This window comes from Massilia sp. MP_M2, assembly GCF_039123635.1.
Lineage (GTDB): Bacteria > Pseudomonadota > Gammaproteobacteria > Burkholderiales > Burkholderiaceae_D > Telluria.
In genome coordinates this window covers 170,300-227,970 of the sequence record NZ_JBCHJF010000003.1, presented here as the reverse complement: position 1 = coordinate 227,970, position 57,671 = coordinate 170,300, and the positions used below count along the sequence as shown (strand labels likewise).

Here is a 57,671-nt window from a genome sequence, read left to right as displayed (position 1 = left end):
GATGCCGGCTGGCGAATCGCAGATGATGAATTCGAATTCCATCTTGACGAGGTCGTTGATCACGCGCTCGACGCCTTCTTCGGACAAGGCGTCCTTGTCGCGCGTCTGCGAGGCCGGCAGGATGAACAGGTTGTCGCAGTGCTTGTCCTTGATCAGCGCCTGGTTCAGGGTCGCTTCGCCATTGACGACGTTGATCAGGTCATACACCACGCGGCGCTCGCAACCCATGATCAGGTCGAGATTGCGCAGGCCGACGTCGAAGTCGATCACGGCGGTCTTGTGGCCACGCAGGGCCAGCCCGGAAGCGAAGCTGGCGCTCGAGGTCGTCTTGCCAACACCGCCCTTGCCGGACGTCACAACAATAATTCGTGCCACAAATAAGTCCTTTTCAGTATCTGTTCAATTCGAGAGGTCAGGCGCGCGACGGCGCCGCGAGCGACTGGATATCGATCCGGTCGCCGACGAGCCGGATCTGCGTCGGCTGACGCGCGAGGTCGGTCGGAAAGCCTTCGTCGAACGTGCGGTAGACGCCGGCGATCGAGACCAGCTCGGGCTGCATTGACAGCGCAAAGATGCGCGCGTCGGCATTGCCCGAGGCGCCGGCCAGCGCGCGACCATTGAGCGGCGCGTATACATGGATGCTGCCATCGGCGATCAGTTCGGCGCCATTGTTGACCACGGCGGTAACGATCAGGTCGGTGCCGCGTGCATAGATGCGCTGGCCGGCGCGCACCGGAGTGTCGATCACCAGCGGCGCCAGTGCGGGCGCGCCCGGCTGGCTTGCCGCGGGGGCCGGGTCAGGAACAGGTGCGGCTGGCGCGGGCGCAGGCTCCGGCGCGGGCGCGGCTGCCGCATGCACGACGAGCGGAGGCGGCATGGCGTGGCCGCCGGCGTGGACGCCGCCCGAGCCATCGTCCAGCGCCAGGCCCTGGGCACGGATCGCATCGATCATCAACGGGCTGGCGCCGCGCACGGCCACGGCGTTGAGGCGATACTTCTTGAGCAGTGCCACGATGGCGGCCCAGTCGATCGTCCAGGCGCTCGAGGTGAAGGCGCTCACGTCGATCACCGCAAACTCGTCCTCGAAAAAATCCGAGACGCCGCCCGTCATCGAGGCCAGGGCGGAATCGATGGCCTCGAGGTCTGCCGAGTGCAGGATCGCCGAAATGGCGACGACCGTGGAAATCTTGATCTCGATGGGAAGCGTGGTCTTGGGCATAAAACAGAGTGGTTGGCATTGCGCTTGTGCATTCTACTGTGAAAATTGTAGAAAAGGACAGAAGCGCACGCATCATTCCTAATGGCAATTGAACAATCACCGAGTTGGAAATTAAGTTCTGTTCTACATCAAACCCTGGCGCTTGCGACCTTGTTTTCGATGAATAAACTGCTAAGATTGCCAGTGCTTAAAGATCAGCATGGGTTCCTCGACCCCCGATCCTCGTTGCTATTTTTTATGGCAGTCCGGGCGGTCTGGGCTTCACTATTCCCATGCGCATGGGCACGCACCCGACAAAGCTGCGCCCCCGTCCCAGGGAAGTCCTGAATAATGCCGGCCTCAGGCCGGTTGAACGGAGAATGAAATGGAAGACGTCGTCATCGTGGCCGCTGGCCGCACCGCAGTTGGTAAATTCGGCGGCACGCTCGCCAAGATCCCCGCCGCCGAACTCGGCGCGCAAGTCATCAAGCATCTGCTGGCCAAGACCGGCATCGATCCCGCCGCTGTCAGCGAAGTCATCATGGGGCAGGTGCTCACCGCCGGCGTCGGCCAGAATCCGGCGCGCCAGGCTCTCATCAAGGCCGGCCTGCCCGAAATGGTTCCGGGCTACACCATCAACAAGGTCTGCGGCAGCGGCCTCAAGGCCACCCACCTGGCCACGCAGGCGATCCGCTGCGGCGACGCCGACATCATCATCGCCGGCGGCCAAGAAAACATGAGCGCCTCGCCGCACGTGCTGTCCGGTTCGCGCGATGGCTTCCGTATGGGCGACGCCAAGCTGGTCGACACCATGATCAATGACGGCCTGTGGGATGCCTTCAATGGCTACCACATGGGCGTGACGGCTGAAAACGTCGCACGCAAGTACGAGATTTCGCGCGCCGAGCAAGACGAATTTGCGCTGCAGTCGCAGCTCAAGGCCGAGGCAGCGCAAAAAGAAGGTCGCTTCAAGGACGAGATCATTCCGATCGAGATCGTCTCCAAAAAAGGCACCACGGTCTTCGACACCGACGAATACCCCAAGCAGGGCAGCACGATCGAAGCGCTGGCCAGCCTGCGTCCCGCCTTCAACAAAGAAGGCAGCGTCACTGCCGGCAATGCGTCGGGCCTGAACGACGGCGCCGCCGCCGTGATCATGATGAGCGCATCGAAAGCGCGCGAACTGGGCTTGACGCCACTGGCGCGCATCAAGGCCTACTCGTCGTCCGGGCTCGATCCGGCGGTCATGGGCATGGGCCCGGTGTCGGCCTCCAGGTTGTGCCTGAAAAAAGCCGGCTGGACCCATGAAGACCTCGACCTCATGGAAATCAACGAAGCCTTCGCTGCCCAGGCCGTTGCCGTGAACAAGGAAATGGGTTGGGACACGTCCAAGATCAACGTCAATGGCGGCGCCATCGCGCTGGGCCACCCGATCGGCGCCTCCGGCGCGCGCGTGCTGGTCACGTTGCTGCACGAAATGATCCGCCGTGATGCCAAGAAGGGCCTGGCCAGTCTCTGCATCGGCGGCGGCATGGGCGTGGCGCTGGCGATCGAGCGCGACTGACGCTGCGGTATCCAGCAGGCGTATTTGACACGGTGACGTGCCACGGCGGCCAGTAGGGTCGCCAACGCCGTCACCGGTTTCGACGTAGTAACCAACAATAAAACTGGAGAAGGCAATGGCTAGAGTAGCGTTAGTAACCGGCGGCATGGGCGGCCTGGGCGAAGCGGTGTGCATCAAGCTGGCGGCCCTGGGGTACCAGGTCGTCACCACGTTTTCGCCGGGTAATACGAAGGTCGAAGGCTGGCTCGGCGCCATGCGTGAGCAGGGCCTCGATTTCAAGGCCTATGCCTGCGACGTCTCCGACTACGATGCGGCCCAGGAATGCGTGCGCCAGGTCATCGCCGACGTCGGCCCGGTCGACGTGCTGGTCAATAACGCGGGTATCACGCGCGACATGACGTTCAAGAAAATGGACAAGGTCAACTGGGACGCCGTGATCAAGACCAACCTCGACTCCGTCTTCAACATGACCAAGCCGGTCTGCGATGGCATGGTCGAGCGAGGCTGGGGCCGGATCATCAATATCTCGTCGGTCAACGGTCAGAAGGGCGCGTTCGGCCAGACCAACTACTCCGCGGCCAAGGCCGGCATGCATGGTTTCACCAAGGCGTTGGCGCTCGAAGTGGCGCGCAAGGGCGTCACCGTCAACACCATTTCGCCCGGCTATATCGGCACCAAGATGGTGATGGACATCCCGAGCGAAGTGCTGGAAACCAAGATCATTCCGCAAATTCCGATGGGCCGCCTGGGCAAGCCCGAAGAAGTCGCTGGCCTGGTTGCCTATCTGTCGTCGGACGAAGCGGCATTCGTCACGGGCGCGAATATCGCGATCAATGGCGGGCAGCACATGTCTTGATCACGCCTGAGCGCGTTATAAAGCCGTGGCGACACGGCTTTTTTCTTTTGGGGACCACGTGACAAGCTCCTTACCGCGCGTGATTGCGCACTGTGACTGGAGCATCCACCCCGGCAAGCGCTGGATGGTGGTGGCGCTGCGCGATGCCGACAGCACTGGCTGGCAGATCGGCCTGCCCGAGCCGGTTGGCGTGACCGCCACGTTCCTGGAGCGGCTGGCGGCGCGCTCGGCAGCGCCGGGCCCGGTGCTGGTGGGCGTGGATTTTCCGATCGGCGTGCCGGCGGCGTACGGCGCGGCAACCGGGTTGTCGAATTTTGCCGAGCTGCTGGCCAGCGTCGGCAGCGGCGCCTGGGAGCGCTGGTTCGAGGTCTGCGATGAGCGCGCCGACATCGGCATCCACCGGCCGTTCTATCCGGCCCGGCCCGGCGGCCGGCTGCGTGAGCACTTGCTGACGGGACTGGGCTACGCGGATGCCGCCGACCTGCTGCGCGTCTGCGAGCGCAAGACCGATCAGCGTCCCGCGGCATGCAGCCTGTTCTGGACACTGGGCGGCAACCAGGTTGGCAAGGCGGCGCTGGCCGGCTGGCGCGAGGTGCTGCAGCCGCAGGGCGCGCGCATCGCGCTGTGGCCGTTCGACGGGACGCTGCGCGATTTGCTCGGTGGCGAACGCACGATCGTGGCCGAAACCTACCCGGGCGACACCTACCACCGGCTCGGCATCGGTCGCCGGCCCGTGTGGAGCAAGCGCAGCCAGGCCGGGCGCACAGCCGTCGCGCCCCCGCTTCTCGACTGGCTGGCGCGGCGGGGGCACGCGCAGGCGCCGGAACTTGCGGCCGCGATCCGCGACGGCTTCGGCGCCCACGCCAGCGGCGAAGACCAGTTCGATGCGCTGGTCGGCCTGTGCGGCATGCTCGACGTGGTCGACGGCCACCGCGCCGAAGGCCCGCCGCTTGACGCGCAGGTGGGACGCTGGGAAGGCTGGGTGCTCGGCCAGTCGGCGTGACCGCGCCGTCTGCTTCTGCATCGCATGCCCGTACGTTACAATCGATTTTCCGATTCACTGACCGTCAAAGCCCCCATGCCAGTCACGCCGCCGTCGCTGTTCCCGCCGATCCAGCCGCTTCGTAGCGGGATGCTTGCGGTCGACGAACTGCACACGATCTACTGGGAAGAAGTCGGTAACCCGGATGGCATCCCCGTGCTGTTCCTGCACGGCGGCCCCGGTGCCGGGCTGTCGCCGCAGCACCGCCGCTTTTTCGATCCCAAGGCCTATCGCGTGATCCTGTTCGACCAGCGCGGCGCCGGCAAATCGACGCCGCTGGGCGAGTGGCGCAACAACACGACGCAGCTGCTGATCGACGACATCGAACGCCTGCGTGCGCTGTTCGGCATCAAGCAATGGCTCGTGTTCGGCGGTTCGTGGGGCTCGACGCTGGCGCTGGCCTATGGGCAGGCGCATCCAGAGCACTGCCTGGGCTTCGTGCTGCGCGGGATCTTCCTGTGCACGCGCGCCGAAGTCGACTGGTTCATCAACGACATGCGCTGGTTCTATCCTGAGCTGTACGACGAATTCATCGCGCCGATCCCGCCCGCAGAACGCGCTGACCTGCTGGGCGCCTACGCGCGCCGCCTGCTGTGCCACGACCCCGCTGTGTTCTGGCCGGCCGCGCGCGCCTGGAGCCGCTTCGAAGGCCGCCGCGTCTTTCTGCTGCCGCAGCCCGAAGAAGCCGCCAGCGACACGCTCGACCTGGGCGTGGGCCGCCTCGAGGCGCACTACATGGTCAATGGCGCGTTTCTGGACGAAGACCAGCTGGTGCGCGACGTGGGCCGCATCACGCATCTGCCGGCCGTGATCGTGCAGGGGCGCTACGACGTGATCTGCCCGCCGCTGTCGGCCTGGCGCCTGCACCAGGCCTGGCCCGGTTCGACGCTGCAGATGATTCCCGATGCCGGCCATGGCGCGCTCGAAACCGGCATCGCACGTGCGCTGGTCACGGCCACCGAGCAGTTCAAGCGCCACCGGCGCTTCGAATGAGCGGCGGCTGTTAAACTACGCCAGACACACTCCATCAAAACCAGCTTGTTCTCATGAATATCCAGATCAGCGACATCGGCCACGTCATCCAGCTGGCCATCGCGCCCGTTTTTCTGCTCACCGGCGTGGCCACCAAACTGACCGTGCTGACCAACCGGCTGGCCCGCATCATCGACCGCACACGCGTGCTCGAAGACCGGCTCAAGGTCAGCCCCAACACCGAGTTTTCCAGCGAGCTCGAACTGCTGTACCAGCGTTCGCACCTGATCAACTTCGCGATTGCCTCCAGCACCGCCTGCGGCCTGCTGGTGTGCGTCGTCATTGCGATGCTGTTCGCGGGCGACACCACCGGCATCCCGCTCGACCAGTACATCGCCGCGAGCTTCGTGCTGGCGATGCTGGCCCTGATCAGCAGCTTCGTGTATTTCTTGCGCGAGATTTTCATCTCGTCGCGTTTCATGCGCATGCAGCACCAGCAAATCATGATGCAGCAACCGCCGGCACCACTGCCGTAAGGCGGGTGCGGCCAGAAAGAATCTTATGCACGACTACCAACGCCCCCCGACCCTGCACCGCTACGCACTGCGCACTGAACTTGAAAATTCGCTGCGCCTCGGCCAGTTTCGCCTCGAGCCCAGCGGCGGCTTTCTGAACCTGTCGTTTTCCACCGCCTGGGACAAGGGCCTGTTCGACATCATCACGCCGAGCGACACGTGCCTGGTGATTCACAATAGCGAAGAATTCGGCGAGCGCCTGCACCGCGCGGTGCAGCGCATGCTGCCCAACTGGGCCGGCATCGACGGTGCCATCGAATACGGCAGCCGTTCGCCGCTGGGCGCCGCGTTCACCAAGAGCGCCGGCCAGGCGCGCGAGAAGGAATGGCAGTTCGCATGGCGCTCGATGTCGCCAGGCGCGAGCCTGAACCCGATCGTCGTCAAGATCGGCAGCATCGAGAGCTTCGCCGAGCTGCGCGACCGCGACAGCCACCTCGCGTAAGGTGCCCGCGCCGTGTTTAGACGCACGGCTCGACAAAATCGCGGTGTAATGCCGCGATGACGATTCCTTCCACCTCCGCGCCCTACGCGCATTTGCTCGCGCCGCTCGACCTGGGTTTCACCACGCTGAAGAACCGCGTGATCATGGGCTCGATGCATACCGGTCTCGAAGACCGCTTCTACAACTACGGCAAGCTCGCCGCGTTTTACCGCGAACGCGCGCGCGGCGGCGTCGGGCTGATCGTCACCGGTGGCATTTCGCCCAACCGCCAGGGCTGGCTGCTCCCGTTCGGCGGCACGCTCAATTTTATTGGCGACGTGCCGAACCACCGGCGCGTCACGCGCGCCGTGCACGAAGAGGGTGGCAAGATCGTGCTGCAGATCCTGCATGCGGGACGCTACGGCTACCAGCCGTTCGTCGTGTCGGCGTCGAACCTGAAGTCGCCGATCTCGCGCTTCAAGCCCAAGGCCCTTTCTGAATCCGGCATCGAATCGACGATTGCCGCCTACGTGCGCTGCGCACGGCTGGCGCAAAAGGCCGGCTACGACGGCGTGGAAATCATGGGCAGCGAAGGCTATCTGCTCAACCAGTTCCTGTGCGCGCGCGCCAATCGCCGCACGGACGGGTGGGGTGGGCCGATCGAACACCGCATGCGCCTGGCGGTCGAGATCGTGCGCCGGATCCGCGCGGCCGTCGGACCGGACTTCATCCTGATGTACCGTCATTCGGTGCTCGACCTGGTCGAGGGCGGCAACACGTGGGACGAGGTGGTGCTGGTGGCGAAAGCCCTGGAGGCCGCCGGCGTGACGATTTTAAATACCGGCTATGGCTGGCACGAGGCGCGCATCCCGACCATTGTCACGTCGGTGCCGCGCGCAGCGTTCGCGCAGGTGGCGGGCCGCTTGCGGGCTGCGGTTGCCATCCCCGTGGTGGCTTCGAACCGCATCAATATGCCGCACGAGGCCGAAGCCTTGCTGGCGCGCGGCGACGCTGACCTGGTGTCGATGGCGCGGCCGTTCCTGGCTGATCCCGAATTCGTCAACAAGGCGGCGGGCGGCCGCGCGGACGAGATCAACACCTGCATCGCCTGCAACCAGGCGTGCCTCGACCACACTTTCTCGAACAAGCGCGCCACGTGCCTCGTCAATCCGCGCGCCTGTTACGAGACCGAACTGGTGATCCGTCCGGCTGCGCAGCCACGCCGGATCGCGGTGGTGGGCGCCGGCCCCGCCGGTTTGTCGGCCGCGACGGTGGCGGCCGAGCGGGGGCACCGCGTGACGCTGTTCGATGGGCTGGACCGCATCGGCGGCCAGTTCAATGTCGCGATGCGCGTGCCGGGCAAGGAAGAATTCGCCGAGACGATCCGTTATTTCGGGCGCCGCCTGGCGTTACTTGGCGTCGACGTGCGCCTGAACACGGTCGTCACGCGCGAGGCGTTGCTGGCCGAAGGCTTTGACGATGTCGTCGTCGCCACCGGCATCCGCACCCGCAAGCCGGCCATTCCCGGCATCGAGCACCCGATGGTGCTCAGTTACCTGGACGTGCTGCGCGATGGCCGTCCGGTCGGCGCACGCGTGGCGATCATCGGCGCTGGCGGCATCGGGTTCGACATGGGGGAATTCCTTGTGCACGACCCGCAGGTGGCGCTGCCAATGACACCCGCGCACTGGATGGGCGAGTGGGGCGTCGATCCTTTGGTGGCCACAGCGGGGGGCTTGACGGCGCCGGTGGCACCGCATCCGCCGCGCCAGGTCTGGCTGTTGCAGCGCAAGAGCACGCGCCCGGGTGCGGGGCTGGGCAAGACGTCGGGCTGGGTGCACCGCGCAACGCTCGTGCGCAACGGCGTGACGATGCTGGCCGGTGTGCAGTACGACCGCATCGATGACGCGGGCCTGCACATCACGGTTGGTGGGCAGGCGCGTGTGCTGGCGGTGGACAACGTCGTCGTCTGCGCGGGGCAGGAGAGCCTGGCCGAGCTGATGCCGGCCGAGGCAAGCGGCAGCGGCAGCGGGCCGGGCTTTCACAAGATCGGCGGCGCCGCGCTGGCGACGGAGCTCGATGCCAAGCGCGCGATTCGTGAAGGGTTTGTGCTGGCCGCGCGCCTGTAGGGCTGGCGCTTAGAGCTTGCGCACCACCACGCAGCCGATCGAATAACCGGCGCCGAACGAGCAGATCACGCCATTGGTGCCAGCGGCCAGATCGTCCTGGTACTTGTGGAATGCAATGATCGAGCCGGCCGACGACGTGTTGGCGTAGCTGTCCAGGATGACTGGCGCCTCGCCGGCGGTCGCGTCGCGGCCCAGCAGCATGCGCACGATCAGCAGGTTCATGTTCAGGTTCGCCTGGTGCAGCCAGTAGCGCGCCACGTCGTCGGTGGTCAAGCCGGCGGCAGCCAAGGTGTCCTTGATGGTTTCGGCCGCCATCGGGCAGACTTCCTTGAACACCTTGCGACCCTGCTGGCGGAACAGTTTATCCGGCTGGCCGACGCCGTCTTCGTCGAAGCGATTCATGAAGCCGAAGTTGTTGCGGATATTGTTCGAGAAGCTGGTCTTGAGACGGCTGTCGAGGATTTCCCACTGGTGCGCGCCGGTGGCCGTGGCTTGCGCCTCGATGATGATCGCGGTGCAGGCATCGCCAAAGATGAAGTGGCTGTCGCGGTCGCGGAAATTCAGGTGACCGCTGGTGATTTCGGGGTTCAGCACCAGCACCGCACGGGCGCGCCCGCCGCGCACCGCGTCGACGGCGGTGGCGATGCCGAACGTGGCCGACGAACAGGCCACGTTCATGTCGAAGCCGAAGCCGTCGATGCCGAGCGCTTCCTGGACTTCGACCGCCATCGCCGGGTAGGCGCGCTGCATATTGCTGCAGGCGACCAGCACCATGTCGATGTCGTGCGCCTGTTTGCCGGCGCGCTCCAGCGCGTCGCGCGCGGCAGCCACGCACATCTCGGCCTGCAGCGAAATCTGGTCGTCCGGGCGGTCGGCGATGCGCGCCGTCATGTGGGCCGGGTCGAGGATGCCGCTTTTTTCCATCACGTAGCGCGATTGGATGCCGGACGCTTTTTCGATGAAGCCGCTGCTCGATGGCTCCAGCGCCGTGACCTCGCCTGCGGCGATGGCAGTCGCGTGTTCGGCGTTGTGCAGGTCGACGTAGGCGTTGAAGGCGGTCACCAGCTCGTCGTTCGAGATGGAATGCGGCGGCGTAAACAGGCCGGTGCCGCTGATGACGACAGGTATCATGTTCGGGAAACTTTCAAGGAAAATAAGGCCGCTTGGCCGCAAGATGCGCCGATTCTACACGCTCGGGGCGAGCCTGGGAATCGGGCAGGAGTCCGCCAGGGGCGCCGTATCTTCAGCGCTCCTGGCGCGCCAGCGTCGTGCCGCTGGCGCGGCCGGACAGCACCACCGGCTCGCCCTTCAGATGGCGCAGCGCCTGGGCCAGCTGGAAGTCGTCGGCGCTGCCGTAATCGAGCGGCTTGCGCTGGCGCGCCTGGTTCAAGAGCCGCATCTGCTCTTCGATGTCGTCCTCGCGCGTGGCCACTTCGACCCCGCCGCCATTGGTCAGGTGGTGCTGCAGGTCGGCTTCGCGCATGCGCAGGGCGTTCAGGCCGTCGCCATCGAGATACTCATCGACCGGGAAGTCGGGCACGATGCCGCGCGCCTGGATCGAGCGACCGGCCGGCGTGTAGTAGCGTGCGGTGGTCAGCTTGACGGCGGCGTTGCCCCCGATCGGACGAATCGTCTGCACCGAACCCTTGCCGAAGGTCTGGCTGCCGAGGATGGCGGCGCGCTTGTAGTCCTGCAGGGCGCCGGCGACGATCTCGGAGGCCGAGGCCGAGCCGGTGTTGACCAGCACGACCATCGGCAGCTTCTTGAATGCCGGAGGCAGGCTTGCCAGCGGGTCGGCGCCGCTGCGCAGCATGTAGAACTCGGGCCGGCCGTAGAAACGCTGGCGCGAGTCGGCCAGCTGGCCGTTGGTCGAGACGATTTCGGCGTTGTTCGGCAAGAAGGCCGCGGCCACGCCGATCGCGCCCTGCAGCAGGCCGCCGGGATCGTTGCGCAGGTCGAGCACCAGGCCTTTCAGGTCGGGGTCCTGGCGGTACAGCGCCTGCAGCTTGGCGGCCATGTCGTCCACGGTCGGCTCCTGGAACTGCGCCACGCGCAGCCAGGCGTAACCCGGTTCGACCATCCTGGCCTTGACGCTTTTCTGGACGATCTCACGCCGCTCGATGGTGATGGTCAGTGGCGCCGACGCCGACTTGCGCGCGATGGTCAGCGTCACGCGCGTGCCCGGTTCGCCGCGCATGCGCTTGATGGCGTCGTCGATCGGCGTGCCCTGCACCGGGTGGCCGTCGATGCGCGTGATCAGGTCGCCTTCCTTGATGCCGGCATGGTAGGCGGGCGAATCTTCCATCGGGCTGATGATTTCGATGTAGCCGTCTTCGCTGACGCTGATCTCGATGCCCAGGCCGACGAAGCGGCCTTCGGTGCCTTCGCGCAGTTCGCGAAACGCGCGTGCGTCGAGATAGGCCGAGTGCGGATCGAGCGACGCCACCATCCCGGTGATCGCCTGCGACAGCAGGGCCTTGTCTTCGACCGGCTCGACGTAACTGGCCTTGATGATGCCGACGACATCGGCCAGCTCGCGCAACTCGGCCACCGGCATGCTCGATTCGAGCGACGGTTTGAAGGAGAGGGCGGAAAACTGCATCGTCAGGCCAACGCCGGCAACGATGCCGAGGCCAATCAGGCAGCCATTCTTGAAGGTGGAACCCATGTGATCCATTGTGGCAGCGCGCGCCGATCGTGGAACCCGAAGCCCTGTGGTATGCCTGAGGTTGCGCAAGCGGAGTATAAACCGGTTCGCGCGCTGTTGTTGCTAGCCCTTGCGCCACGGCGCGATCGGCAAATTCAGGATCGGATACGGAACATCGACCCAATTGGCGCTAAATAACGATTTGTTACACGCCGTTAGCGAGGGTAAGCAAATGTAAGAGTGGCGCCCGGTGCAACAGTGTCCCCCTATAGTCGTGACTAGTTTTTCTCTCTCTCCACTCTTGAAGTGGTCTTGTCCCGCGGCTTTACTGCCGCGGGATTTTTTTTGCCGGTGTCATCCTGTTGTCACCTTCCAACACATGCATACGCGATATTCACCCGTCTGCGTGTATCGAAAAGTAAAAAAATGACCACGGCCAGCGCCGTTGCAAGTCCACCCGCTAGAATGTTCTTTTGCCGGCACGCAGCAGGCGCGACCGGTCAGATGCTGTTTATTCCTGCGAACACTTAGCAACCAAGGACTTATCCGTGAAGCGACTTCTCCTGAGTACCCTGACCCTGTCCCTGGCGGCAGCCTTTGCCGCACCGGCCATGGCCGCCGACGCCGCGCCTGCGGTCGCCGCCGCTGTTCCAGCAACTGCCGCCGCACCGGCCGGCGTCATCTCCGGCATCGACACCCAGTACATCGACAACAGCGTGCGTCCGCAGGACGATTTCTTCACGCACCTGAACGGCAAGTGGCTGAAAGAGACCGAGATTCCGGGCGACCGCTCGAGCTGGGGCACCTTCATGAAGCTGCGCGAAGACACCACGCCGCAACTGCTGGCGATCATCGAGGCGGCGCAGAAGGACACGGGCGCCAAGGCAGGTACCGAAGCGAAGAAGATCGGCGACCTGTACGCCAGCTTCATGGACGACGCGCGCCGCGAAGCGCTCGGCTACAAGCCGCTGACGGGCGAACTGTCGCGCATTCGGGCACTCAAGGACAAGAAGGGCATTCCGGCGCTGGCCGCTCACCTGGGCAAGATCGGCGTGGCCAGCCCGTACGGCATCTACGTCGGCCAGGACATGCGTGAGTCGACCCGCCACGCGACCTACATCAGCCAGAGCGGCCTGGGCATGCCCGACCGCGACTACTACCTGAAGGCAGACGACGCCAAGCTGGCCGAGATCCGCGCCAAGTACCAGGTGCACGTCGGGAAGATCCTGGCGCTGGCTGGCGAAAAGAACGCCGCCGCGCAGGCCAAGGCGATCGTCGACTTCGAGACCGATCTGGCGAAGGTCCAGTGGACCAAGGTCGAGAACCGCGATCCGGTCAAGCGCTACAACAAGATGACGGTGGCCGAGCTCTCCAAGCTGGCGCCGGGCTACGACTGGAAAGGCGCGCTGGGTGCCGCCGGCGTGGGCAACAAGATCGACACCATCATCGTCAACCAGCCAAGCTACTTCACGGGCTTCGATGCGCTGCTGGCCAAGACCGACCTGGCCACGCTCAAGTCGTACTTCGAATGGCAGCTGCTGCGCGAATACGCGCCGTACCTGTCGAAGGCATTCGTCGACGAGAACTTCGCGTTCTATGGCACTGCGCTGACCGGCGTGGCCGAGCAGCGTCCGAGCTGGAAGCGCGGCGTGTCTACCGTCGAAGGCACGCTGGGCGAGGCGCTGGGCAAGCTGTACGTGGCCGAGCATTTCCCGGCCGAGCGCAAGGCGCGCATGGAACAGCTGGTGAAGAACCTGATCATCGCCTATGGCCAGTCGATCGACAACCTGGACTGGATGAGCCCTGCGACCAAGAAGGAAGCACGCGCCAAGCTGGCCAAGTTCACGCCGAAGATTGGCTACCCGGACAAGTGGCGCGATTACTCGCGCCTGACGATCAAGCGCGATGACCTGGTGGGCAATGCAATGCGTGCATCGACCTTCGCCTACAACTACAACATCGACAAGCTCGGCAAGCCGATTGACCGTACCGAGTGGGGCATGACGCCGCAGACGGTCAACGCCTACTACCGCAGTACGATGAACGAGATCGTGTTCCCGGCCGCGATCCTGCAGCCGCCGTTCTTCGACATGCGCGCCGACGACGCGGTCAACTACGGCGCCATCGGCGCCGTGATCGGCCACGAAATCGGCCACGGTTTCGACGACAAGGGCAGCCAGTCCGATGGCGACGGCAATTTGCGCGACTGGTGGACGGCCGAAGACCGCGCCGCCTTCAAGGCCCGCACCGACAAGCTGGTCAAGCAGTTCAACGGCTACGCGCCGCTGCCGGGCTACAACGTGAACGGCGAACTGACGCTGGGTGAAAATATCGGCGACAACGCCGGCCTGTCGATCGGCTACAAGGCCTATAAATTGTCGCTGGCCGGCAAGCCGGCGCCGGTGATCGACGGCTTGAGCGGTGACCAGCGCTTCTTCATGGGCTTTGGCCAGGTGTGGCGCTCGAAGATGCGTGAAGCCCAGCAGATCAACCAGGTGAAAACCGACCCGCACTCGCCGGGCCAGTTCCGCGCCAACGGCACCGTGTCGAACATGCCCGAGTTCTACGAGGCATTCAACGTGAAACCGGGCGACAAGATGTACCTGGCACCTGAAGACCGGGTCATCATCTGGTAAGGTTCCAGGGCAAGGGGCCGGCGTCACGAGCGCCGGCCTTTTGCATTGCACTCATACACAAAAAGAGAGAGAGATAACCATGCAACGAAAACTGATCAGCGCAGCAGCGCTGGTGTTGACCACGTCGTTCATCGCGCCGCTGGCGCTGGCCCAGGCCACGGCCGCCACCGCCACCGCGCCGGCCGGCCCATCGTCCGGCATTGCGACGCAATACATCGAACCGTCCGTGCGGGCCCAGGACGATTTCTTCGAACACCTCAATGGCAAATGGCTCAAGAGCGTCGAGATCCCGGCCGACAAGTCGACCTGGGGCGCGTTCCACCAGCTGCGCGATGACACGCTGCCGCAACTGCGCGCGATCATCGAACGCACGGCCGCCGACAAGAACGCCACTGCCGGCAGCGAAGCGCGCAAGATCGGCGACTTCTACGCCAGCTACATGGACGAAGCGCGCCTCGAGCAGCTGGGCGCCACGCCACTCAAGGGCGAGATGAGCAAGATCGCCGCGATCAAGAGCAAGGCCGAACTGCCGGCGCTGTTCGCGCACCTGAATCGCGCTGGCGTGACCGTGCCGTTCACGTTCTTCATCCACCAGGATGCCAAGGATTCGACCAAGTACGTCGCCGACCTGTACCAGTCGGGTCTGGGCATGCCTGATCGCGACTATTACCTGAAGCAGGACGACGCCAAGCTGGCCGAGGTACGCGCCAAGTACCAGATGCACATCGAGAAGATGCTGGCGCTGGCCGGCAGCAAGACCGCCGCCAATGATGCGAAAGCCATCCTCGACCTGGAAACCCAACTGGCCAAGGTGCAGTGGACCAAGGTCGAGAACCGTGATCCGATCAAGACCTACAACAAGGTCGAGTTCAACAAGCTGGCCGCGCTGGCGCCGGGATACGACTGGAACACGTGGCTGAAGGCCTCTGGCCTGCAGGGCAAGGCGACCTACCTGATCGTCAGTCAGCCGACCTACCTGAAAGGGTTTACTGACGTCCTCAATCGCGTGCCGCTGGCGACCTGGAAAGCGTATCTGCAATTCCAGACCGTGAACGGCTACGCCAACTACCTGTCGAAGGCCTTCGTCGACCAGCGCTTCTCGTTCAACGGCACCACGCTGGCTGGCATCCCGGAACTCGAACCTCGCTGGAAGCGTGGCGTCTCGACACTCGAAGGCAGCCTGGGCGATGCCGTGGGCAAGCTGTACGTGAAAGACCACTTCCCGGCCGAGCGCAAGGCGCGCATGGAAGTGCTGGTCAAGAACCTGCTGGCCGGCTACAAGGACTCGATCGACACGCTCGACTGGATGAGCCCGGCGACCAAGAAGGAAGCGCAAACCAAGCTGGCCAAGTTCACGCCGAAGATCGGTTACCCGAACAAGTGGAAGGAATACACGGCGCTGACCGTCAAGCGCGATGACCTGGTGGGCAACGTGATGCGCTCGCGCGACGTGGAATACAACCGCGAACTGAACAAACTGGGTAAACCAATCGACCGCGACGAGTGGGGCATGACGCCGCAGACCGTCAACGCCTACTACAACCCGGAACTGAACGAAATCGTGTTCCCTGCCGCGATCCTGCAGCCGCCGTTCTTCGATGCGAAGGCCGACGACGCGGTCAACTACGGCGGCATCGGCGCCGTGATCGGCCACGAAATCAGCCACGGCTTCGATGACCAGGGTTCGCAGTACGACGGTGACGGCAATATGCGCAACTGGTGGACCGAAGAAGACGGCAAGCGTTTCGGCGAAAAGACCAAGGCCCTGATCGCCCAGTACGCCGCATTCAGCCCGCTCGAAGGCTACAACGTGAATGGCGAACTGACCCTCGGCGAAAACATCGGCGACAACTCGGGCCTGGCGATTGCCTACAAGGCCTACAAGATCTCGCTCAAAGGCAAGCCAGCACCCGTGATCGACGGCCTGACCGGCGACCAGCGCTTCTATATGGGTTGGGGCCAGGTGTGGCGCACGAAGATGCGCGAGCCTGCGCAGATCGCGCAGATCAAGACCGATCCGCACTCGCCGGCGCAATACCGCGCCAACGGCACGCTGAAGAACCAGCCTGGCTTTTACGAGGCGTTCAAGGTCAAGGCCGGCGACAAGATGTACCTGGCACCGAAGGATCGCGTGATCATCTGGTAAGCCTGCAGCGCAGGACACTGCTTGCATAGGACAAGGGCCGCTTTCGCGGCCCTTGTTGTTTCCGTTTGCCTGCTACGCGATCAGCGCGCCTGGCTCGAATAGCTGCACGACTTGACCGTGCCTTCGATCGGATCGCCGAACACGGCATTGGTGCAGGCGGTGCGCGTCGTGAACGCCTTGGTGGCGTAGGCGCCGGGCACGCCATAGCGCACGTCACGGGTGCCGGTGAACGCGCAAGTCCCGTTTTCGGCGGCGCATGTGGTCCAGGTCACGGGCGTGGTCGGCGCCGGGGTGGGCGCGCTCGACGGGGTGCCGGCATAGCTGCAGGTCTTGACCGTGCCCGCGATCGGATCACCGAACACGGCGTTCGAGCACTGGACATTGTTGGTAAACACTTTGACGACCCAGGAATTGCCCGCGCCATAGCGCACCTCACGCGTGCCGCTGAAACCGCAGGTGGCGTTTTCGTTGGCGCAGTTGGTCCAGGTGGATGGCGTCGGTGTCGGCGTTGGGGGAGGCGTTGGCGTCGGCGTTGGCGTGCTGCCCGAGCTCAGCGCCGCGTAGGCGCCGATATCGCGCGCGCTCGCAGCAGTACGGGTCTCGCCCGACGCCACATGCTTGTACTGGGCCACTGGCGTCAACGACACACCGGAGGCCGACACACCCGGGGCCGAGCCGGCGTTAATCACCAGCACGTTCGCGATCGGATGCAGATCGAACAGCAGGCGGTTGATGAAGCCGGGCACGAGCGAGCGGTAGTTGGTCCGGTCGATGGCATTGGCTTGGTTGGTCGCAGCGCCAGTGCCGCCGAAGATATTGTTTTGCAGCAGAACCGGCGTCGTCACGCTACCGCCGACCAGCACGAAGGTGCCGCGCACGCTGTCGTCGTTCAGGAACGTATTGTTGACCACATACAGATCCTGCTTGGGATTGCTCGCGCCTTCATTGCCATACGCCAGCAAACCGGGGTTGTTGTGGCTGGCCGGCTGGTGGATCACATTGCCGATGACATACGAGGTACCGGCATTTGGCAGGTCGATCTCGTAGCTCGGTTTGCCGGTGCTGCTCGAGAAACGGTTGTAGTTGATCGTGTTGATGCTGGCGCGCGATTTGAGGTTGTGGCCGCCATTGGCGTCGTGTGAATAGTTGTAGCGGAACGTCAGGCTGCCCACATGGCCGATATAGACATTGTGGGTGTAACCATCGCCCCGGCCGTTGGAAGCAAACTCGGTGTTTTCGATCACGATACTGCTGTTGGCATTGGCGCCGGTCAGGATGCCGTTCTCGTTATCGCGCAGGTACGAGGAACGCAGCGTGAAGTTGGTGCCTTCGATACGCAGTGCGGCGCCGTTGCGGTCCGGTACCGACGCGCCGGCCATCTCGACGTTGTCGACCGTGATGTTGTTGCCCTGGATAACCCAGGTACCCTTGCCTTGTGCATTGCTGCCTTTGGCATCAATGATGGGACGGCCATTCACGCCGCGAATGGTCAGGTTGCTCGCACCGATGGCGCAGACGTCGCCGTTATAGGATTTGCCACCGTCAATCTGAATGGTATCGCCGGACTGTGCACGGGCAAAGGCAGCGCAGGGCGCAGCGTAGGTTTTTCCTGGCCCCACTGACAGAGTGGCGGCAGAAGCGCCGCCAGCTGCGGCGAGCGATACGAGGAAAACCGCTGACAGGCGGCAAGAAGCGGGCACGGCAGATTTGGAACGGAGGGACATGATGTACTGATCCTGTAAAGATTCCGCGAGGAATTTATTTCGACTGGAGGCTGTGCAGGATAATGTATTTATTTGTTCCGCTTTGTAAGCAATTGTTACTTTACTTTTAAATCAATATGTCACATATGATAAATATGGGGGTTTAAAAGTAACCCAATTAATTGTTCAATTAATATTGGATGGGGTGTTGCTCCCGCAGGTTCCCCGGCGTTGCCGGAAGTAAAAATGACAGGCAAACAAAAAGCGCCGATACCGGCGCTTTGTGGTCTTGCCATTCCTGGCAACGGCTATTTGATCGCAGCAGTCATGTAGTCCACGGCAGCCTTGACGTCGGCATCAGGAAGCGTGGAGCCACCTTTCGGTGGCATATAACCGGCTTTTCCCTGGAACCCCTTGATGGCGTGGTCGTACAGGACCGCGGCGCCCTGACCCATACGTGCGCTCCACGCCGCCTTGTCGCCCAACTTGGGCGCGCCTGCGATACCGGCGCCATGGCAGGCGATGCACGCCGTCTCGTACGCTTTTTTGCCCGTGTCGGCACTGGCCATGACTGCGCCGGCAACCGGGGCGGTAGCTGCTGAGGCCACCGCAGGCGCAGCTGCCGCTACGACGGCCGGCGCTGCAGCGATCGGCGCGCCAGCCGGCGCAGCGGCGGCGCCATCGGCAACCGGTGCGGCTGCAGCGGCCGGTGCTGGTGCAGTCGGCTCCTTGAAGCTGGCGCCACTTTGATTGGTCATGAATACCACCGCGCGCGCCACTTCCAGATCATCCAGATCGGGGTTGCCGCCCTTGGCCGGCATGGCGCGGATGCCTTCGATCGCGTGCTTGAGCAGCGTATCGTAACCCTGCGCCAGGCGAGTCGCCCAGGCAGCTTTGTCGCCCGTCTTGGGGGAACCGGCCATGCCACTATCGTGGCACGCTGCGCAGCTGGCCGCGTACACGGCGCCACCTGCCAGCAGGACACGTGGTGTATTGGCGTCGCGCAGTGTAAAGCCTGCATCGGAGACGGGACGGATACGCGCGGCAATCGCTTCGGCGCTCTGGGCGTTGCTACCGGCGCCGGTGGTCGAGGCATTGGTGACGAAGGTAACCAGCAGGATGATGCCAAGGACAATCACCAGGAAGAACCCGGCGACAGCAATCGCGAGCTGTTTTGGCGTACGAATGAGGGATTCGTGGTCGTGCTGTGCGTCGCTCATGATTTCCTTAATTCAATTAAAAAAACCGGCCACTGGGGCGCTGCGATCTAGTGGCTTTTTTGCAAGTGCCGTCAAGCATCTTATTATAGTGTAAACCTGTATTGATGCCAGGGTTTTTCCGGCGCACCCCATGGACGTACTCGACGAAAGACTGTATCCTTCGCTACGCTTGCCAGTGCGGCTGTAGCTCAGTGGATAGAGTATTGGCCTCCGAAGCCAAGGGTCGCTGGTTCGATTCCAGCCAGCCGCACCAATTTGGCATCTTGCCATTTCCCCCGTTCCAGCATCTGGCGTTGTTCTGCAACGCTTGCCTGCAATCACGCTTTTTCTCCTTACTATCCACGTCAGTTCTGGTTCTGCTGTGTCTTATTGACCACTTCCTGCCTGCACTTCTCTGTTGTTCATCAATTATTCTGAAATCTATAGCGCACGATTACAACGTTTGCGTGGCTTTAGACACCAGCAATGCTAAAATTCGCCGACATTATTGCGCTATGGAACTAATGCTGTCTTCTGATGCAACGGTCCTGACAAGCTCACAGAGTCTGGCAAGGCACTTGTTGCAACAAGCTGACGGGACAGCAGCCTGTCGTTGAGTGGCCAGGTGTTTCCATGCTATATTGAATGTTAAAAATATGTCAAAACAATAACTTAAAAATGATGTTGATCTTGCAAGAAATTCATTGCGATGTCGGATCATGGAATAATTTCCCGGATTGACCTTGTCTCCATGGCGTTGCCAAGTCACCAGCTGTATGCCGGTGTCCTTTGGAACCCATGTGCGTATTTCAACGTGTAACGTTACGTGTGGTTGCCGTTGTATTGGTTGACAATTAATCGAAGAAGTTAGTAACTGCCAACACAGGCAACGGTGGTGTAGCGGGTGTACGACGCGTGCATTCGGCATCTCGGTATGCAGTAAGCGTAATCATCAATTCTGGGGAATAACATGTTTCGGATCTCTAACCACTACGTGTCGAAGATCGTTTTCGTCCTGCTATTCGTGGAAATATTGATCCTCCTGGGCGCCGCCTATGCAGGCGCGGCAATGCGTTTTCTTGATATCGGCGCACCGCTCACGACCGACCAGTTCGATCACTTCCTGGCGTCGGCCGTCGCATTTGCGGTGGCGGTCAGCTTCAGCATGAGCGCCATGGGGATGTACCAGCTCGACTTCGACGAAGGCTTGCGTCATCCGTTCTTCATGAAGCTGATGCCGGCGTTCCTGATGGGTTTCCTGATCCTGACGCTGGTGTTCTATGTGGCGCCTGACTTGTACTTCGGTCGTGGCATCCTGTTGCTGGGCTTTGGCCTTGCCGCAGCCGGCATCTTCATCGCGCGCATCATCTTCTTCAAGACGTCCGAACTGCGCCTGATGCAGTCGCGCATCCTGTTTTTGGGCAACGGAGCGCTGGCCAAGGAGTGCAGCGACCTGGCGGTCAACAAGAACAGCTATCACCGCTACAAGGTCGTCGGCTTCATTCCAGTGGGCAGCGACGAGATGTGCGTGCCAGCCTCCGACGTGCTCAAGGTGCGCGAAGGGGATTCGCTCGTCAAGATGGCGACCCAGTATGGCGCGCAGGAAATCGTCGTGTCGGTGCAGAACCGGCGCGGCAGCTTCCCGATCAAGGAACTGCTCGACTGCAAGCTGCAAGGCGTGAAAGTGACCGATGCCGCCACCTTCTTCGAGCGCGAAACCTGCCAGATCCGGGTCGATTCGTTGCAGCCGAGCTGGCTGGTGTTCGGTGGTGGCTTCGACCAGAGTTTCATCCGTATCTTCATGAAGCGCGGGTTCGACCTGATCTGCAGCACGCTGATCATGGCGGTGACGTTCCCGATCATGCTCGGCGCGGCGCTGGCCGTGTGGCTGGAAGACCGCAACCCGGTCTTTTATTCCCAGGAGCGGGTCGGCAAGGATGGCAAGATTTTCCGTGTCCACAAGTTCCGCAGCATGCGCGCCGATGCCGAAAAAGGCGGAACGCCACAGTGGGCGGCGCAGAACGACCCGCGCGTGACGCGTGTGGGCAACTTCATGCGCAAGACCCGGATCGACGAGCTGCCGCAGATCCTGAACGTGTTCAAGGGCGACATGTCGTTCGTGGGCCCACGGCCAGAGCGCGCCTACTTCGTCCAGCAGCTGATCGAAGTGGTTCCATATTACAATGTCCGTCATAGCATCAAGCCAGGCATTACCGGTTGGGCGCAGGTGCGTTATGGCTATGGCTCGTCGGCTGAGGATGCGCTGCAGAAATTGCAGTACGATCTCTACTACGTCAAGAACAACAGCCTGTTCCTGGATGTGCTCATCCTGATCAATACGCTCAAGGTCGTGTTGTTCCGTAGCGGACGTTGATCATCCCGGATCGGCTAGCCGTGCGCGCACCGCAGGTCGATGGCTCTAACGTTTCTGTCCCGAATTTTTCAATGGTCGTTTTCATGGATGGCATACGTTGACCACCATTGCCGTCTACAGCTATAGCGTCGCCGCGATCGGGTTCTTGTTGCTGATCGGCCTGTTGCTCACCATCTGGCGCGGCCGCACCCAGGTTGCCGCCATTGCCCTTGCATGCGGTTTCACTGCGCTCTGGTCCGCCGCGCTGGCCGGGCAAGCTGCCACCGGCCACGAACTATGGTCGGTCTGGACCGATACCCTCGAAATCCTGCGCAGCGCTGCCTGGTGCATCGTGCTGCTCATCTTGCTGGGCAACTCGCGCGATCCGGCCAGCCGCTGGCCGTTCAGCCTGCGCACGCCCATCTTCATCGGCGCCGTTTGCTATGTAATCCTGCTGCTGGTGACGGTCTTCGTGCGCACCGACCTGATGCTCAATCTGGATGGCGGCCTGCTGCCCAACGTCACGGCGCGCGTGTGCCAGGCAGTGCTCGGCATGCTGCTTGTCGAGCAGGTCTACCGCAACAAGACGATCCAGGAGCGCTGGGCCATCAAGTTCGCCTGCCTGGGCATCGGCGCGATGTTCGTCTACGACTTCTACATGTACAGCCAGGCGATGCTGTTCCATGACATGCACCCGGACACCTGGGCCGCGCGCGGCATTGTCAATGCACTGGCCATGCCGCTGATCGGCACCGCCGTCAAGCGCAGCACGTCGCGCTCGAATGCGCTGGTGCTGTCGCGCCGCGTGATGTTCCACTCGACCGCGCTGTTCGGCTCGGCCATCTATCTGCTGGCGATGGGGTTCGCCGGTTACTACCTGCGCTATTTCGGCGGCAGCTGGGGCGGCGTGATGCAGGTCGCATTTCTCTGCGGCGCCTTGCTGCTGCTGACCGGCACCCTGTTTTCGGGCACCTTCCGCGCCTGGCTCAAGGTCTTCATCAGCAAGCATTTCTACAGCTACGGCTACGACTACCGCGAGGAATGGATGCGCTTCACGCGCACCTTGTCGTCCGACAGCACGCACATCGGCGAACGCGCGATCGAGGCGGTCGGCGCGCTGGTGGAAAGCCCGGGCGGCGTGTTGTGGCAGCGCCGCGATGGCGATGGCGGTCACTATCAGCCGGTGGCGGGGTGGCAAGCCACCAGCACCGAGACCGAGCCGGCCGACTCGAATTTCTGTCACTTCCTGGAAACCACCCAGTGGGTAATCGACCTGCGCGAATACGCGGCCCTGCCCGAAAAATATGGCGAACTGGTCTTGCCGGCGTGGCTCCTCGCATTTCCGCGTGGCTGGCTGGTCGTGCCCTTGATCCTGCATGGCAAGCTGTTCGGCTTCGTCGTGCTGCAGGATTCTCGCAGCGCAGTGTCCCTGAACTGGGAAGTGTTCGACCTGCTCGAAATCGCCGGCAGCCAGGCCGCCAGTTACCTGGCGCAGCAGGACGCCGCCAACGAACTGATGGTGGCGCGCCAGTTCGAGTCGTTCAACCGCATGTCGACCTTCGTCGTGCACGACCTGAAAAACCTGGTGGCCCAGCTGTCGCTGATGAACGTGAACGCCGAAAAGCACCGCGACAATCCCGAGTTCCAGCGCGATATGCTCGATACCGTGACACACTCGGTCGACAAGATGAAAATGATGCTGCAAAAGCTCAGTCGCAACGATGCGCCGGAACGGCCGTTGCCGCTGCGCGTCGAGAACGTGGTGCGCCAGGCGATTGCGCTCAAGAGCGCGTTCGAGCCGCATCCGGTGCTCGATGTGGTCGATGCGGGCCTGCTGGTGCTGGCCGACGGCGAACGCCTCGAGCGCGTGCTGGGCCACCTGATCCAGAACGCGATCGAAGCCACGCCGCGCAGCGGCCGTGTCAGCGTATCGATTGCCCGCATCGGCGGACAGGTCACCGTGACCGTGGCCGACACCGGCGCCGGCATGAGCGAAGAATTCATCCGCGAACGGCTGTTCAAGCCCTTTGAATCGACCAAGCCGGCCGGCATGGGCATCGGCGTGTTCGAAAGCCGGGAGTATATCCACGAATTGGGCGGCGCACTGGCATTGACCAGCGTGCCTGCACAGGGAAGCACATTTACCGTCACGTTGCCGCTGTACCGCGAGGCTGGCGCCGAGCGCGCTGCGTGATGAAAGGACAACCGTGAGCCAAAACAAACCAAAACTGCTGATCATCGAAGACGACCCAGGCCTGCAAAAGCAGCTGCGCTGGAGTTTCGACGCGTATGACGTGGTGGTCGCCGACGACCGTGAAAGCGCGCTGGCGCAGATCCGCCGCCATGAGCCGGCCGTGGTCACGATGGACCTGGGCCTGCCGCCCGACCCGGACGGTTCGACCGAAGGTCTGGCCACGCTGCAGCAGATCCTGGCGCTGGCGCCGGAAACGCGCGTGATCGTCCTGACCGGCAACCAGGACCGCGCCAATGCGGTCAAGGCGATTGCCATGGGCGCCTACGATTTCCACCAGAAGCCGCCCGAGCCCGAGGTGCTCAACCTGGTCATCCAGCGCGCGTTCTTCCTGCACAACCTGCAGGAAGAAAACCGCCGCATGCAGTCTGGCCAGGCCGATTCGCCGATGGCCGGTGTCATCAGCCGCGATCCCGGCATGCTCAAGCTGTGCCGCAGTATCGAGAAGGTCGCCCCGACCTCGGCCTCGGTGATGCTGCTGGGCGAATCGGGCACCGGCAAGGAAGTGCTGGCGCGCGCGGTGCACGCGCTCTCGCCGCGTGCCAAGGAGCGTTTCGTGGCCATCAATTGCGCCGCGATTCCCGAAAACCTGCTCGAGAGCGAATTGTTCGGCTACGAAAAAGGCGCCTTCACCGGCGCGGCCAAGCAAACCAAGGGCAAGGTTGAACTGGCCCACGGCGGCACGTTCTTCCTCGATGAAGTGGGCGACCTGCCGATGGCGCTGCAGGCCAAGCTGCTGCGTTTTTTGCAGGAGCGCGTGATCGAGCGCATCGGCGGCCATGAAGAAATCGCGGTCGACGTGCGCATCGTCTGCGCAACGCACCAGAAGCTCAAGGAACTGTGCAGCACCGGGCGCTTCCGCGAAGACTTGTATTACCGCCTGTCCGAGATCGTCGTGACGATTCCGCCGCTGCGCAACCGCCAGGGCGATGCGGCCCTGCTGGCGCACCACTTCAAGAACAAGTTCTGCGCCCAGGAATCGCGCCCGACGCTGCACTTCTCGCCGGACGCGATTGCGGCGATCGAAGGCTACGCCTGGCCGGGCAATGTGCGCGAGATGGAAAACTGCGTCAAGCGCGCCGTGATCATGGCCGATGGCCCGACCATCGTGGCCGACGATCTGGGGCTGCCGGAAGGCGACACGCCGGTCGAAGAACCGCTGAACCTGCGCCAGGTGCGCGACGAGGCCGAGCAGGGCGCCATCGTGAAGGCGCTGGCGCGCGCGGATGGCAATATCGTCAAGGCGTCGGAAATGCTGGGCATCAGCCGCCCGACGATGTACGACCTGATGAACCGCCACGGCATCAAGAGCAGCGCATGATGCGCAAGGCGGTGGCCGGCGCTCTCGCGCTGCTGGCGGTGGGCGCCATCGGCGCAGCATGGATGATCGAACGGGTGGGCGTCACGCCGCGCGCGCTGGCGCCGTATATCGAAAAGCGCACCAGCGGCCACAACCCGGTCATCGTCAAGTCGGGGCAGGTGACCGCAGCGTTGCTGCTGCGGCTCGATCGGGGCGAACCGGCGCTGCCGGCCGCTCTTGCCGTGACGCTGGGCGCGCAACCGGGCGCGGTCGGCGTCGATGCCGTCGGCGCCATCGTGGTCGCCACGCCGGATGCGCTGCGCGCGGCGCTGGCGCAGGCCAACCCGGGCGACACCATCACGCTGCTGCCGGGCGTGTACCGCTTTGGCGGCGCGCCGCTCGACGTCAATCGCCCGGGCCGCGCCGGGGCCCCGATCGTCGTGCGGGCCGCGCAGCCGGGTAGCGTGCAGCTCGAGTTCGACCTGGTCGAAGGCTTTCGCGTCAAGGCGCCGCACTGGCGTTTCGAGAACCTGGCCATCCGGGGCGTGTGCGGCGAGGACCGCTATTGCGAGCATGCGTTCCACGTGGTGGGCGCGGCCAGCCACTTCGTCGCGCGCAATAACACGATCACCGACTTCAATGCCCATATCAAGATCAACGGCGAACAGGGGCGCTTCCCGGACGATGGCCTGATCGAGCAAAACACGCTGACGGCAACGCGCGTGCGCCAGACCTCCAACCCGGTCACGCCGATCGACCTTGTCGCCGCCAATGGCTGGACCATGCGCGCCAACCTGATCAGCGATTTTCTCAAGGGCGAGGGCGACATGATCAGCTACGGCGCGTTCGCCAAGGGCGGTGGCAGCGGCAACGTCTTCGAACGCAACCTGGTGTGGTGCGAGCGCACACTGCGCGGGCCCGGCCAGCGGGTGGGCCTGTCGCTGGGCGGCGGCGGCACCGGCGCGGCCGTGTGCCGCGACGGGCGCTGCATCACCGAGCAGGAACAAGGCATCTTGCGCGCCAATCTCGTGATGGGCTGTTCGGACGTCGGCATTTATCTCAACAGCGCAGCGCGCAGCAGCGTCGTGGACAATACCTTGCTCGATACGGGCGGGATCGACGTGCGCTTTGCAACCAGCAGCGCGCGCCTGGACGGCAATCTGGTCGATGGCCCGATCCGCAGCCGTGACAGCGGCTTGCTGCACCTGGAAGACAACCGCAGCACGGCGCTGTGGCAGATGTTTGCTGGCTACCATCCGGTGCGCAGCCTGTTCGAGGCACCGAGCAGCGGCGATCTGGCGTGGCGTGGTGGCGTGCCCGAGCGCGCGGCAAGCGCGGTCGGCGGCATCGATCTGTGCGGTGTGAAGCGTGGCCGCAGCGCTACCTACGGCGCGTTCGACGATTTCAGCGGATGCCTGGCGCGCCAGGCCCGCTGAGGGCTGCTCACCAGCTGTGCAGCCAGGTGCCGGTCCAGTGCGCGACCTGATCGCGCCAGACGCGGCGTGAAAACGTGTGGTCGGCCCGGTCGATCCGGTACTGGGTGACGCGCGAGGATTGCAGCAGCTGGCGCCATTTCGGCGTGGCCTCGGCCAGGTCGCAAAATTCGCGGCCGGTCAGGTCGGCGCCGCTGATGATCACCAGCACCCGGCCGCTGAAGGCATGCAGGCCGGCGTGCATCCGGTCGGGCAGGGCCAGCGTGGTGCGCGGCGCCGTTCCCGGGCCGAATGCAGTGCGCACCAGCTGGAACATCGAGGCCAGCGAGCGCTGGTAATTGAAGCTGCCGCGCAGCACCCGCGCCCAGAAGGCGCGGTCGACCAGGCGGTCGCGGTAATAATGGCGCAGGGTGGTGCGCGCGATGCTGTCGGGCGTGCGGATCCATGGATTGAGCAGCACCACGCCGCTCACGCGCGCGTCCAGCGGCGCGTACATCATGGCGGCCGATGCGCCGTCGCACAGCCCCCACAACACGACCTCGCGCACGCCGGGCACGGCCACCATCAAGGCATCGATCGCTGCCTTGATATCGTCTTCCACGTCCCCGAACGCGCGCTCGGCGCCTTCGCTGTCGCCCATGCCGCGGTAATCGAAGCGCATGGCGGCGATGCCGTTCATGGCCAGGCTGCGCGCGAGCAGCGTGAACTGGCGGTGGCTGCCGGCGCGGTATTGCGGCCCGCCCACCACCACCAGCACGGCGCGCGTGCCCGGGTTCTCGGGCAGGTGCATCACGCCATACAGGCTGTCGCCCTGGCACTCGAAGGTTACGACCCGTTCTTCAATGTCCATGACTGCGTTCCTGCAACGCCGTCGACGTGGCTGCCAGCCAGGCCGGCGAGATCGTGATTTCTGGCGTGGTCCAGAAAGGGGGGCAGTGCACCTGGTGCAGCGTCAGGTCGACCTGGCGTTCGAGCCAGGCGGTGCTGGCGCGCGCCGTGCCGGGAGACACGCCGGGCGAGGTGCCCTGGCCGGTCATGCCCAGCGCCTCGAACCAGTGCACCGGACAGTCCGGCGTGAAGTCTTCGAGCGCTGCCAGCGCGTCGATGGCGGCGGCCAGTTCGGGCGCCAGGTCGTAGCCGCTGATCTCGAGCGTCTCGCCTGCCTGCAGCGAGGCGCGCAGAGCCGCAGTGCCGGTGTGCCCGGACGCGCCCTCGGCCAGCAGCGCGCCGACCGTGCGCAGGCGTAGAAACTGGGTCAGGTAGGCCGCGCCGCTCAGCACCGGCTGCCACAGGATCAGTGCCTTGACCGGGTGCTGCGCGGTGCGCGCATAGTCCAGCGCGAGCAGGGCGCCCAAACGCAGGCCCCACAGCAGCAGTGGCTGGCCAAGGCGCGTCTCGAGCCAGCGCGCGCCGGCGGCCAGGTCATCTTTCCAGATGGCCCAGCGTGCGTCGCCGAAGTCGCCGCTGCTGTCGCCGCAGCCGTACAGGTCGAGTTGCAGCACGCCATAGCCGAGCGCGGCCATTTCACGCGCCTGCAGCGCCGCGATCCGGCGCGAACGGTTCATTTCTTCGGCAAACGGCGGCACGTACAGCACCGCACCACGGCAGGGGCCGTGCGGCGGATGAAACAGGCAAAAGCGCTGGCCTGCACCGATCTTCAGGAAGAACGGCTCGGCGGAGGGCGTAACCTGGCTGGCTGTCATTCGGCCTGCTTCTGCGCGACAAACGCAGCAAGCGTGCCGAGGGTGGCGAAGGTGCTGGCGCTGATGTCGTCGTCGTCGATGGCGATACCGAAACGTTCTTCGAGGGCGCCGATCAGGCTGACCACGGCCATCGAATCGAGCTCCGGCAGGCTGCCCAGCAGGGGGGAATCTTCGCTCAGGTGTTGGCCTGACTCACCCAGGGCCAGCACGTCAATCAGGATGGTCTTTACTTCATCGAAGTACATAATCGTCATTCTCGTCTGGAGGAACCTTGAACGAATTATACAGTCGGTAGCAGCCGACCCAGTCTCATCTTGACCGTGGCGGCCATGCGGTGCACCTCGTCCAGCAGTTCATGCCGGGTAACGCGCAACATCAGGTACCAGAACAGGGCCAGTGGCGTGAGCATCACCAGCAGCCGCACCAGCGCCGGCCAGTCGGCGGGGATGGCCAGGTTCAATACGATGCCAGCGGCAATGGTGCCGACGGTAACGAATGCGCTCGGCACCATGGCGCGCAGCAGTGCGCTGAACGTCCAATGAAAGTAGCGCTGCTGTTGCATGATAACGATGGGCGTGGCGGCGAGCGAGGCCCAGCATAGAGCCCAGGCAAAGCCGGTCAGGCCGCCGTCGAACAGCGCTACGCCAAACCCGATCCGGGTTGCTAACGTAATCAGGACAGGAATGGCGCTCAGGTAAGGACGCCCGATGGCCGTGACAGCTGCCGGGATATAGTTGAACATCATCCCGGCAGCTGCGGCAATCGTCAGCGGCAGGATCGCCGGCACGCTGGCCAGCCAAGTTGCACCATACAGTGCCAGTACGATTTCATGGCCCAGCAAAGCGGTCAACGCGAGAGCCGGCCAACCGACCCCGGTCAGCAATGCGGTCGCCCGGCTAAGTGTGGGAATGAGCGATTCGCCACGGTGATGGGACTGTGCCAAGTAGGACACCGCGCCATAATTGACCGTCGAACCTGCGACGTAGGTAAAAATCGTGACCGTCGAATTTGCACGGCTGAGCAGGCCTACAAGGCGCGCCGAGCCCATCTTTCCCAGCAAGATGTCAGGGATGGCGTTATTGATCGCGCCGGCGCAACTGGCCAGCAGTGAGCCGATGCCGAAGTGGGCCACGCCGCGCCAGTGCCGGAAAGAAGGCGTCCATGGCGTGTTTTTTGGGCGCAGTGGAATGTAGGCGATCGCACAGGCGATGATATTGATCAGATTGGCATAGGCCAGGCTCATGCTGCCAAAGCCCAGTTTGGCCAGGACCAGGCAGCTAACGCAGAAACTGATGGTCCCCACTGCCATCACAATCGCCTGTTTTTCCGCTGCGAATTCGCGTGTCAGCAATGCATTGGTCACCGTTCCAAATGGAATGAGCAAAAAGCCAATCGCCAGCACGCGCATCACCGGTACGATCTCGGGTTCGTTGAACCAGCGTCCGATCCAGTCGCTCGCCAGGAACAGGCTGATTGCGATCAGCCATGAGGTCGCGAAGACGACGCCGGTGGCTGACCGGATCTTGTCCGGCGTGAGGATTGCCTCTTGTTGCAGATAGGTCGATACGCCAAAGTCCCGGAACACGTGGGCCAGGTTGACGAACACGACTGTCATCGAATAAACGCCAATCTCGCTCGGGCTGAGCATACGGGCCAGCAGTACGCTGACGACGAACTGCAGAAATGCTGCGCCGGATGAGGAGAAGAAATTGATGATTAGCGAGCGACGCAGATTTACCATGGGGCATGTTACAAGAGATGATGACGTGGCAAAGCGCTAGCTTAAGCAGCGGTACCGCTGATTAGCCGAATTGCCTGACGCGAAAGAATTTGGTACTGACTATTGGTAAATCTCATTGACCCGATAAAGTGAAAAAAGGCAGTCTCCGCAGTGGCAACATTAGGCGTGGCGTACTTGGGAAACGGCAGGGCGACAGTACCACGCATATTTGAGGCGCAAAAGTTTGAGGTAACCTGTTCGGTGCCCCACTCGCTCCAACGTTCGCCAAGAGCACCAGTCATGCGGCGCGAAAAATCGAGCATAGTTTCGCGCATTGTTGACGAAGGCGGAAAGCCTGTAAAGCCGGAACAACCCCGAATATAACAAGCGCTGACCGGCAGGCCGACATTCACCATTTCAGTTTCGGCAAACGCCTGGATGTGTGCTGCAGGCTCGATCCATGGTAGGGCATTGGCGCGCACGGCTGGCAACAGGCGTACGGGCGTGTCCGGCATCTCACCGAGGACAAAACCGGTTTTGTCATGGACGGCCTGATGAATTTCAGGCATGGCCTGGATGCTGATCGTGTCGGCATCCAGTTGGATGACGTAATGATCCTTCACGTATTCTGAAATTGCATACAGTCGCTCCCACGTGCCGCCGCGCGGGATGTCCGGGTGGGTAAATTCGTCGGCGCTACGTAGTTCGAGATGAGGAATATGCTGTTTAAACACTGCGCGATGCGCGGGGGTGATGCTTGGATCGCACACGACGACAATGCGGGTAGGGTTAGCAAAATGCACGAACGACTTGACCGCGACCAGGTAAGAGTTGACATCGCGGGCACATACCATCGACAGCAGTACGAATGGCAGTGAGCCCTGATTGACGGGCATCGTCTCCAGAATGGTCTCTGCGGTATTTTGATACTGATGCCGGAAATAGTCTCGTTTAATGCGCTGGACAGCCCTGTTAAGCAACGACATCTTGTAAAACTCCAGTTGACTTTTGGTTACAGGTGCCAGTCTTGGCTACCGTGTAGTGGAACAATCGCCAGTGTTGAGCGGTATCGCAAAATACCTGTCACTGCGCTTTTCATTATAAACTGCCACAGATGAGGTAGACGGTTTCTCTAAACAAATGTTGAAAATAGAACATCGTTGCTCGGAGCAACTTGAACGACGCGAGTTCTGATTCGTACCCCATAACGTAACAATCGCCTGTGATGTTGGAAGCCGACGATGTGCAAATAAGTGCCACGGCACCAACAAAAAAGGCTTTCCTGTCAAGGAAAGCCTTGCATATCAAATCAGACCAAGACCGGTAATGATTAGCGAGGAACGATCGCCCATTGCGGTGCTCTAGTGTAATCCGGCTTGCCAGCGCGTGCTGCAAACGTTGCCCAAGCCTGACTTGCGTTTGGCGTGCTAGATGCGGTTGCGACTGCCAGTGCTGGTTGCATGTTCGATGGATACCCTTGTGCCGTACCTGAATATCCGGTCATGAATCCCGCCGGCCAAGTGTAGCCATTGGCCAGTGTTAAGTAATCGGCCTGAGCCTGGCTACCGCATGGTAGGTCGATGAATTTGATACCGTTCGGATGTATAAATTGCTCGCCATCGTCGTTGCTGAACGACGGTCCGCCGAAGTTAGCTTTGTACAAGGTTTCGAAGCTGTCGTAAATTGGCGTGTTAGGCGCATCGCGGAAATTCAGCCAGTACGGCCCCCCCTGAATCCAGCAATAGCCCGGTGCAGTCATGCGCCCGACAGGATACTTAGCTTTCCAATTCAAAATTGGTGTTGCCTTGGTGAAGCCAAGTTCGGCCAGATAACCGAAACTCCAAGTCAGGAAATCGTCCTGCCAGGCAGCCGAACCATTCACTGCAAACGCGTTCGAACCCGAACCGTCGTAGACACCAAGCTTGTTCGGGTTACCTACAACATACGTCTCATGGTAAAAGTCCAGATTATTGTCTACCTGTTTGTTGAAATAGCCCTTCAGAGGGTGGACATCCGGCGTGATGTATGCGCTATGGCCGAGCGTACGCAGTGACCACGCCTGGCCGCGAAGCTGCTGCCAACGCACCAGACCTTGGCCTCGTCCATGGTTACCGGACGAGGTACCCAAGGGGTTCGACGAAGCCCAGAACTGCAGCTCCTCAAGGTAGAAATAGTCGCCGGTGAGCAAGTAAGGCAGGTAGGCAAGCGACGGCTGATGCGCGGTGTCTGCTTCATGATGAGTGATACATAAGGCACCGTTATTGTTGGCACAACGTGGCACCGGCAAGGGGCCGTTCTGCGACATGTTCAAGTGCGTGCTGATGTCTTTGTTTGCTTCGTTGTCGGTGCGGACAGGTTGGCCGGTATTTTCATCGCGATAATGTATCGACCAGGTACCAGAACCATCCGCAGCAGCCATCATCGCATCGCGAGCGCGTTTGTCTGCAGACAGCAGGTACATGGCTGACCACATCGGCAAAGGACCGATATCCCCACGCCCACCGGCGGTCCCCATATACGAGACAACAGGACCGATAGTCATCGGTCCGGTTTCCGATTCGCGGATCTGCTTGTCCAGGATAGCCAACGTGTCCTCGGCTGGAACGATGGTACGGTCATAGTTCGAGACTGCTTTCGTTGCCATCAGATATGCACCATTGTGCTGGACATGGACAGCAGGCTCGCGTTTGACATCCCACCAGCCACTTTTGTGCCAGCGCGCATGATGGTAATGCATCAAACCGATCTTGCTATAGATCGAGCGGCCACCAACTTCGACATCGACATCGTAGGTCAGCGTGCGCGCAGCCTTGAACGTCTTATCGTTTTCAACGACAACATCGACTCGCGCCTGTTTCGATAAGCTTGAGTACCAGCGTACGTCAAAACGCGCGGTGAGCCATGGGTGCGCAATGCCGGCAGCATTTTTAAGCGGCGTGGTCAGCAGCCACTCGTTGGCTATCTTACCCGACAGCCATCTCGTCGGTGCCGGGTCAGCAAAGGCATCAACTAGCGACGCACTATATTCAACACCTTCGACCTTAATGGTGACCTTGCTGCTCAGGCCGCTGTTAGTCAAGCTCTTCACCGATTCTGTGCTGCGCTCCGGTGTATTTGACTTGACCAGTTCCAGAGTTTGCGTTGCGCCGGCGGCTAAGGATGGCATGATCCCGGAGATAATTACGTGACGAACCGTACCATCGGCATGGGTTGCCTTGATATCGCTTTGCAAGCGCAGTAGTGTGCCATCTGGCAACTTTGCAGCGAGGCCTTCGGACGCTGCCATGGTGCCGGCGGCGATAACCTGGCCAAACGTGAACGGCACATTGGTCTGTGCATTGCCCAGGTTCTGGAGTCGGAAATTAGTCACGGTCGCACCAGCGACGACCGGCGCGGCGGCACCGGTAATATCACCTGGAGATGCTGGGTTGACAGGTGTCGGCGTGGTCGGACTGGTGGGCTTCGGGGCGAAGGCAGTGGTCGTCTTCGCCAACGACACGGCGTCGCTTGCAGGATCACCGCCACCACCGCCGCAGGCGGCAAGCATGGCCGCGCACATGGCGCTAACAATCCGGGTGCCCGTGCTACGCACGAGCGTTTGGGCTGGGTGCAGCGCGGAAATCGTTTCGGCGCTCACAGCAGGTATGTTCAGAGTTTTCATTTGAGAATTCATGAAGTTGGGCAATTGATTCGCTAAGTAAAGAGTTTCTTCGAAGAACTTAACTTTACCCTGATTCATCATTCCCGTCTTCTGATTCTCCTCAATTTCGATTTGTTTCCACATGAAAACAACGGAACATATGCAAAGTGCCATGAATAAATGGCTGTATGTCAAGCGCCAGATTGGCTTAATTATTGAAAAACCAAATGAATTAAAAATCGAGCAATGATTCATCGCTAATGGTCCGTAGAGGTGGAAAAATTTAGTGCTTGACCAAGCCGATATTGCTGATGTCAGCGTGATCGGAAGCAAGGCTAATGCAACGAGCTTTCATCTTGATGACGCTTGGCTGTTCATTAATACATTTACAAATTGCTTTTTTCTTATGAATCGAGCTATTTGCCAAGTATTAACTTCGGCATGCAAAAACAAAATTTATTTACAAAAAACAAAACAAATATTTATTTTAATTAATATTAATTCTTTTGGGAAACTAATTTAAACAACAAGATGGACGTATGAGAGTATCGCCGCTCAGCGCGCGTTCATCTATCGCACGCTGCTAACCCACCGTTGCGGAGACCTGTTTGCGACGCGGCATTGACCGCGCGAATGATGTGTGCAGGAAGAAGGGTGTGTTAGGATGGCAAGATTCGTTCCGCGGCCCTTCTCGCCGCAATCTAACGCATTAAAGGCGAAGAATTGTCATCCCGCGACACTGCCCGACCACTAGAAAGCAGCCTTCCGGCGTGCTGCAATCCGCATTCCAGATGCCGGATCTCGGTCATCGTCCCAACGCGCAATCGGCCAGTGCTGCTTGAGCGGATGCTCGCGCACATCGTTTCGCAGACGTTCGACGCCATCGAAGTGATCGTGGTCGATGACTGCTCGGATTCCCCCACGCGCTTGGCGTATGTCGGCATGCAGCAACAGTTCGGCAGCCGTTTGCGTCTGATCGAGCTTGGCGCCGCTGGTGGGCCGGGTTTTGGCCCATCGTTGGCGCGTAATACCGGCATTCAGGCCGCCACTGGCCAGATCATAACGTTCTGTGACGATGACGATATATGGACCAGTGACACCCACCTGGCCGCGATGGCCGAGGTGTTCGATAGCCAGCCTGACGTCGACCTGTACATCGCCAACCAGATTGCCGTTTCGCACCTCGGGGTTACCGAACGCGCGCATTGGTTGCCGGCACTTGTGGCGCTCATGGCGCACCGGCCGCGCACCCATCTGCATGGCTACCGCGTAGCACTGGACGAATTGGTGCGTGGCGGCGGCTTCGCCCAGCTCAATATCGTGGCGCTGCGCAAGAGCACGGCCGAGAGCATCGGCGGCTTCTGGACCCGCACCTCGTACGAGGAAGACCGCGACTTCTTCTGGCGTGCAGCCGATGCGGCGCGAGTGGTGTTCTTCAATCCTGACCTGGTTGCGCAGCACAACGTACCAGACCCGGCGCGCCAGAGCAACTTGTCGCGCAGTTTTTCCCAGCCCGAACGCTGGCTCTTGTCGGCACTGGTATCGCAGCACATTGCCATGAGCGTGAACAGCACCGCGATCCGCAGGCTGTGCCAGGTCTACGAGGGCGATATCCTGCGTCACCTGTCGCGCTACTGGTCCGGCCAGGGCAGGCATGCGCTGGGGATGCAGTATGCGCGCCGCGCGCTGGCTGCGCGCGCGTCGCTCAAGTGGGCTCTGTACACAAGCGTTTTGGCAGCGCGGCAATTGATCCGGGGCCGGGCATGAGCACGCGCGAAAAAGTTCTGGTCATCGGCGACGACACCCGCAGCTTCCTTGCAACCGTGCGCTCGCTCGGTCGCCAGGGCCTGGAAGTGCATGTTGCACCGTTCGACTTCCGTTCACCGGCGCTTCGTTCGCGGTATATCCACAAGGCGCACTTCCTGCCGTATTACCTCGACGGCGGTGCCGCCTGGCTGGCGGCGATCGAAACGCTGCTGCGAGAGTACGACTTCAAGTTGGTCATCCCTTGCGACGAGCGTGGCCTGCTGCCGCTGTGCCTTCACCGCGATAGCTTGTCAGCCCGGTGCGCACTGGCAATCCCGTCGCCTGATACGCTCGACACATTCTTCGACAAGGTCAAGACGCGTGAACTGGCGCAGGCATGTGACGTCGCGGTTGCGCCGGGGCGGATGTTGGCGCCGGACGATACGATCGAGAGCATCGTGGCGGACATCGGCCTGCCGGTGGTGATCAAGGAGCCGATGTCGTACGCCTTGCCCGAGCTGTACGTACGAACTAGCACCCGTATTGTCGATGATCGCGAGGCTCTGGCGGCATGGCTGTCACGGCAAGACCGGCAGGCTCCGATTCTGTTCGAGCAGAAATTTCCCGGCTTTGGCGCAGGAGTCTCGGTCTTGTGCGCTGAAGGTGCAGTGCTGCAGGCCTTCGAGCATGTACGCGCCCACGAGTTCAACGGTAGCGGCTATTACCGCAAGAGCGCCGCGCTCGATCCTGGCAGGCTGGCGGCGGTCGAACGAATGGTGCGCGCGAGCCGTTACACCGGCCTGGCAATGTTTGAGTTCAAGATCGACGATGAAGGCGGCGGCTGGATACTGATCGAGGTGAACGCCCGGCCATGGGGCTCGCTGCCCCTGCCGGTGTCGATCGGCGTGGATTTTCCGTACCGCTTGTATCGCTTGCTCGTGCACGGCGAGATCACGCCAGCAGTGAACTATCCCGCCGGTCGCTATTGCCGCAACTTGGTGCTCGACATGTGGCAGACCAGGATGAGTGCTGCCGAAATGACGGGCCAGCCGAGCAAGCTGGTTGCACACTGCGCGAATTGGGCTTGGGGCTTTCATCGCATGCTGCTCGGCCGCGAGCACTTCGACACCTTGGTCCTGGACGACCCCAAGCCCGGTCTGCACGAACTGCGCGAACTGGTTGCGGGCCGTCTTGCCGCGCAGCGCAGGGGGCAGCCAGTTGTCGCCCGCTTGAAGCAGCGCCTGGGCGAGTTGATGGCGCACGGGGATGCACGCCCGGTCGAGGTGCTGTTCGTCTGCCAGGGCAATATCAACCGCAGCAGTTATGCCGAACTGAAGGCAAAACAGTTGTTTGACGGTGCCAACATTCGCTTCGCGTCTGCCGGCATGCTGCCGCGCAATCAACGTCCATCGCCAGCGGTGGCGATTGCTGCAGCGGCGCGCCATGGTGTGGCCATGGACGCGCACCGCTCTCGTCACGCCAGCGCAACATTGCTGGAGGCGGCCGACCTGGTGATCGCGTTCGATCAGATCAATCTCGACAGTATCGCGGCCCGCTACCCGCATCTGGTCGACCGGATCTACCTGCTCGGCGAGGCTGATGCCGGCAGCGCGGTCGATGTCCAGATCCTCGACCCCGAGGGAAAGGACGAGACCACGTTCCTGTCGACCTACCGGCGCATCGATGTCTGCCTCGCCGAGCTGCTACCTACCGTATCAGCCTCCTCTGAACCCTTGCAAAAAACTATCTCATGTTAGGTACGAGCAACCATAACCCGGCCAGGCTTGCCGCCGGATCGCCGCCAGTATTACTGGTCATCATCGACACCGAAGAAGAGTTCGCGTGGGACCAACCGTTCGACCGCGCCAATGTCGGCACCAGTTCGATCGCCGCCCAGCCCCTGATGCATGACCGCGTGTTTGACCGCATGGGGATTGTGCCGACCTATATGATCGACTGGCCGGTTGCGACGACGCCGACTTCGGTCACCGTGCTACGCAAGCTGATGGAAGAAGGACGCTGCGAGATCGGCACCCATCTGCACCCATGGGTGTCGCCGCCTTACGATGAAGAAGTGTCTCGCTTCAACTCGTATGCGGGCAATCTGCCGCGACAGCTCGAGTACGACAAGCTGCGCATGCTTACCGAGGCGATCACGACGTCGTTTGGCCGTGCACCAATGGCGTTCAAGGCTGGTCGCTACGGCCTGGGGCCGCATACCGCCGACTCGATCGCCGCGCTTGGTTACGACATCGATGCCAGCGTAGTCCCCTACAGTGCATTCACTGACGATGGCGGACCGGATTTCCGTGCCTTCGACGAGCATCCCTACTGGTGCGAAACGGGCAGCGCCACCTTGCTCGAATTGCCTGTGACGACCGGTTACGCCGGCTGGCTGCGTCGGCGCGGCCTCGCGTTGGATGACCTGGCCCAGCAGACATGGGCGTGCAAGGCACACCTGGGGGGCATCTTGGCCCGCAGCCGCGCGCTTGAGCGAATTCGTCTCAGTCCCGAAGCCGCCAATGGCAAGGAAATGCGCCGACTGACCCGCTCGCTGCTCGCCGATGGTTGCCAGGTTTTTTCGCTGACTTACCACAGCCCATCGCTGGTGGCAGGACATACCCCGTACGTGCGCACCCAGGCTGAGCTCGAGCAATTCATTTCTACTGTTCATGACTACTGCGCATGGTTCCGTGCCGAGGGCGGTCAATTCATGGGATTGACGCAGTTGAAAGAGCATCTGAAGCATCAGAGCAAGTAGTACTGACCGGCCAGCAGGGCTTCTTCGCCGGCCGGGTATGTCTTCCGCATTCGTGCGCTCAACTTATCTAGGATCCGTATGGTTCAGGCTCTGCATGCCAGGGTAACCTTCGCATTGGTTATTCCTGCTTATAACCGCGCACATCTGATTGGAGAAACAATCGAAAGCGCGTTGGCCCAGCGCACGCCGTTTTCCGAGATCATCGTCGTCGATGACGGGTCCACCGATAATACGCTTGAAGTACTGGAAACCTACCGCGATCGCATCACCATTATTGGGACAAAAAACAACGGTGTTCAGTCTGCACGCAATACCGGAATCCGGGCCGCAACCAGCGATTATGTAACATTGTGCGATTCCGACGATCTGCTGGAGCCCGATTTTCTCGATATTTTCTCGACCTGGCTTGGTGCACATCCTCAGTGCGACGTTCTTTACAGTAATTTTGTGTCTTTTAATCAGAAAACTGTCTTTGGTGATCGTTTCTCTTCGTCTCCTGCTGGTCTATATGACGATGTGGTGTTTCGTGAAGACATGGCGATGTACATTGACGGACTTGTTCCTCGCATCCTACAATTCCAGATCTTGTTCGTCACAGGCCTGACGATCAGGCGCGATAAATTCGATGAAATCGGGCATTACGATGTCAGATTCAATCGGGTCGGTGCAGAGGATTTTGAATTTACCCTGCGCGCGGTCGTTCGTGCGCAAGTTGGTTTTTGCAGGATGCCGCTGGCTCGTGTGCGGCGGCACGATGGTAACGATTCCGCGGATCAGGTGCGTCACATTGATGGTGAGATCCAGATCATGGAGTATGCGTTGGAGCACCACCAGGGCATCCTTGCGTATCGCGCAGCGTTCGATGCCGGGATGGATGAGCGATGCGCATACGTATTCGATGCAGCGTTCGCACGCGGTGAGTTTGCCCTTGCTTCGCGCATGCTCAAGAAATTCAGGCAGCAGCCTCAGGGTAGGCGCTTCACTATCAAGAAGGTGATCCTGAATATGCCTTCTATGCTCAGGCTTGTAATGTGGCGCCTGACACAGGCCAGATAATACGTATATTTCCGCATGTAAGTGTCATGAGCTAAAGGTATCACGGCTTGTTCAGGCTGAGCTATTGGTTGCCTCCTTCGATTTCTGGTCGATATAAAAATTTTCGCATCTATAATGAATAATAGTCGCGTGCGATATATCGACACCTGGCGTTTTTTTGCTATCGCCTTGGTCATCATTTCCCACATCATTGAGTTCAGCCATCCTATTTATAGGGAAACGTTTCCCGGTTTGATTTGGCGAATCCATCCGTTGGGGCGGCTTGGCGTGCACATTTTCTTTTGCCTCAGCGGATATGTTATTTGCCGGGGTATGATGAATGAAGTGGCTCGCTCCGGATCGCTCAGCATGCGCGATTTTTATTTCCGCCGCGTGTGCCGTATCTTCCCTCCGCTGTTTCTCTATTTGCTATTATTGGCCTTGATGACAGCTGCCGGTATCATCGACATGAGTATTGCGCAATTTACGCAATCGGCTCTATTTTTGTGCAATATAGAAATGCTGGGTGGATGTGGCTGGTATGCGGCGCATACATGGAGCTTGGCCTACGAAGAACAGTTTTATTTGATTTTCCCGATGCTTTTCGTCGGCTTGGCGATTGCCCGGAAGCGCAGAAAACTTCTGAATGTCATCGGTGTATTGATCGCAATCGTGCTGCTGGCACACTTGGCAGGGCAGCCAGCGTTGGCCTATTATTTGTCGATATTCAACTATATGCTGTGGGGATGCGCGTTTGCACTCTATGAGCATAAGGCTGCGCCATTGCTCAAGCGCATGCCCGTGGCGCTTTGGTACGCTGGATGCGCGGTGCTGCTCGGCGTAAATTTCATCGCTCTGCCAGCCCTGTTGATGGAGGTCGTCTACCCGCTCGCCGCACCGTTGATCATTTGCGCCGTTGTATTCGGTACGCCGCTGCATCAGCGACCGATAGGTAAACTCTTCGGATTCCCCTTTCTAGCTTATCTGGGACAGATTTCCTACACTATTTATCTTTGGCAACAGGCAGCAACAAAGGATCATGGATTTGCCTCGCCGCTCGTGGTGTTTGGCTTCCTCGGTTTCGTATTCGTTCTGGCCCACTTTTCGTACAAATACGTTGAAATCCCGCTGATCCGGCTAGGGCGCCGATTATCGCGTCATGAGGGTACCGTGCCGACAAGCACGCCGGCGCAGGTTAATGAAATTTCTTTAGGGCAATTGAGCCGAGATTGATCCCCAGACTGCGGCAGGTTGCGCCATCGGTGCTGCAGCGTCGCGATGGCCCGACTGCATGGTTCAAGCAGTCGCTGCGGCCTTGGGTTCGTGCTTGCGCAGTTGGCGCTCATGCATATAGGCCAGGAGCCGGCTCGCGGCCCGCATTGCTAGCGGTGGCTTGCGATCGAGTTTGGGCGCACCGCTGGTGCCACGTATGAAATCCCAAACCCCGAGCAGGGCGCTGTCAGCCTGACGCGCAAATCCGCGATAACGTAGACGGTGGACGTGATACAGGCTTTGGTTGACCAGTTTCAGCCATAGTAACTTGCGGTGTGCCGGAGGCATGTGGGTATGCCAGAAAATCAGCTCATTCCTGAACATCAAATAAAAGAAGTAAGGCGGTTGCTCGGCCAAGGTGCGCAGCGCATGGATCGCCGATGCATCGAATACGACTTTGCTGCGCCAGCCACCGCGCGCAAGCCGGGTGCCGATGTCGTTATCGTCGTAATAGGCGAACAGGCGCGCATCCAGACTGCCCACTTCGCGTAGCGCCTGCACACGCAGCAGGATTGCGGTGCCGGTTAGGCAAACGGCTTCGGGGTCGGTCGTATGCAGTTGCATCGAGGCGTGGGCATCGGGAATCCAGTCATGTGAGCGCGAACGCCAGTCATGCGTGATGCCCCAGCCGTGTTCGTGCGCGGTGCCAGCTTCCGGATACAAAACCGGCGATACGGCGCCACACAACGCATCGGGCACGATCGCATTGACGAGTTTCGACAGCGTGTCAGGTGCCACGGTGGCGTCGTTGTTGAGCAGCCAGATGAAGTCATAGCCTTGCTCGATCGCCATCGCGATCGCGACATTGTGCCCTCCGGTGAAACCGAGATTGTTGTCGATGCGCTTGATGGTGACCCATGCGCTGTCGACCGATGCCTGCAATGCGGCGTAGTCGGCCGGCGCGGAGCCATTGTCGATCACCAGAACATCGACGCTGAACCCTTCGTGCACCTGCGCGCGCAACGAGCGAAGGCATTCGAGGGTATCTGGCGCTTTATTCCAGTTCAGGATACTGATAAGAACACGCGGCGCACTCATGGAAGTCCTAGTAATCGATTGGTGAGAGATTGACGGATAGTCAAATTGGCAACGTCGTCGCCGCTATTCTACTCGGCGCCGGCATCGCTGCGACGCATGGCGTGCAGCCGCGCCAGACCTGGCCACCGGTAGCCGTTCAGGTGGTACATCGTGCGCACGTCGTCGGTCCAGCGCAGGTGCCATTCCATGACGCGCCCATAGAACTCGATTCGCCCGAAGCGGTTGTCGTCGAACAATTGACGGCACGCTTCTTCGCGCATCAGCAGCGCCGGCGACAACTGGCCTGCCAGCTGCTCGTCGTAGGCGGTCTTGAGCACCACGATGCAGTCGCCGCCTTCCACGCACAAATCCATGGCCGCCAGCTGGTCGCCCAGCCAGTAACGGTAGACGCTGGCGGCGCCGCGCGCAGCAAACGCTTCGAGCATGGCGCGGTAAAACTGGCCCTGCGCGTTGGCGGCATCGACGGCGGTGCCACCGGCCGCTTTCCAGCCGCTGCCCTCGAGCTGGCCGTAGTCGGCCACGGCCTGCGCCATCTGTTCGGGCGCGCGGCAAATCTCCAGGCGCGGCGTGACGCCTTCCTGGCGCAGCCGGTTGCGCTGCTTTTTGAGATTGCTGCGCAGGTTCTTGCCGCGCGCCTCCCAGAACGCGTCAAAGCCGCCGGCGCCGCGCAGCGTGATGCGGGCGGTGCGGATATAGTCGGCCGTGCGCACGCAGGCGGCATCCGCCGGGCGTGCCATGAGCATCGGGTCGCACTGGGTCAGGCCAACGAGCAGCGCCGGTCCGGGCAGGCTGGCCAGCAATGGCCGCAGCAGCGCGGCGGGCGCCCCGTCACCGCGTTGCAGCCACAGGCCCACCGGTGCCTGGGATGGCTGGAAGGTGTGCCAGACGCCGAAGCCACCCGGGCTCAGGATCGTCGTCGCGTCCGTGATCCCGTCCGTGTCATGCCACGCCAGCAGTTCGCGGCCATCGGCGAAGCTGGTCAGCAATGCGGCGACGAAATCGGCCGCCAGCAGCGGCGAGGCCGCGCCGGCGGCGTGCAGCGTGTCCCAGCGCGCCATCTGCGCGCCGAACTGGCTGGCCGGTACCACGGTCCAGCTCATGCCGCGACCTTCACGCTTGCCTGCAGTGCCCCGCGCACGGTGGCGATCATCCAGGCCAGTTCGGTGCTGCGCAAGGCTTGGTGGCAGGGGAGCGCAATCATCCGTTGCCCGAGCTCGACGCTGGTGGCGCAGACGCTCGCATCCACGCCTGGCCACAAGGTGGCGCCGAAGCGCACCATCGGCACGCCGGCCTGCGCCAGCTGCTCGGCCACCGCGTCGGTCTCGTCGACCAGCAGCGGAAACACCCATGGACAGGCGCCATCCGGCAAGGCGGCAAACAGCACCCGGCAGCCTGGCACATCCTGCAGCGCCTCGTGCAATGCCAGGTAATGCCGGCGCCGCCGCGCCACGATGCGCGCATGCGACGCCAGCCGCAGTGTCAGGCGAGAAAACCACGACGAGCGTTTGTCGATCCAGCGCGGATCGAAGCTGTAACTGCTGTCCGACGACGAGGGCGCCAGGCTGGACGTGGTGGTGGCGCCAGCCCTACCTGCCGGCGCGCGCGCGGCCTTCATGGCGTTCCAGAGCAGCGTCCTGGCGCGCAGCGGCAGGGCCAGGATCATGCGCAGCGCGGGCAGCCGGCCGTAGGAAAAGCTGGATTCGAGTGCGGCCAGCGCGGCCTTCGCCTCGAAACCGATGCCGGCCGACTGCAGGCGCGTGTCCAGAGCGTGTCGCTGCGATACCAGGCAACCGCCTTCGTGGATCGGAAAGAACTTCATGCTGCTGCCGATGGCATAGTCGCCGCTGCTGCCGACCGCGACACCGTCATGCTCGCCAAAGAAGCAGTGAGCACAATCTTCGACCAGGCCGATGCCGCGCGCGTCGCACAGCGCGCGCAGGGGCGCCAGATCCTGCGGGATGCCGAAAAAATGCGTGACCATGATGGCCTTTATGGCCTTGGTGCCCGCGTGTTCGGCCAGCTTAGCCTGGATGTCGGCCAGGTCGGCGCAGGTGTCGGGCAGTACCCGATAGAACACGACGTCGGCGCCGCACCAGTGCACAGGCGGAATCATGGATGGGCTGTGATAGGCCGGCACCAGCACCAGATCGCCCACGCCGACACCCAGGGCGCGCAGCGCCAGGCCGATGGCGATGCGTCCGCTGGTGACGAGCCGCGTCTGGGCGTTGTCGAGCAGGGAAGGCAGCGCGCGCCCGGCGTCCGGTCCATCACGAAATGCAGCGAGCGACAGCACGGGAACGGATGGGATCAGGCGGCGAACGGCAACGCTGGTGTGTATACTCGGCATCATCGAAATATACCATGCTGCCCCTTGCGCCCAAGGGGCAGCTTTCTCCAACGCATGGGCATGAACTGGTAAGATGACGGGTGCCGCCAGCGGCGCCATGTCTCATCCATTCCCAAGCGGGCAAGGTCCCGGAGCGCGATGAATCACCTGATCCACGACAGCATCTTTGACAGCGCAGCACGCACGCCCGACGCCGAGGCCCTGGTCTACGGCGCGCTGCGCTGCACCTACCGCGAACTGGCCGGCCAGGTAACAGCCGTGGCTGCCCTGTTGCTGGCGCGCGGCCTGCAGCCGGGCGAACGCGTGGCCGTGTACATGGAAAAGCGGATCGAGAACGTGGCCGCGATGTTCGGCGCGTCCGCTGCCGGCTGCGTGTTCGTGCCGGTCAATCCGCTGCTCAAGCCCGACCAGGTGGCCTACATCCTGGCCGATTGCAGCGTGCGCCTGCTGGTAACGACGCCCGAACGCCTGGCGCAGCTGGCGCCGGTGCTGGCGGCATGCCCCGCCTTGCAGACGGTGCTGGTCACCGATGGTGCCCCGACCAGCGCGCCGGCCAGTATCCCGCACCTGCAGGTGCTGGACTGGCACGCATTGCAAACGCCGTCGGACATCTGCGTCCCGCATCGCCGCATCGACACCGACATGGCCGCGATCCTGTACACCTCGGGCAGCACCGGCGCGCCCAAAGGCGTGGTGCTGTCGCACCGGAACATGGTCGCCGGTGCCGCCAGCGTCGCCGACTATCTCGGCATGACGGCGTCGGATCGCCTGCTGGCCGTGCTGCCGCTCAGTTTCGACTATGGACTGAGCCAGCTCACCACGGCCTTCCTGCGCGGCGCGTCGGTCGTGCTCATGAACTACCTGTTCCCCAAGGATATCGTCGCTGCCGTGCGCGAGCACCGCATCACCGGCCTGGCCGCCGTGCCGCCGCTGTGGATCGCGCTGGCGCGCCTGGCATGGCCGGCCGACACCTCGCTGCGCTTCATCACCAATTCGGGTGGCGCGATGCCGGTCGTGACGGTCGAGGCGCTGCAGCAGGCGCTGCCCGGCACCGCGATCTTCCTGATGTACGGCCTGACCGAAGCATTCCGCTCGACCTATCTGCCACCGGCCGAGGTAGCGCGCCGGCCCGGCTCGATCGGGCGTGCGATCCCGAATGCCGAGGTGCTCGTGGTGCGGCCCGACGGCACGCTGTGCGATGCCGATGAACCGGGCGAGCTGGTGCACCGTGGCGCCCTGATGGCGCTCGGTTACTGGAACGATGCGGCGCGCACTGCGCTGCGCTTTCGCCCGGCGCCCGGCCAGGACCCTGCGCTGCCGCTACCCGAAATGGCGGTCTGGTCGGGCGACACCGTGCGCCGCGACGCCGAAGGCTTCCTGTATTTCGTGGGTCGCAGCGACGAGATGATCAAGGTCTCCGGTTACCGCATCAGCCCGACCGAAGTCGAAAGCGTGCTGCACGCCAGTGGCCTGGTCAGCGAAGTCGCGGTGTTCGGCATCGACGACGCCACGCTGGGCCAGGCCATCGTGGCGGTGGCCGTGGCCGATCCCGATCTGGTCGACCGCGCCGCATTGCTGGCAGAATGCAAGCGCCGGCTGCCGGCGTACATGGTGCCGGCGCAGATCGTGCTGCGTACCGAGGCGCTGCCGCGCAACCCGAACGGCAAGATCGACCGCAACCTGCTCAGACACACCATCCAGGCTGGCTAGCGCCGGCGTCCATCTCTTTGTATTGACCGTAAGCCCATGACCGGTACCAAGCCCCAGCACGCTCCCCAGATCTACTTTCCGGTTGTCGACGATGTCCTGCACGTCGGCGGCATTCCGCTGCCGCGCCTGGCGCAGCGCGTTGGCCGCACGCCGTTCTATGCGATGGACCGCGCCGTGTGCAGCGCGCGCGTGGCCAGCCTGCGCGCGATCCTGCCGCCGCAGGTCGCGCTGCACTATTCGATCAAGGCCAATCCGATGCCGGCGCTGGTGCAGCATATGGCGGGCCTGGTCGACGGGCTGGACGTGGCCTCGGGCAGCGAGCTGAAAATCGCGCTCGACACCGGGATCGACCCGGCCCGCATCAGCTTTGCCGGTCCGGCCAAGCTCGAGGGCGAGCTGACCCAGGCGATTGCCGCCGGCGCCTGCCTGAACATCGAGTCGCAGCATGAGCTCGACAACGCGGCGCGCATCGGCGATCTGCTGGGCATTGCGCCGCGCGTGGCGCTGCGCATCAATCCGGAATTCGAACTCAAGTCGTCGGGCATGCGCATGGGCGGGGGTGCCAAGCCGTTTGGCATCGACGCCGAGCAGGCGCCGGACGTACTGCGCCAGGCGACAGCGCTGGGGGTCGACTTCGAAGGCTTTCACATCTACAGCGGTTCGCAAAGCCTGCGCCTGGACGCCATCATCGAGTCCCAGTCGCGTAGCATCGAACTGGCTATGCAACTAGCCGGCGACAGCCCGCTGGCGGTGCGCCAACTGAATATCGGCGGCGGCCTGGGCATTCCGTATTTTCCGGGCGAACAGCGCCTCGATCCGACGCCGATGGGCGCACACCTGGCAGCGTGGTTGCCGCGCTTGGCCGCAGCGCTGCCGCAGGCGCGCCTGGCGCTGGAGATGGGGCGCTATCTGGTCGGCGAAGCGGGCGTGTACGTGGCGCGCGTGATCGACCGCAAGGTTTCGCGCGGCCAGGTGTTCCTGGTGCTGGACGGCGGCATGCATCATCACCTGGCGGCATCAGGCAACCTGGGTCAGGTGATCCGCAAGAATTATCCGGTCGCGATCGGCAACCGCATGAATGCGCAGAATGATGCGCCGGACAGTGGCCCGGCATCGGCCACCGGCCCGTTGTGCACGCCGCTCGACATCCTGGCCGAGCGCATGGAACTGGCCCATGCCCGCGTCGGCGACCTGGTGGTGGTGTTCCAGTCGGGCGCTTACGGCGCCAGCGCCAGCCCGGCCGGTTTCCTCGGCCATCCGGCGGCGCTGGAAGTGCTGGTCTGAGGCTGATCTAAGGCTGGCCTGCGGCGCTCAGGCGCGGTTGAGCGGGCGCGCCAGCGACGCTTTCCGTGATTTTTTGGCCGCGCGACGTTCCAAGTAGCGCTCGACGAACTTCAGTTGCATCGGGGGCGTGTCGTCTTTTTGCGGCGCACGGACCAAGACTTTGTCGAGGCAGATCACAATCGCGATCACGTAGTAGATCAAGTCATAGTAGGCCATGGTCAAAAAGGCGCCGGCGGCGAGGTAGCCAATCATGCTGACCTGGCACATTCGGGCAAGCATCAGTGCCCAGCTTTGATCTTCGTTGTCGCGGCAATGGCGAATAATTCGCCCTGCCGTGCGCCAAGTGGTTACGAACATGGCCACGAAGATCGCCAGCCCGAAATATCCCAGCTCGCCAAGTACTTGGAAATAAATGCTATGTGCATCGTAGTAGCGCTCGGGTTCGGGCGCATACAGCATGAACATATGCGGTGTGAAGACATTCGGGCCGCCGCCGATGGCAAATTCGTTAGCGATGTTGACCGCGAAGTGCCAAGAATTGATGCGGCCGGTAGCGGATGCATCTTCGTCATAGGTCTGGATCGTGTGCATTCGCCCGGTCCATTGGGGCGGCATTAGAGAAAACACGATCGGCACGATTAGCACGAAGGCCAAGCCGGTCTTTAGTTTGTTCGCCGACTTGAGCCACAGGAAGAATCCCATGGCGAAGGTGGCGAGCATGGCACCACGCGAGTACGATCCAATGGCTGCCAGCATGGTCAGCCCTGCCATGCCCATCGCCGCACGCTTTGCCCATTTGGTCTTTGCGCGGCTAGCCATATAAACAAGCAGCGGTGTGATGGTCACCATGGCGAGCGCCAAAGTATTATTGTCGCTGATGAAGCTGTCGAACGGACCATGCAAGCCCTCGCCGCCGCCGCTGACTATCACAAATACACCGCTTTTGGCGCCCCAGAAGCCGAGTGACAGTGCCACCGTCAGCGCCAGTACCTTAACGTCGCTGACGGTGCGCACGGTCATAATGGTAACGAACACCATCAACATCGTCTTGGCGTACCGCTCCCAATCGGTCCATGCGCCATTGGGTACTTGGGCGAAAATGGTGCCCACCGTGTACCAAGTGAAAAACAGCAGCATAACCAGCACTGCAGGCGTCATTGGGATCTTCTTTTGTTCGCGCGATATCAGGATGGCTACCAGGGTGGCTAGGCACAGGTACATTGCGAACGGAAAATTCTGGGCAGAGCCGTAGGTCAGGCGGTGCGGGTTCATCAGGCTGACCATTGCAAACGCCATGGCGCCCACGACGGGCCGCTTGAAGATGAACGGCATGATCCCCACGAAGGCGAGGAACAGGATAAGGTCACGCACGCTGGATCAACCTTTCGAACAGGGTGACGACGCGGCGCGCATTGGCGCGCCACGTCAGCTGCTGCTCGTCGATGGCGTCGCGCGCGCCTTGCGCCACGCGGGCGCGCAGCAGCGGGTCGTCGCACAGGCGCTTGACCGCGGCGGCCAGGCCACCCGGGGTATCCGGGTCGAACAGCACGGCGTTATGGTCGGCGCGCAGGATCTCGCGGATATTCGGCTGGTCCGGACCGACGATCGCCTTGCCCAGCGCCAGGTATTCGAACAGCTTCAATGGTGAAGCATACTTCACGACGGCCGGTTGCAGCGCAATGTCGAAGGCGGCCACGTAGCGCGCCACGTCGTCGCGTCCGATGATGCCGGTAAACTGAACGCGGTGTTCGATGCCCAGGTCGCGCGCCTGCTGCTCGAGCGTGGCGCGCACGGGGCCATCGCCCACGATCAAGAGGTGGCGGCGCGCCTCGGGCGGGTCTTGTGCGATCAGATCGATCACCTTGTCCAGGCCATGCCAGTCGCGCACAAAACCGGTAAAGCCCAGCACCAGCACATCCTGCAGGCCCAGCGCGCGCTTGGCCTGTTCAACGTCCGGCGCACCGGCGAAACGCTCGGGGTCGATGCCGTTCGGGATCACGTCGATGCGTTCCGGCGACACGCCGTAGGCTTGCACGATATCGCCCAGCACGTGCGTGACCGGCAGCACCATGTCGGCGTTGCGCCACGCATACGCTTGCGACCAGCGGCCCAGCTTCGTCAGCGCCAGGCCGTCGTAGCGGGTGCGCTCTTCCAGGATCGGGGCGTTCACTTCGAGAAGCATCGGCAGCTTGTACTTGCGCGCGAGCCAGATGCCCGATGGCAGGAACAGGTTGTAGCGTTCATATAGCACGTCCGGACGGTGTTGCTTGACCGCCTTGGCCAGGCGCCGGTAAGCGACCAGCGAATACGACAGCTCCATCAATTCGTAGAACGTCTTTGGCACATGGCGCTTGAGCCAGGCGACCGGGCCGGCATCCGCGCCGAACGATTCGGTTTCGGCGCTCGGTGGCGCCACGATCACGACCTCATGGCCTTCGGCGCGCAGCGCGCGGATCATTTCTTCGATGTGGACGTACTGGCCGTCCTTGGAACGGGTACGGTGGTGATAAAGGATTTTCACGCGGCTTTTCTCGCCAAGATGGAGTGGAACAGGTCGATCTGGCCCTGGGTGGTCGGTTGCCAGCCGAAGTCTTCGGCGTAGCGGCGGGTGGCGCTGTGCGCCGGGTAGTTGGCGCGCAATTGGCTCAGCGCTGCGACCAGGCCTTCGGGGGTGCGCTGCGGCATCAGGACGCCGGCGGCGGGCGCCGCCACCACTTCGGGCGTGCCCCAGACATTGCTGGCCACCACCGGCGTGCCGCATGCCATGCTTTCGAGCAGCACATTGGCCCAGCCTTCACGGCTCGACGCCAGCACCAGGGTGTCGGCGGCGTTGTAATACGTTTTCAGTTCGGTCTGCGGCACGCTGCCCAGCAGTTTGACGCGGTCCTGCACGTTCAATTCACGTGCCAGCCGCTCCAGATTGTTTTTTTCCGGGCCGATACCGGCGATCAGGAGGTCAACGTCGGGCAGCTGGGGCAGGGCGCGGATGATCAGGTCGTGCGCCTTGCGCGGATCGAGCAGGCCGACCGACAGCAGCGTGAACCGCCCCGGCACCAGCCCGACGGCGGCGCGCGCGGCAGCGCGGTCAAGTGGTGCGAAGCGCTCGAGATCGACGCCGTTGCGCAGCGGCGTGATGTTGTCGGGCGCGACGCCCAGGCCGACCATCTCGTCCTTGAGCGCCTTGCAGACGGTGATGATGCCGTCGGCGTCGCGCGCCGCATCCAGGATCAGCTGGCGCGGCCGCGCGAACTGTGGAATCAGGTTGATGTCGGTGCCGCGCGCAGTGATCACTACCGGCTTGTTGAAGTGCTTGCCAAGCATCACCGCCGCCACGCCGTCCGGATAGAAATAGTGCGCGTCGATGGCGTCGAAGTCGTACCCGCCGTCGAGGATGCGGCCGATTTCCTGTTTTGCCGCATGCGCCAGCGTGTACGGCGTGACGTTCATGCCTACCCGCGGCGGCACCAGGTAGCGCGGGTGCGTGACGTCGATGCCGTTGCGTGTCTCGCGCCGCGGTACCTTGGCCAGGGTGCCATAATGACCGAAGCGCTCTCCCTTGAGTGGAAACCATGGCACTGGCGCCACGACACGTGACTCGACCTGCCCGCTGGCAATCAGGTAGCGCAACCTGGTTTCCACGAAGATACCGTGGTTCGGTTGCTGTGAATTGGGATACAGGGTACTAAAGGTGAGTAACTTCATCGTGTCGTGCCGGGTGCTGATCGGTGCACCGCCGGATGTGTCGGTCCGGGAGTGAAAGTGTTGAATTGCAATGTCGTGATTATGCGAAAAATTTTGCCGGAGGGCAGCGCGGTTGACGAGCAAACGCATAAATTTTTGACAACCATGATACTATAATTCAAGTTTTGTACGCATTTGTTACGTGTGGCAATTATTTTCTAATCTGTGGAAAAATAGCCTGGTTCGCCGTGCTGCTCTGCCCGGTTCTATTTTTCAGCAACTTCGTTCCCCAATATAAATCATGAAGATCACCATCATTGGCACCGGCTACGTCGGGCTCGTTTCAGGCGCTTGCTTCGCCGATGTCGGCAACACTGTACTGTGTCTCGACGTCAACGAAGAAAAAATCGCGATGCTCAAGAACGGCGTCATCCCGATTCACGAACCGGGCCTCGACAATATGGTCGAGCGCAACGCCAAGGCAGGTCGCCTGCTGTTTTCGACCAGCTACGACGAAGCCGTCGCGCACGCGGAATGCGTGTTCCTGGCCGTGGGTACCCCGCCTGACGAAGACGGCAGCGCCGACCTGACGCACATCCTGGCCGCGGCCCGTTCGATCGGCCAGCGCATCGACAAGCCGGTGGTCGTGGTCGACAAGTCAACCGTCCCGGTTGGCACCGCCGACAAGGTGCGTGCCGCCATCCAGGGCGAACTCGACAAGCGCGGCAGCACGCTGTCGTTCTCGGTGGTGAGCAATCCCGAATTCCTGAAAGAAGGCGCGGCCATCGACGACTTCATGCGGCCTGACCGCATCGTCGTCGGCAGCGATGACACCGTCGCAACCAAGCTGATGCGCCAGCTGTATGCGCCATTCAGCCGCAACCACGAAAAGCTGGTCGAGATGGACGTGCGCAGCGCCGAGCTGACCAAGTACGCCGCCAACGCCATGCTGGCCACCCGCATCAGCTTCATGAACGAGCTGGCCAACCTGGCCGAAGTGCTGGGCTCCGACATCGAAGCCGTGCGCCACGGCATGGGCCTGGACCCACGCATCGGTTCGCAGTTCCTGTACGCCGGCATGGGCTACGGCGGTTCGTGCTTCCCGAAAGACGTCAAGGCCCTGGTCAAGACCGGTGGCGATCATGGCCAGGTGCTGCACATCCTGGAAGCGACCGAACTGGTCAATGACAACCAGAAAAACGTGCTGTTCAAGAAGCTCACGCGCTTCTACGGCGGCGTCGAAGGCCTCAAGGGCAAGACGATCGCCGTGTGGGGCCTGTCGTTCAAGCCGAACACCGACGATATGCGTGAAGCGCCAAGCCTGGTGCTGCTCAAGGAACTGTTCGACGCCGGCTGCCACGTGCGCGCCTACGATCCGGTCGCCAGCAGCGAAGCGCTGCGCGTCTTGGCCCGCGAACACGGCGCTGCGCGCGTCGAAGGCATGCTGACGATCGTCAGCTCGGCCGCCGCGGCAACCGAAGGCGCCGATGCGCTGGTCCTGGTCACCGAATGGAAAGAATTCCGCGCACCGGACTTCGCTGGCCTGGCCACCATCCTGCGCGACAAGGCGATCTTCGATGGCCGCAATATCTATGATCCGGCCGTCGTCGCTGCCGCCGGTTTGGCCTACGAAGGGATTGGTCGCGTCAGCCGGACGGCCGCCTGATGCCAGCCCAGCGGATCCTCGTCACGGGCGCTGCCGGCTTCGTCGGCAGCTTCGTGGCTGCGCGCCTGGCGGCCATGGGCCATCAGGTGGTCGGCTGCGACAACTTCAACGATTATTACGATCCGCGCCTCAAGCATGACCGGGTGCGCGCGCTGCTCGCACCCGCCGGCGTCGTTTGCCACACGGTCGAACTGAGCGATGCAGCGCAAGTTGCAGCACTGTTCGAGCGCGAGCGGCCGCAACTGGTGGTGCACCTGGCGGCGCAAGCCGGCGTGCGCTACTCGATCGACAATCCGTCCGTGTATATCCAGTCGAACCTGGTGGGCTTTGGCAATATCCTCGAAGCTTGCCGTCAGGGGGCCATCGAGCACTTGCTGTACGCCAGCAGCAGCAGCGTGTACGGCAACAACGCCAAGGTCCCGTTCAGCGAGGACGACCAGGTCGATGCGCCCGTGTCGCTGTACGCCGCCACCAAGAAGTCCAATGAATTGATGGCGCACTCGTACAGCCACCTGTTCAAGTTGCCGGCCACCGGCCTGCGCTTTTTCACGGTGTATGGTCCGTGGGGCCGACCCGACATGGCGTATTTCAGCTTTGCCGAGAAAATGATGCGCGGCGCCACGATCCCTGTGTTCGCCGAGGGCTTGCTCACGCGCGACTTCACCTACATCGACGACATCGTCGAAGGTGTGGTGCGCCTGCTGTTCAAGCCGACGCCGGCAACGGCCACGGGCGCGCCGCATACGGTGTTCAACATCGGCAACCACAATCCGGTGCAGGTGCTCGAATTTATCCGCACGCTCGAGTCCGTGATGGGCGTCGAGGCGCGCAAGGAATTTTTGCCGATGCAGCCGGGCGACGTGCCGGCCACGCATGCATCGATCGCCAAGCTCAAGGCCTGGGTCGACTTCGCGCCAACCACGCCGCTGGCGACGGGCCTGGCCCATTTCTGGACTTGGTACCGCGACTGGGCGCCGGCGCGTAGTTAGTAAGCAGTGAGTTGTACTGTCAATAAGAGACACTCTTGTTTCAAGTTGCCTGTTGCTGCGTATTGATTTTTTTTTTTGCAAATACCGTGGGCACAAGATAGCAGAGGCATGAGTGACGCCGTTGGCGGTTGTGAAAACTCTCGATATACTCCGCGATGGCTGCCTGTACATCGGCGCGCGTGGCGTAAAACTGATGGTATACCATCTCGTTTCTACAGCCTCCCCAAAGCTTCTATAGGTATCTAGACTTACAGGGTCATGCATTCTCCGTAGCTGGCTGCGCTTAAACGCCAAGCATATTTTGCATATACTGTCCTAATTCCCTTGACGATATTTCGATGACTCAAATTCTGTATAGCCAAGTATGCACCACTTACTTGATTGGCGAGGAAGTCAAGAACTCGACGTGGCCCCAGGCGGAGTTGGACTGAGCCCTACAACGTTACAAGGTCGAACGATCAGTTAATGACAGGATCATAACAATCTATTCACGGTTTTCACTATGCGAAGCCGCCCAACACCACGCTCACGCCCGAGCAGGGGTTGATAATTTCGAAGTTACGCACAATTTTGTCAACTGCCATCAGGGTTCGCAAATTGCCAGTGGTGCCTTCTGTCATGCACTCAAGCGCGAAGGTATCGCAATCATTCTGGACGGACGCGGTAGGACGCTGGGTAACATTTTTGTCAGGAGACTGAAGCGGAACGTGAAGCACGAGGATGTGTATCTGAAGTGGTAAGCCAACATAACCAAAATGGTGGTGGGCTGGCCCAAGATTTCACGTGTTTCAACGCCCAGCGACCACACCGGTCACTTGTCTACCAAACCTTTGAATCAGATCTACGAAGCGGCGTAAGGCTGCGGTGAATTGATCCTCGACAGGCTCGAAGAAGAGGGCGAAAAGTCAAAGAAATCGAACAATACGTAACAGCGACGAGGAGCTGACGAAGTGGGAATGGGCATAGCGTAAATCAACGAGCAAAGTTTCTTGAATGATGGAGCTATTTTAAGGCGAGGTATGGCGGAAGCCTGAGCGAATCAGGCAGAGGAACTAAAAAGCAGTATCCCAAAATTCGATATCTGTTTTGAAAACTACCGTCTCCATCGTTTAATCTGATCTATCTAAATACAAAGTTCTTTGGACAAAATATTGCAAGTAAGTTATCGTTGACGAATTTTCAGGGGGTGTCATTGAGTGAATCTGACATGCAGCCGCATCGTACGGCATACGTTTTCGGATTGGACGCCATTCGCTTTTCCTGTGCACTGATAGTGGCATTATTTCACTTCACATGGAAATTCCCGAATGAAGCACATATTATGTCGTTCGGATGGGTGGGGGTGCAAGTTTTCTTCGTCCTTTCCGGCGTGGTCATCGCTAATTCCGCTACGGCATCGACACCATATCGCTTTGCACGCAGCCGATTTCTGAGGCTCTATCCCGCTGCTTGGATAGCCGCGATCCTTTGCTTCTCGATCTTGCTGATCGTGCCGCAGTCGCATTACTCGTCGCTGGGTATCGGCGTTATCTCACAACTGGGTGCGTTAGCGCGATCTCTCTTGCTAGTTGGTGATTATGCGATTGCCAGTTCGTACTGGACTTTGCCGATCGAAATCGCTTTTTACTCGGTCGTATTTCTGGCGATGCTCGCCGGTAAATGTCGCCTACGAGAGGTTGCCCGTATTTTAGCTTGCCTTAGTACAGCATATATCGTCGCTCTGGCATATCTGCTTGCGTCGGACCTAAGTTTGGGCTGGCTGGATCTTGGGTACGGCATGAAAAATATGCTACTGCTGCGCCATGGAGTATTTTTTTCCATTGGCATATATTTATGGATGGTCGCGTACCGGCGAAACCTGCAATCCATTGACTGGATGTTGATGGCACTCTCGCTTGGAGCAGCAGGCCTAGAGATCACATGTCGTTCGGCGCAGATTATTAATATTTATGCAGTCGGCGATAAGTACAGCCTGGGCACTGCACAAGTAGCATGGTATGTGCTAGGAGTATTCGTTACGTTCGTGATATTTATCTATCTGTCACTGGTGAATTCGGAACGCTGGACTCTTTCTCCTGCGACAGGTGCCTGTGTGCGTGCCTTAGGACTCCTTACGTACCCTTTCTATCTAACACATGAGATTATCGGTGGCACCATTCTTTATTATCTCAGTATTAATGGATTCGCTCGTTCAGCCAGTCTGTGCTTGGCAATTCTTGGTGCCCTTTGCATCGCTTACTTGATCGCTGCGTACGGTGAGCGTCGACTTCGCGACGCAATAGTTCAGGTTGTTAGGGCGGCGAAGGGCTTTGTGACGGCTCGCAAAACTACTGTGGATTGAACTATCGGTTACCAACGCGGGATTGTAGTCTTGCCGATGACCCTAATTCCGCTGACGTTCTCAGTGCTTCGACCTTGTCTTCTAATCATCCGAGCTACTTCCAGCTTCCGTCGTATCAGGATATCGAGTCCAACGAGTGCGAGTCGAATTAAAATTGCTTAACGAAAGAGCAAGTTTTTCGAATCAAGGCCTTGCCGCTTGGAGGTGCATTTAGAGCAGAAATTTCAGCGACTGCTGTCTTCCAATGTGCGAAATTATGGTATCCGCCGCTTAACAATAAACTCACCAGCAATACGGTGGCACCAGCGCGGCTATGACGGGAGATCGCCAGCGTACCATATCCAAGCAAGATGAGCAGGAATGGAAGCACGCTGCCAACGTAAACGAATGTCTCTTGCCCATAGATGATATGCAGTACTGTCAGGAAGGTTACCGATCCAGTGACTGAGAGTCGCAGCGCATCCTGACCGGTAGCCCGTGCGAAGAAGGCGCCATCATGAGGCGCTTGTAATCTGCTCTTGTATGCCATTGCAATGGTGGCTATTCCGGTCAACAAAAGCGTGGCCGTCAGTCCTAGAGCTGTAAGACCTATCACGCCAGCTTGGCGCCAGCTGGCTTGTTGCACGGACAGTACGATTTCGCCACCGTTCATTACTTGTTGGGTGAAGTCAGGCATGACTACGCTTCCGAGATACAAGATCGACAGAACCTGACGGATGCGCTCGACGGAAAGGCTGACGAAGAACGTCGCCTCCCCCTGCACAGACGCAGGTAGGAAAAACAGGCCCGAGCTAGGAAATATCATCCGCTGCATTACTGACAGGGTGCCAACCACCGCCACCGCCAGAATCGCGATACGCATGGTACGTCTTATCCCCTGCGACTGAAGGGCAGTGAACAACGCTACTATCAGGTTGGTGATGGTAACGGAGAATGCCAATACCGCACCCGTAACCCAATGAGTCAGCGTGACTTTTTCTTGATTTGCATCGCGCGCGGCTAGGTACAACACAATCGAAAACGCTGTAAATGTATAAGCGTAGCTCTCTAGTATAGCGAACCATACAAGGGAAGATGAACTCGTCAGCGCGATACCCGTGAGCAGCAGGGCATCCAATCTCATCAAGCCAATCCGCTTAAGCGCAGAAAAGAGAAAACCCATGCCGACTGCTGGAATGAGCGCTACCTGTATTCGCACTGCAATTCCTAGATCGATTTGCAAGATCGTAAGCAGATTAGGTATGGGATAGCTCAAAAACGAAAACAAGGGGTGCACCTTGTTGCGCCAGTGGTCATTAGCGTAGCGGTCAACAATCTGACATAGATAACGCGGCACGTCAGCATCAAACCAGACATTGTCTAGCCCAATGTGGAACCGTGTCGGTGGAAGATGACTTGTCAGAAAAAATATTAGCACGAAGGAAAGTGTGCAAATAGTCAAAATGGTAAAGATTTGGCTCAACTGAGCGATTGGCTTGACTGCGCCGTTAGAAAACTGGTGATGGTTTGTACTAGTCATGGCTGCTGAGTTAACGAGTGATGAGTACAGCGCCGGCCATCACGAGCAAAGTACCCACCACGCGCAGAGGCTGTAGCGGCTCGCCGAGCAATACTATCGCCAATGCCATTGTGACGATAAAGCCGAAAGCGACAAAAGGATAAGCGATGCTAACTTCGACACGTGCCAAAACGAATAGCCAAAGCACTGCGCCTACCGCATACAGTGACAGACCGCTGATCACATATGGATTGGTTGCGATTGCAGTTATCGCTGAGGTCGAGCCTTGCTCTAACGCGACTGCTACTGTCGAGGACGACATGCCTTGCTTGAGTGCAATTTGAGCGAGTGCTGAAATCAGAACGCTGCTGAAAATAAGAATAAGGGTACTAAGTGCCATTTAGGATCCTAGGGAAGATCAGATTTCAAACTGAAACAAAACGCGCTGCGATTGTGAAGGCGATCATTGCGGCAATTGTCACCCGACAGCCTCGGTCCATAATTGCATAGACCAGCGGGTCGTCATGCATCTCGGCACGCGAAGTCTTGATCCATAAACGCGACAGCCAATAAAGCATCGCAAGAACAACTCCCCATAGCAGAGTGGGGGTAAGATAGCGCGACTGTGTCTCAGCGGCTTGAATAAAAAGGCAAAATACGACAATCGACGCAAGGGACGCGCCAATTCCGAGGGGCCACAGAGCAGCGAGGTCGCTCACACGGTAATCCCGGCCGGCAGTCGCGTCGCGTTGAATCTTCTGCAAAGACACCAACTCGGCGCAACGCTTCAAAATCGCCAGGCTATAGAAGGTGAG

45 protein-coding genes and 1 tRNA gene (2 of these 46 running past the window's edge) are annotated in these 57,671 nt (G+C 61.2%); 24 read left to right on the top strand and 22 right to left on the bottom strand.

Translation table 11 applies throughout. From position 1 onward, the window contains the following. Together minD and minC are read right to left on the bottom strand one after the other, a co-directional pair. Positions 1-375: the 5' end (the start) of a septum site-determining protein MinD gene (gene minD / locus RCH14_RS08725; protein ID WP_343025743.1), read on the bottom strand. 441 nt of this gene lie to the left of the window's left edge; only the first 375 of its 816 coding nucleotides appear in the window; the start codon lies at positions 373-375; the stop codon falls past the left edge of the window. Between the two features lie 37 nt (positions 376-412). Beyond that, complete coding sequence (minC, locus tag RCH14_RS08720; protein WP_343025742.1) at positions 413-1,219, bottom strand: septum site-determining protein MinC; 807 nt, start codon at positions 1,217-1,219, stop codon at positions 413-415. Positions 1,220-1,583: 364 nt separating this feature from the next. Between minC and RCH14_RS08715 the strand changes: the two genes are divergently transcribed. From RCH14_RS08715 to RCH14_RS08685, 7 genes are all read left to right on the top strand, one after another. Further along, the gene (locus RCH14_RS08715; protein ID WP_343025741.1) at positions 1,584-2,762 is read left to right on the top strand and encodes an acetyl-CoA C-acetyltransferase; all 1,179 of its coding nucleotides are present in this window, start codon (positions 1,584-1,586) and stop codon (positions 2,760-2,762) included. A gap of 115 nt (positions 2,763-2,877) precedes the next feature. After that, entirely contained in the window at positions 2,878-3,618 is a 741-nt protein-coding gene (gene phbB, locus RCH14_RS08710; protein ID WP_343025740.1) for an acetoacetyl-CoA reductase, read from the top strand. Between the two features lie 58 nt (positions 3,619-3,676). Continuing rightward, positions 3,677-4,621 (top strand): hypothetical protein, encoded by a 945-nt coding sequence (locus RCH14_RS08705; RefSeq protein WP_343025739.1) that lies wholly within the window; start codon positions 3,677-3,679, stop codon positions 4,619-4,621. Between the two features lie 75 nt (positions 4,622-4,696). After that, a complete protein-coding gene (gene pip / locus RCH14_RS08700; protein WP_343025738.1) occupies positions 4,697-5,653 on the top strand; it encodes a prolyl aminopeptidase in 957 nt (318 codons plus the stop codon). A 53-nt stretch (positions 5,654-5,706) separates the two neighbouring features. Further along, positions 5,707-6,168, top strand: a complete 462-nt coding sequence (locus RCH14_RS08695) for a DUF2721 domain-containing protein (RefSeq protein ID WP_183554758.1) — start codon at positions 5,707-5,709, stop codon at positions 6,166-6,168. 25 nt (positions 6,169-6,193) lie between these two features. Continuing rightward, on the top strand, positions 6,194-6,649 hold the full coding sequence (locus RCH14_RS08690; RefSeq protein WP_343025737.1) for a hypothetical protein: 456 nt from the start codon (positions 6,194-6,196) through the stop codon (positions 6,647-6,649). 56 nt (positions 6,650-6,705) lie between these two features. Continuing rightward, positions 6,706-8,757 (top strand): NADPH-dependent 2,4-dienoyl-CoA reductase, encoded by a 2,052-nt coding sequence (locus tag RCH14_RS08685; RefSeq protein ID WP_343025736.1) that lies wholly within the window; start codon positions 6,706-6,708, stop codon positions 8,755-8,757. Between the two features lie 9 nt (positions 8,758-8,766). Here the strand turns inward: RCH14_RS08685 and RCH14_RS08680 are convergent, their stop codons facing one another. Together RCH14_RS08680 and RCH14_RS08675 are read right to left on the bottom strand one after the other, a co-directional pair. Further along, complete coding sequence (locus tag RCH14_RS08680; protein WP_343025735.1) at positions 8,767-9,888, bottom strand: beta-ketoacyl-ACP synthase III; 1,122 nt, start codon at positions 9,886-9,888, stop codon at positions 8,767-8,769. 112 nt (positions 9,889-10,000) lie between these two features. Further along, positions 10,001-11,425: a S41 family peptidase gene (locus RCH14_RS08675; RefSeq protein WP_343025734.1), complete on the bottom strand. Its 1,425-nt coding sequence runs from the start codon at positions 11,423-11,425 to the stop codon at positions 10,001-10,003. Between the two features lie 527 nt (positions 11,426-11,952). On the opposite strand from RCH14_RS08675, the gene RCH14_RS08670 reads away from it, so the two are divergent. Together RCH14_RS08670 and RCH14_RS08665 are read left to right on the top strand one after the other, a co-directional pair. Then, positions 11,953-14,040, top strand: coding sequence for a M13-type metalloendopeptidase (locus tag RCH14_RS08670; RefSeq protein ID WP_343025733.1), 2,088 nt, complete (start codon positions 11,953-11,955; stop codon positions 14,038-14,040). Positions 14,041-14,119: 79 nt separating this feature from the next. Beyond that, positions 14,120-16,186, top strand: coding sequence for a M13-type metalloendopeptidase (locus tag RCH14_RS08665; protein ID WP_343025732.1), 2,067 nt, complete (start codon positions 14,120-14,122; stop codon positions 16,184-16,186). 80 nt (positions 16,187-16,266) lie between these two features. Here the strand turns inward: RCH14_RS08665 and RCH14_RS08660 are convergent, their stop codons facing one another. Further along, on the bottom strand, positions 16,267-17,910 hold the full coding sequence (locus RCH14_RS08660; protein WP_343025731.1) for a hypothetical protein: 1,644 nt from the start codon (positions 17,908-17,910) through the stop codon (positions 16,267-16,269). A gap of 287 nt (positions 17,911-18,197) precedes the next feature. After that, positions 18,198-19,109 (bottom strand): c-type cytochrome, encoded by a 912-nt coding sequence (locus RCH14_RS08655; RefSeq protein ID WP_343025730.1) that lies wholly within the window; start codon positions 19,107-19,109, stop codon positions 18,198-18,200. A gap of 177 nt (positions 19,110-19,286) precedes the next feature. Between RCH14_RS08655 and RCH14_RS08650 the strand changes: the two genes are divergently transcribed. The 5 genes from RCH14_RS08650 to RCH14_RS08630 all read left to right on the top strand — a co-directional run bounded on the left by RCH14_RS08650 (position 19,287) and on the right by RCH14_RS08630 (position 26,428). Continuing rightward, positions 19,287-19,362 (top strand) — tRNA-Arg (locus RCH14_RS08650). A 696-nt stretch (positions 19,363-20,058) separates the two neighbouring features. Next, positions 20,059-21,462: a TIGR03013 family XrtA/PEP-CTERM system glycosyltransferase gene (locus RCH14_RS08645; RefSeq protein ID WP_343025729.1), complete on the top strand. Its 1,404-nt coding sequence runs from the start codon at positions 20,059-20,061 to the stop codon at positions 21,460-21,462. A gap of 97 nt (positions 21,463-21,559) precedes the next feature. After that, on the top strand, positions 21,560-23,635 hold the full coding sequence (gene prsK / locus RCH14_RS08640) for an XrtA/PEP-CTERM system histidine kinase PrsK (protein WP_343025728.1): 2,076 nt from the start codon (positions 21,560-21,562) through the stop codon (positions 23,633-23,635). A gap of 13 nt (positions 23,636-23,648) precedes the next feature. Further along, positions 23,649-25,013: a PEP-CTERM-box response regulator transcription factor gene (prsR, locus tag RCH14_RS08635; protein ID WP_343025727.1), complete on the top strand. Its 1,365-nt coding sequence runs from the start codon at positions 23,649-23,651 to the stop codon at positions 25,011-25,013. Continuing rightward, positions 25,010-26,428 (top strand): right-handed parallel beta-helix repeat-containing protein, encoded by a 1,419-nt coding sequence (locus RCH14_RS08630; protein ID WP_343025726.1) that lies wholly within the window; start codon positions 25,010-25,012, stop codon positions 26,426-26,428. Before prsR ends, RCH14_RS08630 begins: the two co-directional genes overlap by 4 nt. Positions 26,429-26,435: 7 nt before the next feature. On the opposite strand, the gene RCH14_RS08625 is transcribed toward RCH14_RS08630, so the two are convergent. The 6 genes from RCH14_RS08625 to RCH14_RS08600 form a co-directional block, all read right to left on the bottom strand. Beyond that, the gene (locus tag RCH14_RS08625; protein WP_343025725.1) at positions 26,436-27,275 is read right to left on the bottom strand and encodes a hydrolase 1, exosortase A system-associated; all 840 of its coding nucleotides are present in this window, start codon (positions 27,273-27,275) and stop codon (positions 26,436-26,438) included. Continuing rightward, positions 27,265-28,128, bottom strand: a complete 864-nt coding sequence (locus tag RCH14_RS08620) for a hydrolase 2, exosortase A system-associated (protein ID WP_343025724.1) — start codon at positions 28,126-28,128, stop codon at positions 27,265-27,267. Before RCH14_RS08620 ends, RCH14_RS08625 begins: the two co-directional genes overlap by 11 nt. Further along, on the bottom strand, positions 28,125-28,373 hold the full coding sequence (locus RCH14_RS08615; RefSeq protein WP_343026025.1) for an acyl carrier protein: 249 nt from the start codon (positions 28,371-28,373) through the stop codon (positions 28,125-28,127). Before RCH14_RS08615 ends, RCH14_RS08620 begins: the two co-directional genes overlap by 4 nt. A gap of 35 nt (positions 28,374-28,408) precedes the next feature. After that, positions 28,409-29,869 carry an oligosaccharide flippase family protein gene (locus tag RCH14_RS08610; RefSeq protein WP_343025723.1) on the bottom strand — a complete coding sequence of 487 codons (1,461 nt, stop codon included), beginning with the start codon at positions 29,867-29,869 and terminating at the stop codon, positions 28,409-28,411. A 41-nt stretch (positions 29,870-29,910) separates the two neighbouring features. Next, positions 29,911-30,834 (bottom strand): hypothetical protein, encoded by a 924-nt coding sequence (locus tag RCH14_RS08605; protein WP_343025722.1) that lies wholly within the window; start codon positions 30,832-30,834, stop codon positions 29,911-29,913. A gap of 344 nt (positions 30,835-31,178) precedes the next feature. Beyond that, positions 31,179-33,821, bottom strand: coding sequence for a hypothetical protein (locus tag RCH14_RS08600; RefSeq protein ID WP_343025721.1), 2,643 nt, complete (start codon positions 33,819-33,821; stop codon positions 31,179-31,181). Between the two features lie 390 nt (positions 33,822-34,211). Here RCH14_RS08600 and RCH14_RS08595 point away from each other — a divergent pair, with 390 nt between their 5' ends. The 5 genes from RCH14_RS08595 (at position 34,212) to RCH14_RS08575 (ending at position 40,263) form a co-directional block, all read left to right on the top strand. Beyond that, positions 34,212-35,255, top strand: a complete 1,044-nt coding sequence (locus tag RCH14_RS08595) for a glycosyltransferase family A protein (protein WP_343025720.1) — start codon at positions 34,212-34,214, stop codon at positions 35,253-35,255. Then, a complete protein-coding gene (locus tag RCH14_RS08590; RefSeq protein WP_343025719.1) occupies positions 35,252-36,991 on the top strand; it encodes a hypothetical protein in 1,740 nt (579 codons plus the stop codon). Before RCH14_RS08595 ends, RCH14_RS08590 begins: the two co-directional genes overlap by 4 nt. Further along, complete coding sequence (locus RCH14_RS08585) at positions 36,985-37,995, top strand: polysaccharide deacetylase family protein (protein ID WP_343025718.1); 1,011 nt, start codon at positions 36,985-36,987, stop codon at positions 37,993-37,995. The genes RCH14_RS08590 and RCH14_RS08585 overlap by 7 nt, the downstream gene beginning before the upstream one ends. A gap of 78 nt (positions 37,996-38,073) precedes the next feature. Next, complete coding sequence (locus tag RCH14_RS08580; RefSeq protein WP_343025717.1) at positions 38,074-39,051, top strand: glycosyltransferase family 2 protein; 978 nt, start codon at positions 38,074-38,076, stop codon at positions 39,049-39,051. A 114-nt stretch (positions 39,052-39,165) separates the two neighbouring features. Then, positions 39,166-40,263, top strand: coding sequence for an acyltransferase (locus tag RCH14_RS08575; RefSeq protein WP_343025716.1), 1,098 nt, complete (start codon positions 39,166-39,168; stop codon positions 40,261-40,263). A gap of 63 nt (positions 40,264-40,326) precedes the next feature. Here RCH14_RS08575 and RCH14_RS08570 read toward each other — a convergent pair whose 3' ends face one another. From RCH14_RS08570 to RCH14_RS08560, 3 genes are all read right to left on the bottom strand, one after another. Beyond that, a complete protein-coding gene (locus tag RCH14_RS08570; protein WP_343025715.1) occupies positions 40,327-41,340 on the bottom strand; it encodes a glycosyltransferase family 2 protein in 1,014 nt (337 codons plus the stop codon). A gap of 68 nt (positions 41,341-41,408) precedes the next feature. Further along, positions 41,409-42,440 carry a GNAT family N-acetyltransferase gene (locus tag RCH14_RS08565; protein WP_343025714.1) on the bottom strand — a complete coding sequence of 344 codons (1,032 nt, stop codon included), beginning with the start codon at positions 42,438-42,440 and terminating at the stop codon, positions 41,409-41,411. After that, the gene (locus tag RCH14_RS08560) at positions 42,437-43,690 is read right to left on the bottom strand and encodes an aminotransferase class I/II-fold pyridoxal phosphate-dependent enzyme (RefSeq protein WP_343025713.1); all 1,254 of its coding nucleotides are present in this window, start codon (positions 43,688-43,690) and stop codon (positions 42,437-42,439) included. The genes RCH14_RS08565 and RCH14_RS08560 overlap by 4 nt, the downstream gene beginning before the upstream one ends. A gap of 135 nt (positions 43,691-43,825) precedes the next feature. Here RCH14_RS08560 and RCH14_RS08555 point away from each other — a divergent pair, with 135 nt between their 5' ends. Further along, complete coding sequence (locus tag RCH14_RS08555) at positions 43,826-45,397, top strand: acyl-CoA ligase (AMP-forming), exosortase A system-associated (RefSeq protein ID WP_343025712.1); 1,572 nt, start codon at positions 43,826-43,828, stop codon at positions 45,395-45,397. A gap of 36 nt (positions 45,398-45,433) precedes the next feature. Then, complete coding sequence (locus RCH14_RS08550) at positions 45,434-46,681, top strand: pyridoxal-dependent decarboxylase, exosortase A system-associated (RefSeq protein WP_343025711.1); 1,248 nt, start codon at positions 45,434-45,436, stop codon at positions 46,679-46,681. 27 nt (positions 46,682-46,708) lie between these two features. On the opposite strand, the gene RCH14_RS08545 is transcribed toward RCH14_RS08550, so the two are convergent. From RCH14_RS08545 to RCH14_RS08535, 3 genes are read right to left on the bottom strand one after another with little or no spacing between them, the layout of a single operon-like run. Next, positions 46,709-48,052, bottom strand: a complete 1,344-nt coding sequence (locus tag RCH14_RS08545; protein WP_343025710.1) for a putative O-glycosylation ligase, exosortase A system-associated — start codon at positions 48,050-48,052, stop codon at positions 46,709-46,711. Continuing rightward, positions 48,045-49,202 carry a glycosyltransferase family 4 protein gene (locus tag RCH14_RS08540; RefSeq protein ID WP_343025709.1) on the bottom strand — a complete coding sequence of 386 codons (1,158 nt, stop codon included), beginning with the start codon at positions 49,200-49,202 and terminating at the stop codon, positions 48,045-48,047. The genes RCH14_RS08545 and RCH14_RS08540 overlap by 8 nt, the downstream gene beginning before the upstream one ends. Continuing rightward, positions 49,199-50,383: a glycosyltransferase family 4 protein gene (locus tag RCH14_RS08535; RefSeq protein ID WP_343025708.1), complete on the bottom strand. Its 1,185-nt coding sequence runs from the start codon at positions 50,381-50,383 to the stop codon at positions 49,199-49,201. Before RCH14_RS08535 ends, RCH14_RS08540 begins: the two co-directional genes overlap by 4 nt. Positions 50,384-50,663: 280 nt before the next feature. Here RCH14_RS08535 and RCH14_RS08530 point away from each other — a divergent pair, with 280 nt between their 5' ends. Beyond that, the gene (locus tag RCH14_RS08530) at positions 50,664-52,028 is read left to right on the top strand and encodes a UDP-glucose/GDP-mannose dehydrogenase family protein (protein ID WP_343025707.1); all 1,365 of its coding nucleotides are present in this window, start codon (positions 50,664-50,666) and stop codon (positions 52,026-52,028) included. Beyond that, positions 52,028-53,017: an NAD-dependent epimerase/dehydratase family protein gene (locus RCH14_RS08525; protein WP_343025706.1), complete on the top strand. Its 990-nt coding sequence runs from the start codon at positions 52,028-52,030 to the stop codon at positions 53,015-53,017. Before RCH14_RS08530 ends, RCH14_RS08525 begins: the two co-directional genes overlap by 1 nt. Positions 53,018-53,057: 40 nt before the next feature. On the opposite strand, the gene RCH14_RS08520 is transcribed toward RCH14_RS08525, so the two are convergent. Continuing rightward, positions 53,058-53,222 (bottom strand): IS3 family transposase, encoded by a 165-nt coding sequence (locus tag RCH14_RS08520; protein ID WP_407070065.1) that lies wholly within the window; start codon positions 53,220-53,222, stop codon positions 53,058-53,060. A 1,002-nt stretch (positions 53,223-54,224) separates the two neighbouring features. Here RCH14_RS08520 and RCH14_RS08505 point away from each other — a divergent pair. After that, positions 54,225-55,358, top strand: a complete 1,134-nt coding sequence (locus tag RCH14_RS08505) for an acyltransferase (protein ID WP_343025705.1) — start codon at positions 54,225-54,227, stop codon at positions 55,356-55,358. A gap of 148 nt (positions 55,359-55,506) precedes the next feature. Here the strand turns inward: RCH14_RS08505 and RCH14_RS08500 are convergent, their stop codons facing one another. The 3 genes in view from RCH14_RS08500 to RCH14_RS08490 are tightly spaced (at most 25 nt apart) and all read right to left on the bottom strand, a layout consistent with a single transcriptional unit that may run on beyond the window. After that, on the bottom strand, positions 55,507-56,877 hold the full coding sequence (locus tag RCH14_RS08500; RefSeq protein ID WP_343025704.1) for a hypothetical protein: 1,371 nt from the start codon (positions 56,875-56,877) through the stop codon (positions 55,507-55,509). A gap of 10 nt (positions 56,878-56,887) precedes the next feature. Continuing rightward, positions 56,888-57,256, bottom strand: a complete 369-nt coding sequence (locus tag RCH14_RS08495; protein WP_343025703.1) for an EamA family transporter — start codon at positions 57,254-57,256, stop codon at positions 56,888-56,890. A gap of 25 nt (positions 57,257-57,281) precedes the next feature. Continuing rightward, positions 57,282-57,671, bottom strand: partial view of a UbiA family prenyltransferase gene (locus tag RCH14_RS08490; RefSeq protein ID WP_343025702.1) — the final stretch only. The gene runs 1,032 nt beyond the window's last position; 390 of the gene's 1,422 nt are visible here — the last part of the coding sequence; its start codon lies beyond the right edge, outside the window — the gene reads right to left on this strand; the stop codon is at positions 57,282-57,284.

What these genes read in the sequence shown, in the direction of transcription:
- minC (WP_343025742.1), bottom strand. Translation starts at nt 1,219, where the DNA reads ATGCCCAAGACCACGCTTCCCATCGAGATCAAGATTTCCACGGTCGTC.
- RCH14_RS08715 (WP_343025741.1), top strand. Translation starts at nt 1,584, where the DNA reads ATGGAAGACGTCGTCATCGTGGCCGCTGGCCGCACCGCAGTTGGTAAA.
- phbB (WP_343025740.1), top strand. Translation starts at nt 2,878, where the DNA reads ATGGCTAGAGTAGCGTTAGTAACCGGCGGCATGGGCGGCCTGGGCGAA.
- pip (WP_343025738.1), top strand. Translation starts at nt 4,697, where the DNA reads ATGCCAGTCACGCCGCCGTCGCTGTTCCCGCCGATCCAGCCGCTTCGT.
- RCH14_RS08695 (WP_183554758.1), top strand. Translation starts at nt 5,707, where the DNA reads ATGAATATCCAGATCAGCGACATCGGCCACGTCATCCAGCTGGCCATC.
- RCH14_RS08690 (WP_343025737.1), top strand. Translation starts at nt 6,194, where the DNA reads ATGCACGACTACCAACGCCCCCCGACCCTGCACCGCTACGCACTGCGC.
- RCH14_RS08685 (WP_343025736.1), top strand. Translation starts at nt 6,706, where the DNA reads ATGACGATTCCTTCCACCTCCGCGCCCTACGCGCATTTGCTCGCGCCG.
- RCH14_RS08680 (WP_343025735.1), bottom strand. Translation starts at nt 9,888, where the DNA reads ATGATACCTGTCGTCATCAGCGGCACCGGCCTGTTTACGCCGCCGCAT.
- RCH14_RS08675 (WP_343025734.1), bottom strand. Translation starts at nt 11,425, where the DNA reads ATGGGTTCCACCTTCAAGAATGGCTGCCTGATTGGCCTCGGCATCGTT.
- RCH14_RS08665 (WP_343025732.1), top strand. Translation starts at nt 14,120, where the DNA reads ATGCAACGAAAACTGATCAGCGCAGCAGCGCTGGTGTTGACCACGTCG.
- RCH14_RS08660 (WP_343025731.1), bottom strand. Translation starts at nt 17,910, where the DNA reads ATGTCCCTCCGTTCCAAATCTGCCGTGCCCGCTTCTTGCCGCCTGTCA.
- RCH14_RS08655 (WP_343025730.1), bottom strand. Translation starts at nt 19,109, where the DNA reads ATGAGCGACGCACAGCACGACCACGAATCCCTCATTCGTACGCCAAAA.
- RCH14_RS08645 (WP_343025729.1), top strand. Translation starts at nt 20,059, where the DNA reads ATGTTTCGGATCTCTAACCACTACGTGTCGAAGATCGTTTTCGTCCTG.
- RCH14_RS08630 (WP_343025726.1), top strand. Translation starts at nt 25,010, where the DNA reads ATGATGCGCAAGGCGGTGGCCGGCGCTCTCGCGCTGCTGGCGGTGGGC.
- RCH14_RS08625 (WP_343025725.1), bottom strand. Translation starts at nt 27,275, where the DNA reads ATGGACATTGAAGAACGGGTCGTAACCTTCGAGTGCCAGGGCGACAGC.
- RCH14_RS08620 (WP_343025724.1), bottom strand. Translation starts at nt 28,128, where the DNA reads ATGACAGCCAGCCAGGTTACGCCCTCCGCCGAGCCGTTCTTCCTGAAG.
- RCH14_RS08615 (WP_343026025.1), bottom strand. Translation starts at nt 28,373, where the DNA reads ATGTACTTCGATGAAGTAAAGACCATCCTGATTGACGTGCTGGCCCTG.
- RCH14_RS08610 (WP_343025723.1), bottom strand. Translation starts at nt 29,869, where the DNA reads ATGGTAAATCTGCGTCGCTCGCTAATCATCAATTTCTTCTCCTCATCC.
- RCH14_RS08605 (WP_343025722.1), bottom strand. Translation starts at nt 30,834, where the DNA reads ATGTCGTTGCTTAACAGGGCTGTCCAGCGCATTAAACGAGACTATTTC.
- RCH14_RS08590 (WP_343025719.1), top strand. Translation starts at nt 35,252, where the DNA reads ATGAGCACGCGCGAAAAAGTTCTGGTCATCGGCGACGACACCCGCAGC.
- RCH14_RS08585 (WP_343025718.1), top strand. Translation starts at nt 36,985, where the DNA reads ATGTTAGGTACGAGCAACCATAACCCGGCCAGGCTTGCCGCCGGATCG.
- RCH14_RS08580 (WP_343025717.1), top strand. Translation starts at nt 38,074, where the DNA reads ATGGTTCAGGCTCTGCATGCCAGGGTAACCTTCGCATTGGTTATTCCT.
- RCH14_RS08575 (WP_343025716.1), top strand. Translation starts at nt 39,166, where the DNA reads ATGAATAATAGTCGCGTGCGATATATCGACACCTGGCGTTTTTTTGCT.
- RCH14_RS08570 (WP_343025715.1), bottom strand. Translation starts at nt 41,340, where the DNA reads ATGAGTGCGCCGCGTGTTCTTATCAGTATCCTGAACTGGAATAAAGCG.
- RCH14_RS08565 (WP_343025714.1), bottom strand. Translation starts at nt 42,440, where the DNA reads ATGAGCTGGACCGTGGTACCGGCCAGCCAGTTCGGCGCGCAGATGGCG.
- RCH14_RS08560 (WP_343025713.1), bottom strand. Translation starts at nt 43,690, where the DNA reads ATGATGCCGAGTATACACACCAGCGTTGCCGTTCGCCGCCTGATCCCA.
- RCH14_RS08555 (WP_343025712.1), top strand. Translation starts at nt 43,826, where the DNA reads ATGAATCACCTGATCCACGACAGCATCTTTGACAGCGCAGCACGCACG.
- RCH14_RS08550 (WP_343025711.1), top strand. Translation starts at nt 45,434, where the DNA reads ATGACCGGTACCAAGCCCCAGCACGCTCCCCAGATCTACTTTCCGGTT.
- RCH14_RS08535 (WP_343025708.1), bottom strand. Translation starts at nt 50,383, where the DNA reads ATGAAGTTACTCACCTTTAGTACCCTGTATCCCAATTCACAGCAACCG.
- RCH14_RS08530 (WP_343025707.1), top strand. Translation starts at nt 50,664, where the DNA reads ATGAAGATCACCATCATTGGCACCGGCTACGTCGGGCTCGTTTCAGGC.
- RCH14_RS08525 (WP_343025706.1), top strand. Translation starts at nt 52,028, where the DNA reads ATGCCAGCCCAGCGGATCCTCGTCACGGGCGCTGCCGGCTTCGTCGGC.
- RCH14_RS08520 (WP_407070065.1), bottom strand. Translation starts at nt 53,222, where the DNA reads ATGGTATACCATCAGTTTTACGCCACGCGCGCCGATGTACAGGCAGCC.
- RCH14_RS08505 (WP_343025705.1), top strand. Translation starts at nt 54,225, where the DNA reads ATGCAGCCGCATCGTACGGCATACGTTTTCGGATTGGACGCCATTCGC.
- RCH14_RS08500 (WP_343025704.1), bottom strand. Translation starts at nt 56,877, where the DNA reads ATGACTAGTACAAACCATCACCAGTTTTCTAACGGCGCAGTCAAGCCA.
- RCH14_RS08495 (WP_343025703.1), bottom strand. Translation starts at nt 57,256, where the DNA reads ATGGCACTTAGTACCCTTATTCTTATTTTCAGCAGCGTTCTGATTTCA.